At 63.2% G+C, this 53974-nt stretch carries 56 protein-coding genes and 2 pseudogenes (1 of these 58 cut by a window edge); 34 read left to right on the forward strand and 24 right to left on the reverse strand.

The window, feature by feature from the left end; all coding sequences use genetic code 11:
- The 4 genes from kdpB to H7A76_RS28435 form a co-directional block, all read left to right on the forward strand.
- A partial coding sequence (gene kdpB / locus H7A76_RS28420) for a potassium-transporting ATPase subunit KdpB (protein ID WP_185701599.1) occupies nt 1-1820 on the forward strand: 1820 nt, incomplete at its 5' end.
- 32 nt (nt 1821-1852) lie between these two features.
- Entirely contained in the window at nt 1853-2398 is a 546-nt protein-coding gene (gene kdpC, locus H7A76_RS28425) for a potassium-transporting ATPase subunit KdpC (protein ID WP_185701600.1), read from the forward strand.
- 99 nt (nt 2399-2497) lie between these two features.
- Nucleotides 2498-5149 carry a sensor histidine kinase KdpD gene (locus H7A76_RS28430; protein WP_185701601.1) on the forward strand — a complete coding sequence of 884 codons (2652 nt, stop codon included), beginning with the start codon at nt 2498-2500 and terminating at the stop codon, nt 5147-5149.
- A gap of 98 nt (nt 5150-5247) precedes the next feature.
- A complete protein-coding gene (locus tag H7A76_RS28435; protein WP_185701602.1) occupies nt 5248-5943 on the forward strand; it encodes a response regulator in 696 nt (231 codons plus the stop codon).
- A gap of 1 nt (nt 5944) precedes the next feature.
- Here H7A76_RS28435 and H7A76_RS28440 read toward each other — a convergent pair whose 3' ends face one another.
- Entirely contained in the window at nt 5945-6982 is a 1038-nt protein-coding gene (locus tag H7A76_RS28440; protein ID WP_185701603.1) for a patatin-like phospholipase family protein, read from the reverse strand.
- A 223-nt stretch (nt 6983-7205) separates the two neighbouring features.
- Between H7A76_RS28440 and H7A76_RS28445 the strand changes: the two genes are divergently transcribed.
- The 3 genes from H7A76_RS28445 to H7A76_RS28455 all read left to right on the forward strand — a co-directional run bounded on the left by H7A76_RS28445 (nt 7206) and on the right by H7A76_RS28455 (nt 9303).
- On the forward strand, nt 7206-7484 hold the full coding sequence (locus tag H7A76_RS28445; RefSeq protein ID WP_058434425.1) for a hypothetical protein: 279 nt from the start codon (nt 7206-7208) through the stop codon (nt 7482-7484).
- Between the two features lie 144 nt (nt 7485-7628).
- Nucleotides 7629-8396 carry a CHAD domain-containing protein gene (locus tag H7A76_RS28450; RefSeq protein WP_185701604.1) on the forward strand — a complete coding sequence of 256 codons (768 nt, stop codon included), beginning with the start codon at nt 7629-7631 and terminating at the stop codon, nt 8394-8396.
- Nucleotides 8397-8505: 109 nt separating this feature from the next.
- On the forward strand, nt 8506-9303 hold the full coding sequence (locus H7A76_RS28455; protein ID WP_185701605.1) for an acyl-CoA thioesterase II: 798 nt from the start codon (nt 8506-8508) through the stop codon (nt 9301-9303).
- Nucleotides 9304-9316: 13 nt separating this feature from the next.
- On the opposite strand, the gene H7A76_RS28460 is transcribed toward H7A76_RS28455, so the two are convergent.
- From H7A76_RS28460 to H7A76_RS28470, 3 genes are all read right to left on the reverse strand, one after another.
- A complete protein-coding gene (locus tag H7A76_RS28460; protein ID WP_185701606.1) occupies nt 9317-9679 on the reverse strand; it encodes a terminase in 363 nt (120 codons plus the stop codon).
- A 140-nt stretch (nt 9680-9819) separates the two neighbouring features.
- Nucleotides 9820-11301 carry a methyl-accepting chemotaxis protein gene (locus tag H7A76_RS28465; protein WP_185701607.1) on the reverse strand — a complete coding sequence of 494 codons (1482 nt, stop codon included), beginning with the start codon at nt 11299-11301 and terminating at the stop codon, nt 9820-9822.
- A gap of 85 nt (nt 11302-11386) precedes the next feature.
- A complete protein-coding gene (locus H7A76_RS28470) occupies nt 11387-12193 on the reverse strand; it encodes a TatD family hydrolase (RefSeq protein WP_185701608.1) in 807 nt (268 codons plus the stop codon).
- 236 nt (nt 12194-12429) lie between these two features.
- Here H7A76_RS28470 and H7A76_RS28475 point away from each other — a divergent pair, with 236 nt between their 5' ends.
- From H7A76_RS28475 to H7A76_RS28485, 3 genes are all read left to right on the forward strand, one after another.
- The gene (locus H7A76_RS28475; RefSeq protein ID WP_185701609.1) at nt 12430-13851 is read left to right on the forward strand and encodes a transglycosylase SLT domain-containing protein; all 1422 of its coding nucleotides are present in this window, start codon (nt 12430-12432) and stop codon (nt 13849-13851) included.
- Between the two features lie 102 nt (nt 13852-13953).
- Nucleotides 13954-14388 (forward strand): DoxX family protein, encoded by a 435-nt coding sequence (locus H7A76_RS28480; RefSeq protein WP_185701610.1) that lies wholly within the window; start codon nt 13954-13956, stop codon nt 14386-14388.
- A 299-nt stretch (nt 14389-14687) separates the two neighbouring features.
- The gene (locus H7A76_RS28485; protein ID WP_185701611.1) at nt 14688-14996 is read left to right on the forward strand and encodes a class I SAM-dependent methyltransferase; all 309 of its coding nucleotides are present in this window, start codon (nt 14688-14690) and stop codon (nt 14994-14996) included.
- Between the two features lie 87 nt (nt 14997-15083).
- On the opposite strand, the gene H7A76_RS28490 is transcribed toward H7A76_RS28485, so the two are convergent.
- Complete coding sequence (locus H7A76_RS28490) at nt 15084-15713, reverse strand: response regulator transcription factor (RefSeq protein WP_185701612.1); 630 nt, start codon at nt 15711-15713, stop codon at nt 15084-15086.
- Between the two features lie 299 nt (nt 15714-16012).
- On the opposite strand from H7A76_RS28490, the gene greB reads away from it, so the two are divergent.
- A complete protein-coding gene (greB, locus tag H7A76_RS28495) occupies nt 16013-16486 on the forward strand; it encodes a transcription elongation factor GreB (RefSeq protein ID WP_185701613.1) in 474 nt (157 codons plus the stop codon).
- A gap of 24 nt (nt 16487-16510) precedes the next feature.
- On the opposite strand, the gene H7A76_RS28500 is transcribed toward greB, so the two are convergent.
- Together H7A76_RS28500 and H7A76_RS28505 are read right to left on the reverse strand one after the other, a co-directional pair.
- Nucleotides 16511-19021 (reverse strand): ABC transporter permease, encoded by a 2511-nt coding sequence (locus tag H7A76_RS28500; RefSeq protein WP_185701614.1) that lies wholly within the window; start codon nt 19019-19021, stop codon nt 16511-16513.
- Complete coding sequence (locus H7A76_RS28505) at nt 19021-19704, reverse strand: ABC transporter ATP-binding protein (protein WP_185701615.1); 684 nt, start codon at nt 19702-19704, stop codon at nt 19021-19023. Before H7A76_RS28505 ends, H7A76_RS28500 begins: the two co-directional genes overlap by 1 nt.
- Nucleotides 19705-19714: 10 nt before the next feature.
- Between H7A76_RS28505 and H7A76_RS28510 the strand changes: the two genes are divergently transcribed.
- From H7A76_RS28510 to H7A76_RS28520, 3 genes are all read left to right on the forward strand, one after another.
- Nucleotides 19715-20320 (forward strand): arylesterase, encoded by a 606-nt coding sequence (locus H7A76_RS28510; RefSeq protein WP_185701616.1) that lies wholly within the window; start codon nt 19715-19717, stop codon nt 20318-20320.
- Nucleotides 20321-20376: 56 nt separating this feature from the next.
- Entirely contained in the window at nt 20377-20670 is a 294-nt protein-coding gene (locus tag H7A76_RS28515; RefSeq protein WP_007931378.1) for a hypothetical protein, read from the forward strand.
- Nucleotides 20671-20803: 133 nt separating this feature from the next.
- On the forward strand, nt 20804-21778 hold the full coding sequence (locus H7A76_RS28520) for a L,D-transpeptidase family protein (RefSeq protein ID WP_185701617.1): 975 nt from the start codon (nt 20804-20806) through the stop codon (nt 21776-21778).
- 126 nt (nt 21779-21904) lie between these two features.
- Here H7A76_RS28520 and oprI read toward each other — a convergent pair whose 3' ends face one another.
- Nucleotides 21905-22156 (reverse strand): outer membrane lipoprotei OprI, encoded by a 252-nt coding sequence (oprI, locus tag H7A76_RS28525; RefSeq protein ID WP_003448337.1) that lies wholly within the window; start codon nt 22154-22156, stop codon nt 21905-21907.
- Between the two features lie 628 nt (nt 22157-22784).
- Here oprI and H7A76_RS28530 point away from each other — a divergent pair.
- Nucleotides 22785-23066: a GNAT family N-acetyltransferase gene (locus tag H7A76_RS28530; RefSeq protein WP_022640086.1), complete on the forward strand. Its 282-nt coding sequence runs from the start codon at nt 22785-22787 to the stop codon at nt 23064-23066.
- Between the two features lie 58 nt (nt 23067-23124).
- Here the strand turns inward: H7A76_RS28530 and H7A76_RS28535 are convergent, their stop codons facing one another.
- Together H7A76_RS28535 and H7A76_RS28540 are read right to left on the reverse strand one after the other, a co-directional pair.
- Nucleotides 23125-24201: a 3-deoxy-7-phosphoheptulonate synthase gene (locus H7A76_RS28535; RefSeq protein ID WP_185701618.1), complete on the reverse strand. Its 1077-nt coding sequence runs from the start codon at nt 24199-24201 to the stop codon at nt 23125-23127.
- Nucleotides 24202-24343: 142 nt separating this feature from the next.
- The gene (locus tag H7A76_RS28540) at nt 24344-24778 is read right to left on the reverse strand and encodes a PilZ domain-containing protein (RefSeq protein ID WP_152898796.1); all 435 of its coding nucleotides are present in this window, start codon (nt 24776-24778) and stop codon (nt 24344-24346) included.
- Here H7A76_RS28540 and H7A76_RS28545 point away from each other — a divergent pair.
- The 5 genes from H7A76_RS28545 (at nt 24777) to cysB (ending at nt 28723) form a co-directional block, all read left to right on the forward strand.
- On the forward strand, nt 24777-25163 hold the full coding sequence (locus tag H7A76_RS28545; RefSeq protein ID WP_185701619.1) for a thioredoxin family protein: 387 nt from the start codon (nt 24777-24779) through the stop codon (nt 25161-25163). The two genes, H7A76_RS28540 and H7A76_RS28545, sit on opposite strands and share 2 nt — an antisense overlap.
- Nucleotides 25163-26116 carry a putative 2-dehydropantoate 2-reductase gene (locus H7A76_RS28550; protein WP_185701620.1) on the forward strand — a complete coding sequence of 318 codons (954 nt, stop codon included), beginning with the start codon at nt 25163-25165 and terminating at the stop codon, nt 26114-26116. Before H7A76_RS28545 ends, H7A76_RS28550 begins: the two co-directional genes overlap by 1 nt.
- A 29-nt stretch (nt 26117-26145) precedes the next feature.
- Entirely contained in the window at nt 26146-27051 is a 906-nt protein-coding gene (locus H7A76_RS28555) for a 5'-nucleotidase (protein ID WP_185701621.1), read from the forward strand.
- 85 nt (nt 27052-27136) lie between these two features.
- Nucleotides 27137-27637: a universal stress protein gene (locus tag H7A76_RS28560; RefSeq protein WP_185701622.1), complete on the forward strand. Its 501-nt coding sequence runs from the start codon at nt 27137-27139 to the stop codon at nt 27635-27637.
- A gap of 111 nt (nt 27638-27748) precedes the next feature.
- Nucleotides 27749-28723 carry an HTH-type transcriptional regulator CysB gene (cysB, locus tag H7A76_RS28565; RefSeq protein ID WP_185701623.1) on the forward strand — a complete coding sequence of 325 codons (975 nt, stop codon included), beginning with the start codon at nt 27749-27751 and terminating at the stop codon, nt 28721-28723.
- Nucleotides 28724-28735: 12 nt separating this feature from the next.
- Here cysB and H7A76_RS28570 read toward each other — a convergent pair whose 3' ends face one another.
- Complete coding sequence (locus H7A76_RS28570) at nt 28736-29218, reverse strand: GreA/GreB family elongation factor (RefSeq protein ID WP_185701624.1); 483 nt, start codon at nt 29216-29218, stop codon at nt 28736-28738.
- Nucleotides 29219-29220: 2 nt separating this feature from the next.
- Nucleotides 29221-29616: a hypothetical protein gene (locus H7A76_RS28575; protein ID WP_185701625.1), complete on the reverse strand. Its 396-nt coding sequence runs from the start codon at nt 29614-29616 to the stop codon at nt 29221-29223.
- Nucleotides 29617-29740: 124 nt separating this feature from the next.
- On the opposite strand from H7A76_RS28575, the gene earP reads away from it, so the two are divergent.
- Nucleotides 29741-30874, forward strand: coding sequence for an elongation factor P maturation arginine rhamnosyltransferase EarP (gene earP, locus H7A76_RS28580; RefSeq protein ID WP_185701626.1), 1134 nt, complete (start codon nt 29741-29743; stop codon nt 30872-30874).
- A 48-nt stretch (nt 30875-30922) separates the two neighbouring features.
- The gene (locus tag H7A76_RS28585; RefSeq protein ID WP_053133142.1) at nt 30923-31495 is read left to right on the forward strand and encodes an elongation factor P; all 573 of its coding nucleotides are present in this window, start codon (nt 30923-30925) and stop codon (nt 31493-31495) included.
- 71 nt (nt 31496-31566) lie between these two features.
- Here the strand turns inward: H7A76_RS28585 and H7A76_RS28590 are convergent, their stop codons facing one another.
- The 3 genes from H7A76_RS28590 to H7A76_RS28600 form a co-directional block, all read right to left on the reverse strand.
- Nucleotides 31567-31986, reverse strand: a complete 420-nt coding sequence (locus H7A76_RS28590) for an organic hydroperoxide resistance protein (RefSeq protein WP_152898801.1) — start codon at nt 31984-31986, stop codon at nt 31567-31569.
- Between the two features lie 209 nt (nt 31987-32195).
- Nucleotides 32196-32657 carry a MarR family winged helix-turn-helix transcriptional regulator gene (locus tag H7A76_RS28595; RefSeq protein WP_185701627.1) on the reverse strand — a complete coding sequence of 154 codons (462 nt, stop codon included), beginning with the start codon at nt 32655-32657 and terminating at the stop codon, nt 32196-32198.
- Between the two features lie 74 nt (nt 32658-32731).
- On the reverse strand, nt 32732-33682 hold the full coding sequence (locus tag H7A76_RS28600) for a LysR family transcriptional regulator (RefSeq protein WP_185701628.1): 951 nt from the start codon (nt 33680-33682) through the stop codon (nt 32732-32734).
- A gap of 105 nt (nt 33683-33787) precedes the next feature.
- Here H7A76_RS28600 and H7A76_RS28605 point away from each other — a divergent pair, with 105 nt between their 5' ends.
- On the forward strand, nt 33788-34537 hold the full coding sequence (locus H7A76_RS28605) for a sulfite exporter TauE/SafE family protein (RefSeq protein WP_185701629.1): 750 nt from the start codon (nt 33788-33790) through the stop codon (nt 34535-34537).
- On the opposite strand, the gene H7A76_RS28610 is transcribed toward H7A76_RS28605, so the two are convergent.
- From H7A76_RS28610 to H7A76_RS28620, 3 genes are all read right to left on the reverse strand, one after another.
- A complete protein-coding gene (locus H7A76_RS28610) occupies nt 34527-35381 on the reverse strand; it encodes a LysR substrate-binding domain-containing protein (RefSeq protein WP_022640069.1) in 855 nt (284 codons plus the stop codon). The two genes, H7A76_RS28605 and H7A76_RS28610, sit on opposite strands and share 11 nt — an antisense overlap.
- 91 nt (nt 35382-35472) lie before the next feature.
- Nucleotides 35473-36042 carry a peroxiredoxin gene (locus tag H7A76_RS28615; protein WP_185701630.1) on the reverse strand — a complete coding sequence of 190 codons (570 nt, stop codon included), beginning with the start codon at nt 36040-36042 and terminating at the stop codon, nt 35473-35475.
- Between the two features lie 2 nt (nt 36043-36044).
- The gene (locus tag H7A76_RS28620) at nt 36045-36293 is read right to left on the reverse strand and encodes a hypothetical protein (protein ID WP_185701631.1); all 249 of its coding nucleotides are present in this window, start codon (nt 36291-36293) and stop codon (nt 36045-36047) included.
- A gap of 109 nt (nt 36294-36402) precedes the next feature.
- Between H7A76_RS28620 and H7A76_RS28625 the strand changes: the two genes are divergently transcribed.
- From H7A76_RS28625 to H7A76_RS28640, 4 genes are all read left to right on the forward strand, one after another.
- The gene (locus H7A76_RS28625; protein ID WP_022640067.1) at nt 36403-36570 is read left to right on the forward strand and encodes a hypothetical protein; all 168 of its coding nucleotides are present in this window, start codon (nt 36403-36405) and stop codon (nt 36568-36570) included.
- 134 nt (nt 36571-36704) lie between these two features.
- Nucleotides 36705-38474, forward strand: a complete 1770-nt coding sequence (locus H7A76_RS28630) for a hypothetical protein (RefSeq protein ID WP_185701632.1) — start codon at nt 36705-36707, stop codon at nt 38472-38474.
- Complete coding sequence (locus H7A76_RS28635; RefSeq protein ID WP_185701633.1) at nt 38471-39367, forward strand: hypothetical protein; 897 nt, start codon at nt 38471-38473, stop codon at nt 39365-39367. The genes H7A76_RS28630 and H7A76_RS28635 overlap by 4 nt, the downstream gene beginning before the upstream one ends.
- A 121-nt stretch (nt 39368-39488) precedes the next feature.
- Nucleotides 39489-39704 carry a DUF1127 domain-containing protein gene (locus tag H7A76_RS28640; protein ID WP_053133421.1) on the forward strand — a complete coding sequence of 72 codons (216 nt, stop codon included), beginning with the start codon at nt 39489-39491 and terminating at the stop codon, nt 39702-39704.
- 35 nt (nt 39705-39739) lie between these two features.
- Here H7A76_RS28640 and H7A76_RS28645 read toward each other — a convergent pair.
- A pseudogene (locus H7A76_RS28645) lies at nt 39740-40914 on the reverse strand (diguanylate cyclase).
- Nucleotides 40915-41175: 261 nt separating this feature from the next.
- On the opposite strand from H7A76_RS28645, the gene H7A76_RS28650 reads away from it, so the two are divergent.
- Complete coding sequence (locus tag H7A76_RS28650; RefSeq protein WP_185701634.1) at nt 41176-42390, forward strand: winged helix-turn-helix domain-containing protein; 1215 nt, start codon at nt 41176-41178, stop codon at nt 42388-42390.
- Between the two features lie 39 nt (nt 42391-42429).
- Here H7A76_RS28650 and H7A76_RS28655 read toward each other — a convergent pair whose 3' ends face one another.
- Nucleotides 42430-43776, reverse strand: a complete 1347-nt coding sequence (locus H7A76_RS28655) for a class II 3-deoxy-7-phosphoheptulonate synthase (RefSeq protein ID WP_185701635.1) — start codon at nt 43774-43776, stop codon at nt 42430-42432.
- A 160-nt stretch (nt 43777-43936) separates the two neighbouring features.
- Between H7A76_RS28655 and H7A76_RS28660 the strand changes: the two genes are divergently transcribed.
- The gene (locus H7A76_RS28660) at nt 43937-44692 is read left to right on the forward strand and encodes a spermidine synthase (protein WP_185701636.1); all 756 of its coding nucleotides are present in this window, start codon (nt 43937-43939) and stop codon (nt 44690-44692) included.
- 486 nt (nt 44693-45178) lie between these two features.
- Nucleotides 45179-46886: pseudogene (locus H7A76_RS28665) on the forward strand (DEAD/DEAH box helicase).
- 81 nt (nt 46887-46967) lie between these two features.
- Here H7A76_RS28665 and H7A76_RS28670 read toward each other — a convergent pair.
- Nucleotides 46968-47735 carry a DODA-type extradiol aromatic ring-opening family dioxygenase gene (locus tag H7A76_RS28670; protein WP_185701637.1) on the reverse strand — a complete coding sequence of 256 codons (768 nt, stop codon included), beginning with the start codon at nt 47733-47735 and terminating at the stop codon, nt 46968-46970.
- Between the two features lie 102 nt (nt 47736-47837).
- Between H7A76_RS28670 and H7A76_RS28675 the strand changes: the two genes are divergently transcribed.
- Complete coding sequence (locus tag H7A76_RS28675; RefSeq protein WP_185701638.1) at nt 47838-48503, forward strand: thiopurine S-methyltransferase; 666 nt, start codon at nt 47838-47840, stop codon at nt 48501-48503.
- Nucleotides 48504-48567: 64 nt separating this feature from the next.
- Here H7A76_RS28675 and htpX read toward each other — a convergent pair whose 3' ends face one another.
- Both htpX and H7A76_RS28685 read right to left on the reverse strand, forming a co-directional pair.
- Entirely contained in the window at nt 48568-49455 is an 888-nt protein-coding gene (gene htpX, locus H7A76_RS28680; protein WP_185701639.1) for a protease HtpX, read from the reverse strand.
- 304 nt (nt 49456-49759) lie between these two features.
- Entirely contained in the window at nt 49760-50971 is a 1212-nt protein-coding gene (locus H7A76_RS28685) for a pyridoxal phosphate-dependent aminotransferase (protein WP_053133119.1), read from the reverse strand.
- 224 nt (nt 50972-51195) lie between these two features.
- Here H7A76_RS28685 and msrB point away from each other — a divergent pair, with 224 nt between their 5' ends.
- The 3 genes from msrB (at nt 51196) to H7A76_RS28700 (ending at nt 52792) form a co-directional block, all read left to right on the forward strand.
- Nucleotides 51196-51588, forward strand: coding sequence for a peptide-methionine (R)-S-oxide reductase MsrB (gene msrB / locus H7A76_RS28690; RefSeq protein WP_022640040.1), 393 nt, complete (start codon nt 51196-51198; stop codon nt 51586-51588).
- A 260-nt stretch (nt 51589-51848) separates the two neighbouring features.
- A complete protein-coding gene (locus H7A76_RS28695; protein WP_185701640.1) occupies nt 51849-52334 on the forward strand; it encodes a glutathione peroxidase in 486 nt (161 codons plus the stop codon).
- A complete protein-coding gene (locus H7A76_RS28700; RefSeq protein ID WP_185701641.1) occupies nt 52331-52792 on the forward strand; it encodes a MarR family winged helix-turn-helix transcriptional regulator in 462 nt (153 codons plus the stop codon). The genes H7A76_RS28695 and H7A76_RS28700 overlap by 4 nt, the downstream gene beginning before the upstream one ends.
- On the opposite strand, the gene H7A76_RS28705 is transcribed toward H7A76_RS28700, so the two are convergent.
- A protein-coding gene (locus H7A76_RS28705; protein WP_185701642.1) for a response regulator crosses the window boundary here: on the reverse strand, nt 52776-53974 show its 3' portion. The gene runs 1123 nt beyond the window's last position; the window shows 1199 of its 2322 coding nt (coding positions 1124-2322); its start codon lies beyond the right edge, outside the window; its stop codon occupies nt 52776-52778. The two genes, H7A76_RS28700 and H7A76_RS28705, sit on opposite strands and share 17 nt — an antisense overlap.

Raw genomic sequence — 53974 nt, forward strand, 5'->3', positions numbered from 1 at the left:
TGTGGTTCACCGTGTTGTTCGCCAACTTCGCCGAGGCCCTGGCCGAGGGGCGTGGCAAGGCCCGTGCCGACAGCCTCAAGGCCGGCAGCGAGGGCCTGAGCGCCCGGCGCCGGGGGGCTGATGGCAGCTTCCAGCTGGTGCCAGCGGCCAACCTGCGCAAAGGCGATGTGGTACGGGTCGATGCCGGGGAAATGATCCCGGGCGACGGTGAAGTGATCGAAGGCATCGCCGCGGTCAACGAAGCGGCGATCACCGGGGAGTCGGCGCCGGTGATCCGCGAGTCCGGTGGCGATCGCTCGGCGGTGACCGGTAACACCCGCCTGGTGTCCGACTGGCTGCTGGTGCGTATCACCAGCAATCCCGGGGAGTCGACCCTGGACCGCATGATCGCCCTGGTGGAGGGTGCCAAGCGCCAGAAGACCCCCAATGAGGTGGCCCTGGACATCCTGCTGATCGGCCTGACCCTGATCTTCCTGCTGGTGGTGGTGACCCTGCAGCCGTTCGCCCATTTCGCCAATGGCAGCTTGCCGCTGGTGTTTTTGGTGGCGCTGCTGGTGACGCTGATCCCGACCACCATTGGCGGCCTGTTGTCGGCCATCGGCATCGCCGGCATGGACCGCCTGGTGCGCCTGAATGTCATCGCCAAGTCCGGGCGGGCGGTGGAAGCCGCCGGGGACGTGCATGTGTTGATGCTGGACAAGACTGGCACCATCACCTTCGGCAATCGCCGGTGCAGCGCCATCCACCCGGCCCCGGGCATCAACGCCGGGGACATGGCCGAGGCCGCCTTGCTGGCATCCCTGGCCGACGACACGGCTGAAGGCAAGTCCATCGTCGAATACCTGCGCGAACTTTATCCACAGCCCGAGCCGGGCAGCGAGTCGCTGGTGGCCGTGCCTTTCAGCGCCGAGACCCGCTTGTCCGGGGTCGACTATCGTGGCCAGGCCTACCGCAAGGGAGCAGTGGACTCGGTGCTGGATTTCGTTGGCCTCAAGCGCGACGACCTGGCGCCGGCGCTGGCCCGGGAGATCGGCAAGATCGCCCAGAGCGGCGGCACTCCGCTGCTGGTCTGCGCCGCTGGCCGGTTGCTGGGCGCGATTCACCTCAAGGACGTGGTCAAGCCCGGTATCCGCGAGCGTTTCGCCGAGTTGCGCAAGTTGGGGATCCGTACCGTGATGGTCACCGGCGACAACCCTCTGACCGCCGCTGCCATCGCCGCCGAAGCCGGGGTCGACGATGTGCTGGCCGAAGCCACGCCGGAGAAGAAGCTGGCGCGCATCCGCCACGAGCAGAACGACGGACGCCTGGTGGCCATGTGCGGCGACGGCGCCAACGATGCTCCGGCCCTGGCCCAGGCCGATGTCGGCATGGCCATGAACGACGGCACCCAGGCCGCTCGCGAGGCGGCCAACATGGTCGACCTGGACAGCGATCCGACCAAGCTGCTGGACGTGGTGCAGATCGGCAAGGAACTGTTGGTGACCCGTGGCGCCCTGACCACTTTTTCCATCGCCAACGACGTGGCCAAGTACTTCGCCATCCTGCCGGCCTTGTTCGCGGCGATTTATCCACAACTGGGCGTACTCAACATCATGCACCTGACCAGCCCGCAGAGCGCGATTCTCTCGGCGATCGTGTTCAACGCGCTGATCATCGTGGTGCTGATTCCCCTGGCCTTGCGCGGTGTGCGGGTGCAGGCCGCCAGTGCCGCCCACCTGCTGCGGCGCAACCTGCTGATCTACGGCCTGGGCGGCATCTTGGTGCCTTTTGCCGGGATCAAGCTGATCGACCTGCTGCTGACCGCCGCCCACCTGGTGTAGGCGGCCGGGATTGACCCATCGAGGATTGAGAAATGTCTAGCGTATTGCGTCCGGCCTTGAGCCTGATCGTCTTGATGACCCTGATCACCGGCGTGGCCTATCCGCTGGTGGTCACTGGAGTGGCCCAGGTCGCGTTCGCGGACCAGGCCAATGGCAGCCTGGTCCGCGATGACAGCGGCAAGGTGCGGGGCTCGGCCCTGATCGCCCAGGACTTTGTCGGTGATGCTTGGTTTCACCCGCGCCCCTCCGCAGGTGCCTTTGCCACGGTGGCCAGCGGGGCCAGCAACCTGGCACCGAGCAACCCGGCCCTGGCGACCCGGGTGATCGAGGATGCCAACAAGCTCTTGGTGCCTGGGCAGGGCCCGGTGCCCCTGGCGTTGCTGACCACTTCCGGCAGCGGCCTGGATCCGCACTTGCCACCGCAGGCGATTGACTATCAACTGGCGCGAGTTGCAGCGGCACGCAACCTGCCAGCCGACCGGCTACGAGCCTTGGTGGCAGAGCACACCGAACGGCCGCTGATCGGCCCGCCGGTGGTCAACGTGCTGGCCCTGAACCTGGCCCTGGAGCGGCTGTAACCTGGCGAGCCTGGAAAAGCCCCGACAGGGGCTTTTGCGATGCTCGAGCCCCAAGGAGTGACGATTGAAACCCATTGTCTTGTCGCAGAGAGATGCCCCATGAGTGATTCCGGTCGCGCCGACGCGCTGCTTGCCGAGCTGCCCCGGGACGGGCGTGGCCGGCTCAAGGTCTTTCTCGGCGCCGCGCCCGGGGTCGGCAAGACCTACGCCATGCTCCAGGCCGCCCACACCCAGATGCGCCAGGGCGTCAAGGTCCTGGCCGGGGTGGTGGAGACCCACGGCCGGGCCGAGACCGAGGCGCTGCTGGGCGGCTTGCCGCAACAGCCCCTGCTGCGCTCGGAGTATCGTGGGGTGCTGCTCGAGGAGATGGACCTGGACGGCCTGCTCAAGGCGCGGCCCAAGCTGGCGCTGGTGGATGAACTGGCCCACAGCAACGCCCCGGGCAGCCGCCATGCCAAGCGCTGGCAGGACATCCAGGAGCTGCTGGCGGCGGGCATCGACGTGTTCACCACGGTCAACGTCCAGCACCTGGAGAGCCTCAATGACCAGGTGCGCGGCATCACCGGGGTCCAGGTCCGCGAGACCTTGCCCGACTGGGTGCTGCAGGAGGCCTACGAATTGCAACTGGTGGACCTGCCGCCCCGGGAGCTGCTGGAGCGCCTGCGCGATGGCAAGGTCTATGTGCCGGAGCAGGCGCGGGCGGCCATCGATGCCTTCTTCAGCCAGACCAACCTCACGGCCCTGCGCGAGTTGGCGATGCAGACCGCGGCGGCCCAGGTGGACAACGACCTGGCCCAGGGCTATCGCCGCCTCGGGCAAGCGGCACCGGCGGTGCGCGGACGGCTGTTGGTGGGCATTGACGGTGATCTTCAGGCCGAGCGCCTGGTGCGCCACGCCAGCCGGGTTGCGCAGCGTCGGCACCTGCCCTGGAGCCTGGTGCATGTGGATAACGGCCGGCTTGGCGACGAGCAGTCGCGCTTGCGTTTGCAGGCGGCCCAGCAACTGGCCGAGCGCCTGGGCGGGGAGGTGGTCCTGCTGCGGGCGGGCGAGGTGGCCAAGACCCTGATCCAGCACGCGACCGAGCGGCGGGCCAGCCTGTTGCTGGTGGGGCAGTCGAGCCGTCGCTGGCGCCGGCGCTGGTTCGGCGGTGGGCTGGCGGCACGTTTGTTGCGCAATGCCGATGGCCTGGAAATCAATGTCCTGGACAGCGAGCCATTGCCCAGCCAGCCGAGGTTGCGGGTCAAGCATCCGCTGATGTGGTTCGACTATGCCCTGGCGCTGTTGGCGACGCTGTTGGCCAGTGCCCTGGCCTGGGGCGTGGCCGGCGTCCTGGCGCTGCCGAACATCTCCCTGGTGTTTCTCGCCGCGGTGCTGCTGGTGGCGGTGCGCAGCAGCCTGGGGCCGGCCCTGGCCTGCGCCGCGCTGTCGTTCCTGAGCTACGACTTCCTGTTCATCCCGCCGAATTTCTCCCTTTCCATCCAGCGCGAAGAAGACGTGCTGACCCTGCTGTTCTTCCTGCTGATGGCCGCCCTCACCGGTAATCTCGCGGCCCGCCAGCGCCGGCAATTGCAGGCACTGCGCGATACCCAGGAGGAAACCGGCGAGCTGCTGGACCTGTCGCGCAAGCTCACGGCCGCCACCGACCGGCAGGCGGTGATCAGCGCGGCGATCCAGCACCTGAACGGGCGCGAGGAGTTGCGCATCTGTTTGTTCAACCGCGATGAGCAGGGTGCCTGGAAGGTCGAGAGCGGCGGCACGCAGCAACTTTCCGAAGCCGAGCGAGCCGCGGCCGATTGGGCCTGGCAGCACGATCAACCTGCGGGCCTGGGCACCGGGACCCTGCCTTTTGGCCGTTGGTGGTGGTGGCCGCTGTCAGTGGATGACGGCCCCTTGGGCTTGTTGGGGGTATGCCCCAGGGAGGGCGCGGTCTTCAGTGATCAACGCCGACGTTTGCTCACCGCGCTCAGCCAGCCGCTGGCCCAGGCCCTGGCCCGGGCGCGCCTGGCCGAGGACTTGGAGGCAGCGCGCTTGCACGGCGAAACCGAGCAACTGCGCAGCGCCTTGCTGGCTTCGGTGTCCCACGACTTGCGCACTCCGCTGACGTCGATGCGCGGCAGCATCGACAGCCTGCTGGCCTTGGGCGAGGCGATTCCCCTGGAGGATCGCCGGGAATTGCTGGAGGGCACCCGGGATGAGGCCGAGCGCCTGGATCGGTACATCCAGAACCTGCTGGACATGACCCGCCTGGGCCATGGTGCCTTGAAGCTGGCCCGCGACTGGGTCACCCCGGCGGATATCGTCGGCAGCGCGCTCAATCGCCTGCGCGTGGTGCTGGCGCCGCTGCGGGTCAGCACGCAGTTGCCCCGGGATCTGCCGCTGCTGTATGTGCACGCGGCGCTGATCGAACAGGCCCTGGTCAATGTGCTGGAGAATGCGGCGCGTTTTTCCCCGGTCCATGGCCGCCTGCACCTGGCGGTTCGCGCCGACGAGCAGGAACTGAGTTTCGCCGTGAGCGACGAGGGCCCGGGTATTCCCGAGGAGGAGCGGGCGAAGATCTTCGACATGTTCTACACCGCCGCCAGGGGCGATCGGGGCGGCCAGGGCACGGGCCTGGGGTTGGCGATCTGCAAGGGCATGGTGGGGGCCCATGGCGGGCACATCAGTGTCGCCGATGGCATCGACGGCCGGGGCACCTGCATCACCCTGTTCTTGCCGTTACAGGCCCAGCCGGAACTCGAGGGCGAGCTGTGAAACGCTTGTCAGCAGGGGCGAGGACTCCTGCAAAAGCCCTCTGGAGGAGATTGGCGTTGCGCTACTCTCTTGTCTCTTATTTGTCTTGAACTGAACCCATGAGCCAGACCGCGACCATCCTGGTCATCGACGACGAGCCGCAGATTCGCAAATTCCTGCGCATCAGCCTGGCGTCCCAAGGATACAAAGTGATTGAAGCCGGCACCGGCACCGAGGGCCTGGCCCAGGCGGCGCTGAGCAAGCCGGACCTGCTGGTGCTCGACCTGGGGTTGCCGGACATGGATGGCCATCAGGTACTGCGCGAATTTCGCGAGTGGTCGGCGGTGCCGGTGCTGGTGCTCTCGGTGCGGGCCAGCGAATTGCAGAAGGTCGAAGCCCTGGACGGTGGGGCCAACGACTATGTCACCAAGCCGTTCGGCATCCAGGAGTTCCTGGCTCGCATACGCGCCTTGTTGCGCCAGGCACCGTCGGGAGAAGTCCAGGAGGCGGCGTTGCAGGTGGGCTCCCTGACGGTCGACCTGGCGTACCGCCGGGTGTTGCTCGACGGCGTGGAAGTGGCCCTGACACGCAAGGAGTATGCAGTGCTGGCCCAGCTGGCCCGCCACCCGGGCCGGGTGATCACCCAGCAACAACTGCTCAAGGACATCTGGGGGCCGACCCATACCGAGGACAGCCATTACCTGCGGATCGTGGTCGGGCACCTGCGCCAGAAACTGGCAGACGACCCGACCCGGCCGCGCTTCATCGTCACCGAGGCGGGGGTCGGTTATCGCCTGTTGGCGGGCGAGGCTTGAGCTAGAGCTGCTCCTGTTCGTGGCGGTCGAGGGTGTCGCTGGCGATTTCCCGACCCAGGGCGATCAGTTCCGGCGCCTTGTAGAACTCGAAGAAGCGACACACCCGCTTGGGTACGTTGATCAGGATATCCGGCGGGTAGCCGGCGATCTTGTATTGGGCCAGGGACGTCTGCATGACCTCGAAGCTCTGGTTGACCAGGTCCAGCAGCGAAGCGGGGCCGACGTTATCGACGATGAACGAGCCGCTGGCCGACCTGGGAGCGCCGTCGGTTTCCGGGGCCGCGGCCGGTTGCTGGGACTCAGGTTCGGCGCCTTCGACCCAGGGATTGATCTGTGCCGCATCGCTCTTGAACGCCTCCTGTTCCAGCAGCAACAGTTGCTCGGCCTGCTTGCGCCGGAATGGCAGGCGCGAGCCCAACGAGTTGATCAGGCTGTCGAAGCGGCTCTTGAAGGCCGGCGGGCGCTGGATCACCGGCAACTGATAGTGCCGCTGGTTGGTGGAATTGAGGTTGACCGCAATGATCAGGTCGCAATGGCTGGACACCACCGGAACGATCGGCAGCGGGTTGAGCAGGCCGCCGTCCACCAGCATGCGATTGCCTTGCATCACCGGGGTGAACAGGCTGGGGATGGCCGCCGAGGCGCGCATGGCCTGGTGCAGGCAACCTTCCTGGAACCAGATCTCCTGTTGGTTGGTCAGGTCGGTCGCCACCGCGGTGTAGGGGATGCGCAGGTCTTCGATGTTGACGTCGCCGACGATCTTGCGAATCTGGCCGAAGACCTTCTCGCCGCGAATCGCCCCCAGGCGGAAGCTCACGTCCACCAGGCGCAGCACATCCAGATAATCCAGGCTCTCGATCCATTCCCGGTACTGGTCGAGTTTACCCGCCGCATAGATGCCACCGACCACCGCACCCATGGAGCAACCGGCGATGCAGGCAATCTCGTAACCGCGTTTTTCGATCTCCTCGATGACTCCGATATGGGCGTACCCGCGGGCACCTCCCGAACCGAGGACCAATGCGACACGTTTGTTCATGATTCGTCCTTTCGCCAAGCAGGCTGCCACAATGCACCCTTAGCGCCCCGAGGTTCAATCGCGGCTGGCCCGGCAATGCGGCTCGACGCGGCCTCACGGATCGGTGTCGAGCCTCGCGCCACGGCGCCTGCGGCTATATTTTCCTGGAGGTGGCCTTGGCACTTTTCTTCACCGCCACCGTCTTACCCCGTACGACTGTATTCCCCTTCTTGAGGTGTCATTGATGAAAGCCTGGATCTGCTTGCCCCTGATTGCATTGGTTCTGAGCGGTTGCGCAGGCAAGACCGCCTACCGTGACAGCTGCGGTACCCAGCTGGATGCCGCCTGGCGTGAACTGGACCTGGCCAAGGCCGAGGGTTTCGCCGGCACCGTGAGCTACTCCAAGGCGCTGTCGCTGCTGACGGGCGCCAAGACCCAGCAGCAGTTCGAGGCCTTCGAAGGTTGCACCAACAAGGCCGAGAAGGCGCGTTTCTATATTCGCGAATCACGTGCCGGGCGTTGAAAGGCGACAAGCGCTACGCTAAGCCGGCAAAATCGAAGATCGCGGGCCGCTGGCCGGACGTAATGCCGGTCACCGGCCCGCGATTTCATTCCGGGGCCGGACGAGCCGGCACCGGGTTGGTTGAGTTGTGTTGGGGAATCCTTGATGTCTGCCCTGGTTGATCGATTGGTGGCTCGGATCCTGAGCCTGGACGTGAACTTGCTGGCCTGCCAGGCGCGCCTGGCGGCCGCTACGGACGCCGAGGCGCTGCATGACCTGCGTGTCGGGGTACGGCGCTTGCGCAGCCTGTTGCGGCCGTTGCGCGGCCTGCCGGGAGTCGAGCAGCTGGAACAGGCCGGTGCGCAAGTGGGGCGCGTGACCACGCCGATCCGGGATCGCGAAGTCCTGGCGGCCTACCTGCATCAGCATGGCCAGCATGCCGCCGGCGACCGCCGCACCGTGCTGCTGGCCCAGGAGTATCCCGCCGTGGCCGCGGGGCCTGAACTGGCGCGCCTGGCCATGGTGCTGGATGCATTCCCGCGATTTCTCAGGGCCGCCCAGCGCCAGGAGTTGCTGGAAGGCTTGCGCCCGCGCATCGAGAGGCGCCTGGGCAAGCAATGGCAGGCCCTGGGCCAGGCACTGGAGGATCCGGCCCACGACCGCCATCGCCTGCGCTTGCTGATCAAGCGGGTGCGTTATGCCGCCGAGTCCTATCCTGAACTGGACCGTTTGCCTGGCCCGGCCATCAAGCGGCTCAAGGCCGCCCAGGCGGCGCTGGGTGATTGGCATGACTGTTGGCAATGGCTGGCCCAGGCCGAGCAGCAGCCGGACCTGCTGCCTTGCGTGGCCACCTGGCGGCGTACCATGCTCAAGGCCGAGGCGCGAGCCGACCGCATGCTGGACAAGCTGTACGGTGATTGCTTTGGCCATTGAGTGCCGGCCAGCGGCCTTTCTGTCCGCTGCTTTGGCCGGAATAGTTGCTGTAGAGCCCTGGCTCGCTGGTTAAGATCCCTGGGTTCATACATTTCCCGTAGAGGTTTTCATGCGTTTCTATGATTTGCTCGAAGCGGTTCGCAAACAGCCCGAGGCCCTGAGCATTCCGGCGCAATGGGCCCAGGGGCGGGCCAGCTTCGGCGGTCTGGTGGTGGCCCTGCAGTACGAGGCGATGCGCGCCAAGGTTCCGGCGGACCGTCCGGTACGATCCCTGGCGGTGACCTTCGTCGGTCCGGTGGCTCCCGAAGTGCCGGTGAGTTTCGAAGTGGATGTGCTGCGCGAGGGCAAGGCGGTCAGCCAGGTCCTGGGACGGGTGATGCAGGAAGGCCAGGTCGTGACGCTGGTGCAGGGCAGCTTCGGCGCCTCGCGGCAGTCGGTGGTGAGTGTCGAGGCCTTGCCGGCACCTGAAATGAAGCACTGGGACGATTGCCAGGAGCTGCCCTATATCCCGGGCGTGACCCCGGAATTCATGCGCCACCTGGCGATGCGCTGGAGCATCGGCGGCATGCCGTTCACCGGCAATCGCTCACGGGACATGGGGGGCTGGGTGCGCCTGCGGGGCGACGTCAAGGAAGAACCGGTGACCGAAGCGCACATCCTGGCCCTGGTGGATGCCTGGCCGCCGGCGTTGTTGCCGCACCTGACCAAGCCCGCCGCCGGCAGCACCCTGACCTGGACCATCGAGTTCGTCCAGCCGCTGCTGGAGCTGGATACCCTGGACTGGTGCAAGTACCGGGTGGAGATCGAGCATGCCCGCGACGGCTATGGGCATGCCGCTGCCGCACTGTGGAGTGCCGATGGGCGGCTGGTCGCCCTGAGCCGGCAGACGGTGACCATCTTCGGCTGAGCCCCAGAGGCCGTCAGTGCCGGTGGCGTTGCAACCAGGCACGCCACCAGGCACCGCTCAGGACGAAGCGGGGAAAGGTCACGAACTGCTCCACCAGCAAGCGCTGGACTGCGTCCTGGCGATCGGTGAAAGGCTCGCTGGCCTTGGCCTCGAGGCTATGGCCGTGGCGTTGCAGGCCCAGGGCCGCAAGGATGCCGATCGCGCCGATGGCCAGGCTCAACAGGCTCAGGGAAAACACTCCCGAGGCAATCAGCAGGAAACCGACGATGAACAATGGCACGGCGATCAGGTGCAGCACCAGGTTGGTCGGATGCTGGTGGCTGTTGGGGTAGACCCGCCATTGCCAGGCGGGGAGGTTGGGGTGGCGTTGGCCCATGATGCTCATCCTTAGTGTCTGGAAACTCATGGACCAAGGATAGGGCGCGAGCAGCACGGCGACGAATCAAGGCTGGCTATCGTCTCGATAGCGCAAGTGTGGAGGCGGGGCGAGCAGCTCGCCCCCTTTGGCAGGTCTTGTCAGAGCTTGAGCTGGCCGATGGCCTTGCTCAGTTCGCCGGCCAGGGTGGCCAGCTCGCTGCTGGTCGTGGCGGAGGCCACGGTTTGCTGCACGGTGTTTTCGGTAACGTCGCGAATGCTCACCACCGCTCGGTTCATTTCTTCGGCCACTTGGCTCTGCTGTTCCGCCGCGACGGCGATCTGGGTATTGCTTTCGCGCATCTGCGCCACGGCACCGGTGATTTCCGCCAGGGCTTCGCCGGCCTCCTGGGCCTGCTGCACGCAGTCATCGGCCTTGAACGAGCTTTCCTGCATGAAGTCCACGGCATCGCGAGTGCCTGCCTGCAGGGCGGAGACCATGCTAGTGATTTCATCGGTGGAGGTCTGCACGCGTTTGGCCAGGTTACGTACTTCGTCGGCCACCACGGCGAAGCCGCGGCCCATCTCGCCAGCCCGAGCGGCCTCGATGGCGGCGTTGAGCGCCAGCAGGTTGGTCTGTTCGGCGATGCTGTGGATAACGTTGACCACGCCATTGATTTTCTGGCTGTCCTCGGCCAGCTTCTGGATCATCTCGGCGGTCTGTTGTACGCCGTTGGACAGCCCGGCGATGGACTTCTGCACCCGGCCCACCACCTCATGTCCGGAACCGGCCAGGGCATCGGCGGTTTGCGACAGGTCCCGGGTCGCCCCGGCATGCTGGGCGATGTGGTAGACGGTGGCGGACATTTCATTGATTGCCGTCGCCGCCTGGTCGGTCTCGCTTTGCTGACCGAGCATGCCGTGACGCACGTCGTTCATGCTCGATGCCAGGCGCGCGGCACCCTGGTCAAGCTGGCGCGCGGTATTGGCCACAGTGTTCACCACTCGCTGGTAGCCGGCCTGCATGGCGTTGAAGGCGGTGGCCATCTGGCCCACTTCATCCTTGCAGGACAGCGGTACCCGGGCGGACAAATCGCCGGTCTTTTCAACGTGCAGCATCACGTCCTTGAGGGTGTTGAGCTGGCTGAGCAGAAAGCGGATCAGCAACTGCGAAGCGCAGAGCATGGCGAACATCAGGATGAACACGGCGACCGCATAGTTGGTAAAGCGGTCGCCGAAGACCTGGGCGAAGCTGGGAGCATGGGCCAGCACGGCGACTTGCTGGCCATCGGCGCGGCCTATGACCTCAGCGCCCAATAGTGGGTTATCGCCCAATAGCGGCAGGTGGTTGAGTTCGACCCAGCCGCTGGCGCCATTCAACTCCGGGAGCTGCTGCTCGTTCACGGCTGGAGTCTGGCCCCGGGTGAAATACACCAGGTTTTCGTCACTGGGCAGTGGTTTTCCGGTAGGCCAGGCATCGAGCAAACGCGCCTGGGCCTGGGCAGCGGCCTGGGCACTCTGGCTGCGGGCCTGTTGTTCCAGTTGCACGGCGTACAGCACTAATAACAAGGTGGTGACGAAGGCGACCGCGTTGACCGCCCAGAATTTGTATTTCAGCGAGATATTGCTAAGCCAGGCACCCATAGAAGGTCTTCTCTGATTGAGCGGAATAGTATTGGCAAGGTGCCATTAGTGTGCCGTTATGCGTTAAGAAAAATCTTGATATGCATCAAGCAATTTCTGTCAGGCCAAAAAACGCCCGGGCGCAGGCCGTGCTATGGCGAGCCAGGTCCTCCGGTGTTTCCTGGCGGTGCAAGGCCACTTCGCGCAGCACCTCGGTCAGGTAGGCTGGTTCATTCTGGCCGTTCTTCGGTTTCGGCCGCAGGCTGCGTGGCAACAGGTACGGCGCATCGCTCTCCAGCATCAGGCGGCCCCGGGGAATCTCCCGCACCAGCGGATGCAGATGGGTACCGCGGCGCTCATCGCAGATCCAGCCGGTGATGCCGATATGCAGGTCCAGGTCGAGATAGCTGAACAGCGCCCGCTGCTCACCGGTAAAACAATGCACCACGGCTGCCGGCAAACGGTCCCGAAAGTCTTTCAGGATAGCCAATAGGCGCTCGTTGGCATCGCGTTCGTGGAGGAACACCGGCAGTTGCAACTCGGCCGCCAGGGCCAGGTGTTCTTCCAGGACTTTTTCCTGCTGCGGGCGAGGCGAGAAATCCCGGTTGAAGTCCAGGCCGCATTCGCCCACCGCCCTTATCCGCGGTTCGCCCAGCAGGGCCCGCAGGTGCCGGGCGCTGTCGGGGTTCCAGTCGCTGGCGCTATGGGGGTGCAGGCCGGCAGTGGCAAATAGCCTCTGGCCCTCGGGGTCCAGTTGTTGGCACAGGTCCAGGGCCTGTTCGCTGCCCTCGATGCTGGTTCCGGTCACGATCAACTGGCAGACACCGGCTTCATAAGCTCGATCGAGAACCGCTTGGCGTTTTTCGGAAAAACAGGGATTGGTCAGGTTGACGCCGATATCGATGAGTTGCATGGTGCTATCTCCGCCTGCGGCCGGAAAGCATATCAGAGCTCTGGATTTAATAAGAAAAACCAAGAACTACAACGAGTTGAAGCTGTCTCTTGCTGTCGCAAACAGCAATGGCCCAGCGCTCGCACCGGCCATTTCAGCTGTCTTTCGCACCTTGCCAGCGCCCACGGCGCTTAGTTTCTGGCGATCAACCCTGGAAAAGCGACCAAGGGTTGAACAGTAATCCATGCGGAGAACGGATGACCCGACCCTCGATCTTGCTCGCTCTGTGCCTGACCCTGTTCCTGCCGTTGCCGGCGGTGGCGCGCCTGGCCGGGCCTCCGGAAGTCCAGGCCAAGGGCAAGGTCCGCGACCTGGCGGAAATTCGTAGCAGTCGGCTGTTGCGGGTGCTGGTCAACCAGAGCCGCAACAGCTCCGGTGAAGTCCAGGGCCAGTCCATCGGGGTCGAGTACCATCGCCTGCGGGCTTTCGAGCAGTACCTCAATGGCCATGCCCGCGATGGCCAGGAAATCAGCCTGAAGATCATCCCCAAGGCCAAGGACCAGCTATTGGGCGCCTTGCAGCGCGGAGAAGGGGATCTGGTGGCCCCTGGGGAGTTGCTGGAGGCCCCGCCCGGGCATGCGGTCAGCTCCAGTGATCCGATCGCCAGTAACGTTCCGTTGCTGCTAGTGGGAGTCAAGGGAGAGCGGCGTTATACGCGGGTCGAGCAACTGTCCGGCAAGACCCTGACCCTCACCACCGGTAGCGCCGCCGGCGAGGCGGTGAGCCAGATCAACCAGAAGCTGGCCCTGCGCAAGCTGGCACCGATCAAGGTCGAGTGGGTCGATCCCAGCCTGGCGGTGGAGGATGTGCTGGAAATGGTCCAGGGCGGCATCTTCCACCTGACCATAGTCGAGCAGCCGATTGCCGAGCGCTGGAGCAAGATCCTCGGCAAGTTGCGCCTGGACCGGCAGCTGAAGATCAGCGAGCCCGGGGAAGAACACTGGTTCGTCCGGCGTGACGCCTCGATGTTGCGGGCGAGCATCGATCGGTTCCTCAAGACCTACAAGACGCCGGCGGACCAGGATGCAGCTTTCCTGCGTATCTACCGCCGCCAGTACCAGGTGCATTACCCCCTGGCCCGGGCTGATCGCCAGCGCCTGGAGAAGCTGCGGCCAGTGCTGCAGAAGCATGCCGGGGAACAGGGCATGGATTGGTTGAACCTGGCAGCCCTGGCGTTCAAGGAGTCGGCGCTTCAGCCCAGTGCCAGGAGTGGCGGCGGTCCTACCGGACTGATGCAGATCACACCGTCGGCGGCGCAGCGGGTGGGCGTGAGCAATATTCAATCCGTGGATAGCAATGTGCAGGCCGGAGCCAGGTACCTGGCCATGATCCGCCGTAAATTCTTCGCCAGCCCCAAGCTCAATGAGCGCGAGCGGATGGCGTTTATCCTGGCGGCCTACAACATGGGGCCCGAGCGGGTCCAGGGCATGCGCACCGAGGCCAGACGCCGGGGGTTGAACCCGAACCAGTGGTTCTTCCAGGTGGAGCGCATCGCCATGGAGCAGGTGGGGATGGGGGCGGTCAGCTATGTTAATAGTGTCAACAAATACTATCTGGCCTTCGACCGCGAGCGGGACTCCCTGGAGCCTCGGGAGCGAAAAGTTGCATCGCGCAAATAATCTAAAAATTTGATTGTTATGTCGGAATAATTCCGCTTTTAACATGATAAAAACTGATTAATATGGCGACCAACTTCCCCCCCCTTACACAGGACACACAGCATGAGCACTTTGATCAAGAACGTACTGGGAACCCGCGCAGGTTATGGCCTGACTGTCGTGCGCATCCTTGTCGGCATCATCTTTGCGGCCCACGGTTCGCAGAAACTCTTCGGTTGGTTCGGCGGTGGTGGCCTGGCGGGTACCGCCCAGTGGATGGAAAGCATCGGCCTGGCCCCGGGTTACCTGATGGCCTTGCTGTCGGGTGGTACCGAGTTCTTCGCCGGCCTGGCGCTGGTCATCGGTTTGCTGGCTCGTCCTGCGGCCCTGGGCCTGACCTTCACCCTGCTGGTGGCGATCTTCTCGGTGCATATCAGCAATGGCTTGTTCATGGCCAACAACGGCTATGAATTCGCCCTGGCGCTGCTCGGCGGTACCCTGGCCGTGCTGATCGAAGGGGCCGGCAAGCTGTCGCTGGATGCGACCATCGCCAAGTGATCCGGGCAGTCGATCCGGGTAGGCGCAGCAGCTGCGATTGTCCCGGATCAAGCGCTTGCAAGTTTGTTCCAAGGGCCTGCCGATGCAGGCCTTTTTTCGTCTTGCTGGAATCTTGACACTGACTGGCCGGCTTCTCTAGGATGCTGCCCATGCGCCGATTTAAACAGCTACTTGCGGGGCGCCAGGTAAGCCGAAAGCTTGCTGCCAGAAGCCAGTCCGGCTTCGAAGTACCGCTAAAGCGCTGGTTCGGTGTTGCCTCTCACCTGCCCGGCAGAAACTTGAGGCAGAGACACGATACGATGAATGCACCACGCCCCCTTGTACGTCTAGCGCCAATCACGGCGAGTCTTTCCCCGCGCAACCCGAAAATCCTCCTCAGCGGCCAGCACCAACCTACCTTGTTGCGTTATCTCGGTGGCTGGCCCCGGCGTTCCACGGGACCGGCGGCGTTCCTGATCCAGTTTGTCGAGGATGGTGAGTCCCTGGCACGCTTTGCCAGTGACAGTTTCGACTTGGCGGTCATCCCCGCTCCCCAGGCGCAGGACGCCGCTGAGGTCATCAAGCAACTGACCCGCGTCGCCCGGCAAGGGTTGATCGTTCGTCGTTGAGCGCCTGCTCCCCAGCTTGAACCCGTATCGGCCAGCGATGCCAGAGGCTCACCGGCGATGGATCCTGTTCGCCTGGCGAGCAGCCATTCATACCACCGAATTGCGCTTCGCCAACTCGGCCAGGGCTACCAGGTTGGAAATATGGAAGTGCTTGAACAGCCGGATCTTGTAAGTACTGACGGTCTTGTGGCTGATCAACAGGTTATCGGCGATCTGTTGGTTATTCAGCCCATTGGCCAGTAGCTTCAGTACCGTGATCTCGCGGTCGCTGAGACGGGAAATCAGCACGCTCTCCTGGTCGGTGGCCCGGCTGTTTTGCTGCATGAGGTTGAGGGTGTCATCGGGGAAGAAGATATAGCCGGATAAGATGGCTTTGACCGCATGGCCCAGTTCGTGGAGGTTTTCGGTCTTGCTCAGGAAGCCCATGGCTCCGGCCTGCAGGCAGCGCAAGGCGTAGTTCCTCGACTCGCTGGCGGTGACCACCAGGATCTTGAGTGGTCGCTGGATGCACCTGATGTGATCGATGACCGAAAATCCGTCCAGGTTGGGAATGCCCAGGTCGAGGATCAGTAGGTCCGGGTTGTGTTGGCGTACCAGTTGCACGGCGTCTGCGCCATTGTCGGTTTCGCCGACTATGGTGTACTGCCGGGCTTCCAGCTCTGACCTGAGGGCCAGGCGGATCAGTGGATGGTCATCGACGATGATGATGCTGGCCATCGGTAGCTCCCTTTGATTTTCGGCGGGTCGAGAGGCGCCTAACGGACTCCTTGGTGCGTAGGCCTGGAGCTGGCGAGCGAGGCGGGGATACTGAATTCGCCGCTGAGAAAGGCGCCTTATGGTTGTACGCTTTACCTTCTTGGCCGGATGATTGGCCGATTTTTCTTAGATATAAATCGGATAAATCTGATAGTTGTAGAGAGCGGCAGTGGCGGTGCGGCGATGCTCCGTGGTGGCCGTGCCTTGCGCTTCATTCAAACAACGGTACAGCCTCACCGGGCTGGGAGATGACAAGTCAATTGAGTACCAAGCTCATCACGCAAGAAGGTTACGAGGCTCTCAAACAGGAGCTGGACTACCTGTGGCGGGAACATCGCCCGGAAATCACCCAGAAGGTCACCTGGGCGGCTTCGTTGGGTGATCGGAGTGAGAACGCCGACTACCAGTACAACAAGAAGCTATTGCGGGAAATCGATCGCCGGGTGCGCTACATACGCAAGCGCCTGGAGGACATGCGAGTAGTGGCCTATGCGCCGGAGCAGGAGGGCCGGGTGTTCTTCGGCGCCTGGGTCGAAGTCGAGAACGAAGCAGCGGAAATCAAGCGTTTTCGTATCGTGGGTTATGACGAGATCTACCAGCGCAAGGACTACATTTCCATTGATTCGCCCATGGCCCGGGCCCTGCTGAAAAAGGAAGTGGGGGATGAGGCCATCGTCGTGACCCCGGCGGGCGAGACCTGCTGGTGGATCAACCAGATCGACTACCAGAAGTAGGCTCGCCACCGCGGTGGCGAGCGCTTACCCCTCGCGCAGAACGCTCAACGGGCTGGCGTTGAGCGCTCGCCGGGTACCGAACACCCCGGCCGTCCCCACTAGCACCGCACCAGCCAGTGGTAGCAATAACAGCCAGGGGTGCGGGTGCCAGGGCAGGTCGAAGGCGAAGCGGTAGAGCACCAGGCTGACCAGTTCGCAACCCAGCGCGGCCAACAGGCCGCTCATGGCCCCGAGCAGGCCGAACTCGATCCGTCGTGCCTTGACCAGCAGCCGTCGTTCGGCACCCAAGGCTCGCAGCAGTGCACCTTGGCGCAGGCGTTCGTCGAGGGTGGCTTGCAAACCGGACAGCAGCACCGCCATTCCTGCCGCAAGTACGAACAGCAGCACGTACTCCACCGCCAAGGTGACCTGGGCCAGGATGCTGCGCAATTGCTCCAGCAAGGCCTCGATCTGGAGAATGGTCACGGCCGGGAAGGCCCTGGACAGCTCCACCACTTGCGGGTCGTGCCCGGGGCTCAGGTAGAAGCTGGTGAGGTAGGTTGCCGGCAGGTCCTTGAGGGTTCCAGGCTGGAAGATCATGAAGAAGTTCGGCTGGAAGTTGTCCCAGTTGACGCTGCGCAAGCTGGTGACCCGGGCTTGCCGGTTCACACCGGCAACGGTGAAGGTCAACTGGTCCCCCAGTTTCAGTTTCAGGCTCTCGGCCACCTTGGCCTCCACCGATACGCCAGGCAGCGCCTCATTCGCCTGGGGCGAGGACGACCACCAGTTTCCAGCGGTAATTTGGTTGCCCGCCGGCAACTCGGCAGACCAGGTCAGGCTCAGGTCGCGTTGCACCGCACGATCGCCGCTGGATTCCTTGGTGACGATCTGCTGCACCGCTTCGCCATTGATGCTCACCAGGCGTCCGGGGACCACCGGGTACAGGGGCGCCGATGGGGCGGACAACTGCACCAGGCGGTCGGTGAAGGCCTGCTTGTCGGCTGGCAGGATGTTCAGGGCGAAGTAGTTGGGGGCGTTTTTCGGCAATTGGTTTTGCCAGGTGTCCAGCAGTTCTGCCCGCAACAGGGCGATCAGCGCCATGGACAGCAGGATCAGGCCGAACGCCATGGATTGCCCGGCGGCGGCCAGGGGATGGCGCAGCAACTGGCCCAGGCCCAGGCGCCAAGGCAGGGAGGAGCGAGCCAGCAACCGGCGTAAGCTCTGCAGCGCCAGCAGTAGCAGGCCGCCCAGGGCCAGCGCGGCGACCAGGCCGCCACCCAGCAGGGCGAAGGTCAGGATCAGATCCAGGCTCAAGCGCCACATGATCAGGCCCAGGGCCAGCAGCGCGACGCTATAGATCAACCAAGTGCTGGGTGGGATTGGCAGCAGGTCGCGACGCAGGACCCGCAAGGGCGGCACGCGACCCAGCGCGGCCAGGGGCGGCAAGGCGAAGCCGGCCAGGGCCACCAGTCCGGTACCGATGCCGGCAATGGCCGGCAGCAGGCCTCCCGGCGGAACATCGGCAGGTAGTAGTCCGTGCAGCAGGTAGAACAACACCAGCTGTGCCAGCCAGCCCAGCAATGCGCCACTGAGGCTGGCCAGCAGGCCGAGCAACACCAATTGGGTCGTGAACAACAACAGGGTTTCCCGGCGCGACAGCCCCAGGCAACGTAACAGGGCGCTGGCATCGAAACGGCGCGCAGCGAATCGGTTGGCCGATAGCGCCACCGCGACTCCCGAGAGCAGTACCGCCACCAGGCTGGCCATGTTCAGGTAACGCTCGGCCTTGCCCAGTGCGCCGCCGATCTGCTGGTTGCCATCGCGTGCATCCTGCAGGCGCTGGTTGGCTTGAAGCCCCGGCTTGACCTGCTGGCGGTAAGCCTCCAGGGCCGGTGCGAGGCCGCGCCAGAGTTCCTTGTAGCTGACCCGGCTGCCGGGCTGGACCACGCCGGTGGCCTGCAGGTCATCCAGGTTGATCAGCACCCGAGGCGTCAGGCTATAGAAGTTGCCAGCGCGATCCGGCTCGTAGGTCAGGACCCGGGTCAGGCGCAGGGTCTTGCTGCCGACGTCGATGCTGTCGCCGATCTTCAAGTCCAGTGCGGCCAGCAACCGCGGCTCGACCCAGGCTTCGCCGGGCCCGGGAGTCCCACCAGGTATCTCGCTGGCATAGGGGGCTTCGGCGCTCTTGAGCTGGCCGCGCAACGGGTAGGCGCTGTCCACGGCCTTGATGCTCGACAGTTGGATACCGTCGTCCGTGGCGATGACACTGGAAAACTCGACGATGCTGGCGTGTTCCAGGCCCAGGGCGCGCCCGCTGTCGATCTGTTGCGGGCGGGCCGGCGAGCTGCCTTCGAGCAACAGGTCGGCGCCGAGGAATTCGGTGGCCCGCAACTGCATCGCCCCGTTCAGGCGCGCGCCGAAATAGCCGATGGCCGTGCTCGCCGCAACGGCCACCAGCAAGGCGAAGAACAGGACCCGCAGCTCACCGGCCCGGGCATCACGTAGCAATTGGCGCAGGGACAGGCTGAAGACTCGCAACAGGGACAGACGTGCCATCAAGGCTCCAGGGGGGCGACCAGCGAGCCCGCTTCGAGACGGATCAGGCGCTGGCAACGGTGGGCCAGGCGCTCATCATGGGTCACCAGCACCAGGGTGGTACCGCTTTCCCTGTTGAGTTCGAACAGCAGGTCGCTGATACGCTCTCCGGTATGGCTATCGAGGTTGCCGGTGGGTTCGTCGGCGAACAGCACGTCAGGCTCGGCGGCGAATGCCCGGGCAATGGCCACGCGTTGTTGTTCTCCGCCTGACAGTTGGCGCGGCGAGTGACTCAGGCGTTGGTCGAGGCCGACCCGGCGCAGTAGCTCGGTGGCGCGTTCGCGGGCATCGCGGCGGCCATCCAGCTCCATGGGCAGCATGACGTTCTCCAGGGCGTTGAGGCTGTCGAGCAGTTGGAAGGACTGGAACACGAAGCCCACATGCTCGGCCCTGACACGGGCCCGCTGATCTTCATCCAGCTGGCCGAGGCTCTGGCCGGCGAGGATGACCTCGCCGCTACTGGGCAGGTCGAGTCCCGCGAGCAGGCCGAGCAGGGTGGACTTGCCGGAGCCCGAGGCGCCGACGATGGCGAGGCTGTCGCCCTGGTCGAGCTCCAGGCTGAGCTCGTGGAGGATAGTCAGCTCGCCTTCCGCGCTGGGAACCACTTTGCTAAGGTTCCGCGCAGTGAGAATGCTTGCGCCCATGGAGAATCCGATGCGTGTATGGTTTTTGAGTGCCGGCCTGGCCTTGATGTGCATGGTCCAGAACGCAGCGGCGGGAACGGTCCTGATCGTGGGCGATAGTATCAGTGCGGCTTTCGGCCTGGATACCCGCCAAGGTTGGGTAGCCCTGCTGGAAAAACGCCTCGACGACCAGGGGTTGGGCGCCAGGGTGGTCAATGCCTCGGTCAGCGGCGATACCAGTGCCGGAGGCCAGGCGCGCCTGCCAGCGCTGCTCGCGGAGCACAAGCCCCAGGTGGTGGTGCTCGAACTTGGCGGCAATGACGGCCTGCGGGGCCAGCCCCCCCAGCAATTGCAACAAAATCTTGCCTCGATGATCGACAGTGCCCAGGCCGTGGGGGCCAAGGTGCTGCTCCTGGGCATGCAGCTACCACCCAACTACGGCGTGCGCTATACCCAGGCCTTCGCCAAGGTCTATGGCCAACTGGCCAGCGACAAGAAGGTGGCCCTGGTGCCGTTTTTCCTGGAGGGGGTCGGCGGTCACCCGGAAATGATGCAAGCGGACGGTCTGCACCCGGCGGCAGCGGCCCAGCCCAAGTTGCTGGAAAATGTCTGGCCGACGCTAAAACCGCTGCTTTGACGCTTTTCTAGCGGCGGTGTTTCGGCTAATGTTGCGCCCCCGATTTGGAGCCCCCGATGCCGCGTCCCGCCTGGTCCCTGTTTGCCTACCAACTGATCGAGCCTGATGAACAGCTTGACCTGTTCGCTTGTCAGGAGGTCAGGGTGCACCTGGTGACGCGCCAGCTGGAGTTGGGCGGTTCCGCCGACCGTACCTTGTGCGGCACGTTGCTGCCGGCGCAACCGCGTTGGTCGAGCGTGGACAGGACGATTTTCCAGGACCAACGGCTCTGTCCCCTGTGCCGGGCGATCCTGGAATCGCAGAAGCGTGGGACTCCGCCGATCTGGCCCGAGCTACGCTTCGAGTTGTAGGCGGCCGCTAGCGAGCCGTTTCGGCAGGGATTGCATATGTGCGCTTGTCTCCCTCGGCCTGGCTCCCGGAGCCTTGGGGCGGGGTGTACAATCGTGTTTCTTTCATTGGTTGTACATGCGAAGGATTATCCGGATGTTGCCGCGCCTCCCTGTCCTCACCCGTTGCCTATCACTTGCCGCACTGTGTGTGGCCGGTCCCGTTGCCGCATTGGAGTTCCCCCTGCCTCCGCCCGGTGAAGATGTCGTTGGCCAGGTACAGGTGATCAAGGCCAAGTACGAAGACACCTTCGCCGACCTGGGCACGGCCAACGACCTGGGTTACCTGGAGATGGTGGCAGCCAACCCGGGAGTCGACCCCTGGTTGCCTGGGGCGGGTACCGAGGTGATTCTGCCCACCCGCTTCATCCTGCCTCCGGGGCCGCGCGAAGGAATCGTGATCAACCTGGCGGAGTACCGGTTGTATTACTTTCCAAAGGGGCGCAGCGTGGTCTACACCTTCCCGCTGGGGATCGGTCGGGAAGGCTGGGGGTCGCCGATCGCGCATACCAGTATCACCGCCAAGACGCCGAACCCGACCTGGACGCCGCCTGCCTCGATCAGAGCGGAACACGCTGCCGATGGCGATCCGCTGCCTGGCGTGGTGCCGGCAGGGCCGGATAACCCCCTGGGGCCATTCAAGTTCACCCTGGGTACGCCTGGCTACCTGATTCATGGTTCGAACAAGAAGTTCGGTATTGGCATGCGCACCAGCCATGGTTGTTTCCGCATGCTCAACAACAACGTATTGCAAATGGCCGGTATGGTCCCGGTGGGAACTTCCGTGCGTATCATCAATGAACCGTACAAGTTCGGTATCAGTGCCGGTAAAGTCTATCTTGAGGCTCATACGCCATTGGATGATAAAGGCAATCCTTCGGTGGTCGACAAGCACACCGCTGTAATCAACGCCTTGCTCAAGCGCGAAGACCTGGCTAACAACCTGCGTATGAACTGGGATGTGGTACGCGATGTAGTAGCAGCCGAAGATGGCCTGCCGGTGGAGATTGCCGTGCCATCGGCTGCCCCCGCGACATCGTTGTCCAGCACACCTTTTGAAATGCCGCAGTAAGCGGCTCAAGAGAACCCGCCGCGGCCTGTTGGCTGCGGCGGGTTTTTTATTGCCGAGGCAAAAGCCAGGCAATAAAAAAGCCGACCCAAAAAATTGGATCGGCTCGATAACAATCCCGAGGGACTATTACTTGCGGCTAGCTTTTTCCAGCATACGCAGAGCGCGCTCGTTAGCTTCGTCAGCAGTCTGTTGTGCTTTTTGAGCAGCAGCCAGAGCTTCATCAGCTTTACGATAGGCTTCGTCTGCACGAGCCTGAGCACGAGCTGCTGCGTCTTCAGTAGCAGTCAGACGAGCTTCGGTTTCTTTGGATACGCTGCTGCAACCGGTAGCCAGAACTGCGGCCAGAGCCAGAGCAGAGAATTTCAGAACGTTGTTCATCGTGTTCCCCTTCAAGGACTTTCTATTAGTAGCTATCCACCTCAGAGCGAGGAAATAGCCGGCGTACATACTACCCATTACTTGTAGTAAGTAAACTGACGTAGCGCAAGAAGCAAAAAAAATTCTAGGCGGTGAATCTTTTTCGAGCAACTCTACAAACCGGTTGGATAAAAAATATTCAACGCAGAGGCTTTGGCGGGCAGGAGTGCTGCTTGTTTGCCAGCATTGATCCGGGAATTTTTCCAGGTGCAGTTTCGGGCGCTAGACTAAAGTCGGTCTATATTGTGCCGATGACACTTTTGTGCAGATTTCGAGCGAGCTCTTTATGTCTACCGGCGGTGACTTTAAGAGCGCTGCTTCGTCTTAAGTTTCAGCATCCGGCGATGTATGACTGCCAGGTATCTTGAACCAGGGCAGGGGACGGCAAGCGCTCGCCAGGTCCTTTTGTGCTGATCTGTGACGGGTATGGCTTGAGCATTCATGCCAAGGGCGCCTAATATTTTGTAACGTGCTTCTGGTGCAAGCTTCTACTCGGCGACCGACAGGCACGAGGTGGCGTAAGTTGTTCCTTCGCCGGAAAAACATCGGTAAGGTAGGGGTCGGCATTTCAGACCCGCAAGGAGTAGTGATGAGCGAGGCGTTGTCCATCCACCATGACCAGGTTGGTCATCAGTTCGAGACCAATGTGGACGGTCATCGTGCCTACCTGACCTATATGGACCTGGGTAAGCAGACCCTGGATATCTACCGCACTTTCGTGCCTAACGCCCTGCGGGGGCGTGGCATCGCCGCGGCGCTGACCGAGCAGGCCCTGGAGTATGCCGATCGCATGGGCTACACAGTGATCCCGTCCTGCTCGTATGTGGAGCGCTACATGGAGCGCCACCAGCGCCACGCAGCAAAACTCTGACCAGTGTGATAATGAAAAACGCCGGGCTTTGGCCCGGCGTTTTCGTATCTGGCGAATATCAGCTGCGCTGGCGTTGCGGCAGGACATCCTTGAGCTTGGCATGCATGCTGCGCAAGGTCTTCTCGGTGCTTTCCCAATCGATGCAGGCATCGGTGATCGACACGCCGTATTGCAGCTCCGACAGATCCTTGGGAATCGCCTGGCAACCCCAGTTCAGGTGGCTCTCTACCATCAAGCCGATGATCGACTGGTTGCCCTCGAGAATCTGGTTGGCGACGTTTTCCATCACCAGCGGCTGCAGCGCCGGGTCCTTGTTGGAGTTGGCGTGGCTGCAGTCGATCATGATGTTCGGCTTGACCTTGGCCTTGTTCAGGGCCTGCTCGCAGACCGCGACGCTGACCGAATCGTAGTTCGGCTTGCCGTTGCCGCCCCGCAGGACCACGTGGCCGTAGGCGTTACCCTTGGTGGTGACGATGGACACGCCGCCCTCTGGGTTGATCCCCAGGAAGCGGTGTGGGCTGGAAACCGATTGCAGGGCGTTGATCGCGACGGTCAGGCCGCCATCGGTGCCATTCTTGAACCCCACTGCCGAGGACAGGCCGGAAGCCATCTCGCGGTGGGTCTGGGATTCGGTGGTGCGCGCGCCGATGGCCGACCAGCTGATCAGGTCCTGCAGATATTGCGGGGAGATCGGGTCCAGGGCTTCGGTGGCCGTAGGCAGGCCCATTTCAGCCAGGTCCAGCAACAGCTGGCGGCCGATGTGCAGGCCGTCCTGGATCTTGAACGAGTCGTCCAGGTAGGGGTCGTTGATCAGGCCTTTCCAGCCAACGGTGGTACGAGGTTTCTCGAAGTACACCCGCATGACCAGGTAGAGGGTGTCGGAAACTTCGGCGGCCAGGGCCTTGAGCCGTTCGGCGTACTCATGGGCCGCCTTGATATCGTGGATCGAGCAAGGCCCGATGACGATGAACAGACGGTGATCAGTGCCATCGAGGATGTTGCGGATCACTTCGCGACCGCGGGTCACGGTGCGCAAGGCGGTGTCGCTCAGCGGAATGTCTCGCTTGAGTTGATCGGGAGTGATCAGGGTCTCGTTGGAGGCGACGTTAAGGTCGTTGATCGGTAAATCAGCCATCGTGTTACTCGTCAGGTCACGGATGCCGGCCGCCAGCGATCCCCGAGAGCGGCGGAGCACAGCGGATTTGGGCGCGTCGGGGAGCCGAACCTTAGCGCGTTACCCGGGGGCTCGACAATGGGCAGGGCGCGGTTTTATGGGGCTATGGCTGTATGAAGGCCTGGTGTACCCGATCCTCGGAATAATCCTGCGCGTGGCGCTCGACCCAGTCCAGGGCCAGTGCCTCGATACATTGCTGTTCGCTCTGGGGCTCGTGCAGGCGACAGTAGCGAGCGATCTGGCAAACCTGTTCACTCATGCGTGCGCCGAACAGCGTCTGTTCGTCGACGAAGGCGATGCCCACCAGGTAGCCACGCTTGCGCTTCAGGCACCAGGCCACATAGCCGTTATAGCGGGCATTCTCACCCAGGGTCGGCATGTGCACTTCAAGCGCGGTGCCGCGACGCCAGGCGCGATGGTAATTGCAGGCCATGCCGCCGAGGCTGATAGTGTGCAGCCGCTGGCGCGAAATGCAGGCATGCTTGCGCAGGGTCAATTCAACCGGAACATCATCAGGATGAGGCAGAAACCGTCCCATGACCGCAGACTCCGAGTGTCGTCCAACTGACAGTGTTTCCCGAAGTATAGTGGCCCAATTGGAGCTGACCGATTTCGACGTCGACCAGACCTTGCTGGGGCTGTCGGGGGTTTCCCTGGTGATCTTCACCAGCCCCGGCTGTTCCGCCTGCCGTTGGGCACGGCAGCAGTTACCCAGGCTGGATTTGCCGGTCGATCGTCTGTGCTGGATCGATGCCGGTGACAATGGCGGCGCGGTGGAGCGTTACCAGGTGTTCCACCTTCCAGCATTGTTCGTGGTGCGCGATGCTCGGTTTCATGGGGGCATAGAATCGCGGCTGACGGCTGGAGAGCTTGCCCTGGGCCTGGATCAGGCGCTTGAACGATTACCAGAGGAGTTGCCGTGATGGATGCAGTTCGCAAGCCGCGTGTGGGCATTATCGGGTCCGGGGCGATCGGCGGTTTTTATGGGTTGCTGCTGGCCCGTGCCGGTTTCGACGTGCACTTTCTATTGCGCAGTGAATTTTCGGCCGTCGTCGAACACGGGCTGCGCTTGACCAGCGCGGTACATGGCACCTTGACCCTCGATCCAGTGCAGGCCTACGCCCGCGCCGAGCAGATGCCGCCTTGCGATTGGCTGCTGGTGGGCGCCAAGACCACCAGCAACTTGCAACTGGCACCGGCGATCATCCAGGCGGCCGCCCCGGGAGCCAGGGTCCTGTTGTTGCAGAATGGCCTGGGTGTCGAAGACCAGTTGCGTGGTGCTTTGCCCGACTCGCTGCATCTATTGGGCGGCTTGTGCTTCATCTGTGTCCATCGTGCCGGCCCCGGGCAGATCGAGCATCAGGCCCTTGGCGCCGTGAACCTGGGCTATCACAGCGGTCCCGCCGGCGACCCGGCACTGCGCCAGGCGATCGTCGAGGAGGGGGCCGGGTTGTTCCGTGAAGCCGGGATCGATTCCCAGGCCATGGGCAACCTGCAGCAGGCGCGTTGGCAGAAGCTGGTGTGGAACGTGCCGTACAACGGCTTGTCGGTGCTGCTGCGGGCGAGTACCACGCCGCTGATGGCCGACCCGGACTGCCGGCAGTTGATCCAGGACTTGATGCGAGAGGTATTGCAGGGAGCTGCGGCCTGCGGCTACGCCATTCCGGAGGCCTATGCCCAGCAGTTGTTCAAGTCCACCGAGGTTATGCCCGACTATTGGCCCAGCATGTACCATGATTTCCTGCACCGACGTCCGTTGGAGCTCGAGGCCATCTATGCTGCTCCGCTGGCTGCCGCGCAGGCAGCGGGTTGCGAACTGCCGAAGATCCGGGCGTTGTACCAGGCCCTGGGGTTCATCGATCGGCATCCGGCCTGAGGCTGGTCATCACCTGACCAGGAGCGAATATGGCAAAGGGACTGGACGGCAAACTGGTGGTAGCGATCTCTTCGCGGGCGCTGTTCGACCTGAGTGACAGCCATAAGGTCTACCTGGCCCAGGGGGTGGAGGCCTACCGGCAGTACCAGATCGAGCACGAGGAGGAGATCCTCGAGCCCGGGGATGCCTTTCCCCTGGTCAAGAAACTCTTGAGCCTGAATGCCAGCCTGGGGCGGGCGCGGGTCGAGGTGGTGCTGGTGTCACGCAACAGCGCCGACACGGGCCTGCGAGTGTTCAACTCGATCCAGCACTACGACCTGGGTATTTCCCGAGCAGCCTTCGTGGGCGGGCGCAGCCCCTATCCTTACCTGGCGGCCTTTGGCAGCGACCTGTTTCTTTCCACCCATGCCGAGGATGTGCGCAGTGCGCTGGAGGCCGGTTTCGCCGCGGCGACCATTCTTTCCGGTGGCACGCGGCGGGCCGAGAACGGCGAGCTGCGCATTGCCTTCGATGGTGACGCGGTACTGTTTTCCGATGAATCGGAGCGCATCTATCAATCCGGCGGTCTGGAGGCGTTCCAGGCCAGCGAGCGCCAGTCGGCCCGCGAGCCTCTGCCGGGTGGGCCGTTCAAGGGCTTCCTGGCGGCGCTCAACCTGCTCCAGGGCGAGTTCCCCGGCGATGCCTGCCCGATCCGGACGGCGCTGGTCACCGCGCGTTCGGCCCCGGCCCACGAACGGGTGATCCGGACTTTGCGCGAGTGGAATATCCGCCTCGACGAGTCGCTCTTTCTCGGTGGCCTGGAAAAGGCCGCCTTCCTCGAGGCCTTCGCCGCCGATGTGTTTTTCGACGACCAGGCCGGTCACTGCGAGCTGGCGCGAGAGGTGGTGGCCACCGGTCACGTGCCCCATGGCATCAGTAACCAAGCCAAGGCCTGAGCCCCCCGGAATCCGGGGCTCGCACACCTCCAGGCACTGCTAAGCTGAATCAATCTCCGCCCAGATTGGCAGTTGAGGAGGTCGTATGATTCGTTCGATGCTGTATGCCACTGACCTCGGCGTGTACGCCCCCTATGTGATGCAGCACGCCCTGGAACTGGCTCGAACGTTCAATGCCGACCTACACGTGGTGCACGCCGTCGAACCCATGGGGCTGTTCGCCGAGTCGGTATTGCAGAGCTATCTGGACGAGCAGTCGCTGAACGAGTTCCATCGCCAGGGGCTGAACACGGTGATGGCCAATATCGAGCAGCGGGTGCTGGACAGTTTTCGCGAAGAGCTGGGGGAGGGCATGCAGGACCTGACCCTGATCCAGTCGGTGCGTGTCCTGCAAGGAGACCCCTCGCAGGTGATACTCGAGCAGACGGCGAAACTCTCGGTGGATCTGTTGATTGTAGGAAGTCACAGCCATGGGGTGGGGGCGCAAACGCCATTGGGCCGCACCGCCGCGCGGGTCTTGCAACTGGCCAAAGTACCGGTTTACCTGGTCCCCCTGATGCAGCGGCGACGCCAGGGCGATGCCTGAGGATGAAATGGAAAATTCTGAAGAAAAGTTCTAGATTTATTCTCCTGACCATTAATATAGTTATATACCGTCGCTGATACCCGTGGCGCCTACCTGCTTTGAGGGATTGATATGAAGCTTCAACAATTGCGCTACATCTGGGAAGTGGCGCACCACGACCTCAACGTTTCCGCTACCGCCCAAAGCCTCTACACCTCGCAACCGGGTATCAGCAAGCAGATTCGCCTGCTCGAGGACGAACTGGGCGTCGAGGTCTTCGCCCGCAGTGGCAAGCACCTGACCCGCGTGACCCCGGCGGGTGAGCGAATCATCAACACCGCTGGCGAGATCCTGCGCAAGGTCGAGAGCATCAAGCAGATCGCCCAGGAGTTCTCCAACGAGAAGAAGGGCACCCTGTCCATCGCCACCACCCATACCCAGGCGCGTTACGCCCTGCCTCCGGTGATCAGCAGCTTCATCAAGCAGTACCCGGATGTGGCCCTGCACATGCATCAGGGCTCGCCTATGCAGATCGCCGAGATGGCCGCCGACGGTACCGTGGACTTCGCCATCGCCACCGAGGCGCTGGAGCTGTTCGGTGACCTGGTGATGATGCCGTGCTACCGCTGGAACCGCTGCGTGGTCGTGCCCCTGGGCCATCCGTTGACCAAGCTGCCGAAGCTGACCCTCGAGACCCTGGCCGAATACCCGATCGTGACCTACGTGTTCGGCTTCACTGGCCGCTCCAAGCTCGACGAAGCCTTCAGCCATCGCGGCCTGACGCCCAAGGTGGTATTCACCGCCGCCGACGCCGACGTGATCAAGACTTATGTGCGCCTGGGCCTGGGCGTGGGCATCGTGGCCAAGATGGCCGTGGATACCAAGCTCGACAGCGACCTGGTGGTACTGGATGCCAGCGAGCTGTTCGAGTCGAGCATCACCAAGATCGGTTTCCGTCGCGGTACCTTCCTGCGCGGCTTCATGTGCGACTTCATCGAGAAGTTCGCCCCGCACCTGACTCGCGAAGTCATGGCCAAGGCCATCCAGTGCCATAACAAGCAAGAACTGGAAGAGCTGTTCGACGGCGTCGAGCTACCGGTCCACTGATTTCCCGCCGGCCTAGCGCACCTCGGTGACAGTGAACCGTTGCCGGGTGCCGGCAACCACGATTTCCACTTCATCACCCTCGAACTTGCCCAGAAGGCCCTGGCCCATGGGCGAGCGTGGAGTGATCACCGTCACCGTCTGGCCGACCACCTGGACCTTCAGCCCCGCTCCGTCGGGCCCGAGGAACAGCCACTGTTCGCGCCCGCGCTCATCTTCCAGGCCCAGCAGGCTCCCGACCTGGATGCTCGATTGCCCATCGCCGGGGCGCAAGGCCAGGTTCTGCCAGAGCCCCAGGGCCTGGCGGATTTCCTCGACCCGCCTGGATTGACCGGCGGCCAGGTACGCGGCCTCAAGCCCCAGGGTGTCGTACTTGTTCTCGGCGACGTTCTCTTCGTGGGTCGCTGTCTCGTGGGCGGTTTGCGCCGCTCGCAGGGCGATCTGCAGATCGTCCTGGAGCTGTTGCAGGATCAGTGGGTAGACGGACTGTTTATTCATGGTCAATTACAGAATTGCAGGACGTTGGCCCGGCTCTTGTCGCTCGGCGCGGTCTGGTCCTGCTGCAGCCAGAACTGGCACTTGGCGTTGGACAGGTTGCGCGGGTTGCTGCGAGCGTTCTCCAGGGATTGCAGTTCCTCGTTCTTGCGCAGGTTTTCCTGGTATTGCTCGAACAGGCGGTTGGGCTGTTCGGGGGCGGCCACGGCGGGCTTGCCCAGTTGTTGCACGGCCTGGGCCACCGGCGCCAGTTGCTGGCTGAACAGAAAGTGCGAGGCCAGCCAGCAGGTCAGGGCGATCGCCAGGAACCCCAGCCACAGGCCCAGGGCGATACTGGCACTGAGCGCCAGGGCATTGAAGCCGATGCGCAATGGGCGGCGGGCGGGCGGACGGTGCGACATGGTTGCCTCCTGGCGGGCAAGGTTGAACGGGGGCTGATTGTCGCACGAAGATTAATCGAGGTCGGCTCTTCTGCGCAGGGGCATTTATGCGGACAATCGGCGCCTTTGCCAATTGGGGACAGGAATGAAAGCCTCCTGGGACATTTTTTGCAGCGTGGTCGACAACTACGGTGATATCGGCGTGACCTGGCGTCTGGCCCGGCAGTTGGTGGCCGAACATGGTTGCGCCGTGCGCTTGTGGGTCGACGACCTGCGCGCCTTCGAGCGGATCTGTCCGGAGATCGACATGGACAAGGACCGCCAGCAGCAGGACGGGGTCGAGGTCCGGCATTGGCCGGCCCAGTGGTCAGCCGAAGTCGCGGCCGATGTGGTGATCGCTGCGTTCGCCTGCCAGTTGCCTCATGCCTATATGGAAGCCATGGCCGATCGCGAACGGGCGCCCTTGTGGTTGAACCTGGATTACCTGAGCGCCGAGGACTGGGTCGGAGGCTGCCATGGCCTGCCCTCGGTGAAGTTTCGTGGTGTACAGAAGTACTTCTTCTTCCCGGGATTCCAGGCGCAGACCGGCGGGCTGCTGCGCGAGAACGGCCTGCTGGAGCGACGCCGGGCGTTCCAGGCCGACCCCCAGGCCCAGGTGGCATTCCTTCGACAGCTTGGGGTAGTGCCAGCCAGCGATGCCCGGTTGATGTCGCTGTTCGCCTATGAAAATGCCGGCCTGGCCGATTGGCTGGACGCCCTGGCCGCTGATCGCCGCCCCACCCATTTACTGGTGCCCGAAGGGCGCATCCTCGGTGATGTGCAACGCTGGCTGGGCGTCGACTCCTTGGTCGTGGGCAGCGTGCTGGCCCGGCAATCGCTGACGCTCCAGGTCCTGCCTTTCGTGCGCCAGGAAGATTATGACCGCCTGCTCTGGTGCTGCGATTTCAACGCGGTACGGGGCGAAGACTCTTTCGTGCGGGCGCAATGGGCGGGGCGGCCGATGCTCTGGCACATCTATCGCCAGGACGAAGACATCCACCTGGACAAACTCGAGGCGTTCCTCGCGCTCTACACCCGCGGGCTGTCAGCCGAGGCCGGGGCGGCCGTGCTGGCCTTGTGGCGAGCCTGGAACACCGAGGGGCAGATGGCCGCCCCCTGGGAAAAGCTGCTGCAACACTGGCCGGAAATCGCCGTGCACGCCGAACGATGGTGCCTGGAACAGGGCTTGCAGGCCGATCTTGCTGCGGCGCTGGTGCAGTTTTACCTAAATTGGATATGATACGCGGCCTAGATTTTTGTAAATCCCATCCAAATTCGGATATTCGCAATGAAAACTGGTAAAGAACTCAAACCCGGTACCGTGATCCGTATCGACAACGATCCTTGGCTGGTTCAGAAAGCTGAATTCACCAAGTCCGGTCGTAACAGCGCGATCATGAAGACCAAGCTGAAGAACCTGCTGACCGGTTACAAGACCGAAACCGTTTACGGTGCGGACGACAAACTGGACGACGTGATCCTGGATCGCAAAGAAGCGACCCTGTCGTTCATCAGCGGTGACTCCTACACCTTCATGGACACCACTGACTACACCATGTACGAGCTGAACTCCGAGGACATCGAGGCCGTTCTGCCGTTCATCGAAGAAGGCATGACCGACGTCTGCGAAGCCGTGTTCTTCGAAGGCCGCCTGGTTTCCGTCGACCTGCCGACCACCATCGTGCGCCAGATCGACTACACCGAAGGTTCCGCTCGCGGCGACACTTCGGGCAAGGTGATGAAGCCTGCCAAACTGAAGAACGGCACCGAGCTGAGCGTTGCCGACTTCATCGAGATCGGCGACTGGATCGAGATCGATACCCGCGAAGGCGGTTCTTACAAAGGCCGCGCCAAGGTTTAAACCTGGCCCGTTCTTGTAGATGAAAAAGCCCGGCCTTGAGTCGGGCTTTTTTGTGCCTGCAATTCGTCGTTTCAGACGCTTACGTGCAGGCGAACATCGACATTGCCGCGGGTGGCGTTGGAGTAGGGGCAGACCTGGTGAGCGGCATCTACCAGGCTTTGTGCCTCATCCCGGGCCAGGCCGGGCAGATTGACGTGCAGGTCGATGTCCAGGCCGAAGCCGCCCGGGATCTGGCCGATGCCGACATGGGCGGTGATCGAGGCGTTGTCCGGAATCTTGCGCTTGCTCTGGCTGGCGACGAACTTCAAGGCGCCGATGAAGCACGCCGAGTAGCCGGCGGCGAACAGCTGCTCCGGATTGGTTGCCTGTCCACCCGCACCACCCAGCTCCTTGGGAGTGGCCAACTTGACGTCGAGGATGTTGTCGCTGGAAACGGCACGGCCGTCACGGCCACCGGTGGCGGTTGCAACTGCGGTATAGAGAGTCTGCATGGTGTAAAGCCTCGTTCAGGTTTTTGGGTGCTAATTGTTGGTGCGCTAAATAATCTGGAGAAAATATATTGCGATAATATTTAGTGCGCAAGATAAATTTTCGCGTAAAGCCGTCCATGGATCGCTATTAATAGCTAACTAGTTGATTATTAAATAAATTTTTACCGAAAGACCCGCCCCAAGATGGGGGCGGGAGTCACTGCGCAGGGCTAGAGGCTTTCTTGCAGATTACGGCGCAAGGCCAGCAGGTCTTCCTGCAACTGGCGCAGTTGCGCCACCGTCTGGCCGCTGGCCCCGAGAATGCATTGCGGTATTGCCTGGGCCTGGGCTTGCAGGGCACGGCCTTGTTCGGTCAATTCGACGATCACCACTCGTTCGTCTTCACGGCTGCGCGTGCGGCTGAGCAGGCCCTCGGCCTCCAGGCGCTTGAGCAGAGGGGTCAGGGAGCCGGGGTCGGTGAGCAGGCGCTGGCTGATTTCGCCGACGGTCAGCCCATCGCGTTCCCAGAGCACCAGCATCGCCAGGTATTGTGGATAAGTCAGCCCCAGGCGCTGCAACAGCGGCTTGTAGACCTTGGTCATCAGCAATGAGGTGGAATGCAGGGCGAAGCACAGCTGGTTGTCCAACAGCAGGGGATCGCAGGCGGGCGAGGTGGCGCGTTCGGTGGTCATGTCGAAGCCTTGGTCATTGATGGTCCTGAATCTAGCGGGCGAATCTTTAATGCGCCAGATGAAATCGCCAGGGCTCAGCCCATGGCGCTCTGCAAGGCCAGGTCCCATGGAGGAATGGGGCTGAACCGGCTCTTGAGGTATTCCAGCAGCAGGCGGCTGCGGGCGTTGGGATGCTGCTCCATGCGCAAGGCATAGATGCCGGCGGTTTCCGGCTTGGGCAAGCCGCTGTTGCAGAACAGCGGCACCAGTTCCCCGCGCAACAGATGTTCGCTGGCCAGCCAGGTTGGCAGGTGGGCGATGCCCAGGCCGGCCAGGGCCCCGGACAGCAAGGCCTCGGCGTTGTTGGCACTGAAGCGGATCCGCCGTGGACGATGGCTCTGCAGTTGGCCGTCGAGTTCGAAGCGCCAGGCGAACAACGGAGCCAGGCCATCCCAGTCCAGGCCATCATGCTGGTCGAGTTCGGCCGGGTGGACCGGGGTGCCGCGGCTCTTCAAGTAGGTTGGGCTGGCACAGGCGATCCGCACGATGCTGGCCAGGGTCGTGGCTACCATGCGTGTGTCCACCTGCTGTCCGGCCCGCAGCACCAGGTCGACCTTGCCCAGATGCGAGCCTTGCATGTCGACGAAGCTGTCGATCAGGTGCAGTTGTACATCCAGGCCCGGATACAGCATCAGGAAATCCGCGATGGCCGGGGCCAGGTGGCGGCGGCCGAAGGCGGCGGGGGCATCGATGCGGATCAGCCCCTCCGGCGCATGGCTCAAGGACGCCGCCTCGGCCCTGGCCAGTTGCAGCTCGGCGACGATGCGCCGGGCCCGCTCGGCGAATGCCAGGCCGGCCGCGGTGGCCACTACGGCATGGGTGGTGCGCATGAACAGCGTGGTGCCCACGGCTTTTTCCAGGCCGTCGATACGCCGGGCCACTGCCGAAGGGGTCAGGGGATGGCGGCGGGCGGCGGCGGAGAAGCTGCCGGCTTCCAGCACATCGAGAAACAGCCCCAGTTGTTCAGTAAGAGTATTGGGATTCATGGTCAGCTCGGCTATGCGAAAACAGCAAAGCCATTGTGCGTTGTTGTGCGTTTCCGTACCAGCGGTGACTGCGTAGCATGCAAGCCTCGAGTGAGGAGAGCGGTCTTGATCGATTCATTGATGTATCTGTTGTTGGGCGCGGCCCTGGGGACGGTCGGGGGCCTGTTCGGCATCGGTGGCGGGTTGATCGCCATCCCGGTGCTGGGGGTGTGGTTCGGTCTGGACCAGCAACTGGCCCAGGGCACGGCGCTGGTGATGGTGGTGCCGAACGTGATGCTGGCGCTGTGGCGTTATCACCAGCACAACCGTATCGAGGCCCGGCATGCCTTGCCCCTGGCGCTGATGGGCTTCAGCTTCGCCTGGCTCGGTTCGATCTGGGCGGTGGGTATCGACCCCCAGAAAATGCGTACCATCTTCGTGGTTTTCCTCCTGGCCCTGTCCGGCTACAACCTGTTGCGGCTGTTCGGCACTGCGCCCGCGACAGCGTCCTCGATGCGCTATTCCTGGCCTTGGTTGGGAGCGCTGGGAGCGGCTTCCGGGGCGCTCGGCGGGCTGTTCGGGGTGGGCAGCGCGGTAGTGGCTACCCCGGTGCTGACCAGTGTCTTCGGCACCACCCAGGTGGTGGCCCAGGGCTTGTCCCTGGCCCTGGCCCTGCCCAGCACCGGGGTGACCCTGGTGACCTATGGTCTGCATCACCAGGTGAACTGGCTGGTAGGCCTGCCATTGGCGGCCGGTGGCTTGCTGAGCATCAGTTGGGGCGTGAAGGTCGCCCATGCCTTGCCCGAGCGCCTGCTGCGCGCATTGTTCTGCGCCTTCCTGGTGATGTGCGCAGTGATGCTGGGACTCAGGACTTGAAGCCCTCGACGATATGTTCGGCCAGGCATTCGGTGATCGGCGAGGGCTGGTTGAGGTTGCGTACCAGCATGATGCTGGCCTCCGGTAGCAACGGCAGGCCTTCGGCTTCTCCCAGGATGCGCAAATCAGGCGTGATCAGGCTCTCCAGCTGGGCGGTGACCGCCAGCCCCGCGCTGACCACCGCCATGATCGCCGACAGGCTGGAGCTGTTGTAGGCGATGCGGTAGTCGAGGCCGCTGGCATCCAGGGCGTTGCAGGCCCACAGCCGGCAGAAGCAGTCGCTGTTGAACATCGCCAGGGGCAGCGGTGTTTGCCCCGGGGGCTCGAAGCACTCGGCCGCGGCCCAGACGAAACGCTCCTTGCGCAGCAACTGGCCGATTTCGTTGCCCGGTTCGCGGGTGACGATGGACAGGTCCAGGTCCTGGCGCTGCAACAGTTGCCTGGACGATTCGCAATGCACCTCGATCTGGATCAACGGGTAACTCTGGGCGAACCGCGACAGGATGCCCGGCAGGAAGCGCATCACATAGTCATCCGGAGTGCCGATGCGCACCAGGCCCACCATGTGCGGCTCGCGCAGGGTATTGAATACCTCGCTGTGCAGCTTGAGGATGCGCCGGGCATACCCCAGCAGCACCTGGCCTTCGGCGGTCAGCTTGACCTGGCGGCCGTCGCGCTGGAACAGCTGGCGTTGCAGCACGTCCTCCTCCAGCCGTTTCATCTGCATGCTCACCGCCGACTGGGTACGGTTGACCCGCTCGCCGGCCCGGGTGAAACCACCTTCATCGGCGATGGCGACGAAGGTGCGCAGTACTTCGGTATCGATGCTGGGGAACTGGGACATTCATCAAACCCTGAGATGGATACGCAGGAAGCATTCTTGCGGCTGATCTTATTCCCCACGGGCCAGCGCCGTCATCCCCCGGGCTGCCCGTTCATGCCCGGCTTCGGGACGACAGCCAGGCCAGCACCTGTTGCGGATTCTGATCGGGGGGGAACACCGGATAGAACACCTGCTCGATCCGCCCGTCCTCGATTACCAGGGTCAGGCGCTTGAGAAAACGCCTGCCGTTGAGCTCGAATTGTGGCAGGGCCAGAGCCCGGGCCAGGTGCTCCTCGGCATCGGACAACAGCGCGAAGGGCAGGTGCAGGCGTTCGACGGCTTCGCGCTGGTAGGCGCTGTCCTGGCTCGACAGGCCGAACAATTGCGCCACGCCCGCTGCCGCAAGCTCCTGGGCATGATCGCGAAAGGCACAGGATTGCGGGGTGCAGCCACGGGCCCCGGGGGTCTGGTCCCAGCCCTCGAGCAGCGGCAGGTCCGGCCGGCCGGTGCGCGGATAGATGTACAGCACCGTCCGACCTGGCAGCACGGACAGGTCCACCGCCTGTCCGGTGGTCGAGGGTAGCGGCAATTGCGGCAGGTACCGGCCGGCCAGGTGCCGGGCCGCGCCGTCATCCTGGGGGGCGGGAATGCTCGACCAATCCACGTTCAGCATGTCTCTCATCGTTAATGCTCCTGGCTGCTCCGGTTGTGCTTGCCGGTCTTGTCGCGCCCGGCGACTGCAAGACTGTTATAGGTGCTCTCCGTTGTTCCTGCTTTTATAGGGGAACTTTTCGAAGTTGATAGTTTGGCGATAGTTATTATCAGGCTTGGAAATAAGTAAGGTTCGATAAAGTAGTTGGCTATGGTTGGATTTTTATTAATTGCCTCCGGCGATAAGAATTGCTTGTTCGGAATAATGCCGATTAATGGCATGTTTTATCTTTTCCCGAGTTTGCCTAAAGCTATATCCACTACTAGTGTTGCGGATGCCATGTACAGATGGTCTGTACTGGGATTGCGACCAACTTTGGAGGGTCCTTTCATGAGCGCGAAAGCGGAACATGCCGAACCAACTAATGCAGAACTTACCCAGCTCAAGGCCAAGCTCAAGGCCGGCAAGCTGGCGCCAGAAGACCTCAAGGCCCTGGTCGGCCTGGTAGAGCGTACGGAGAAGGCCGCCAAGCAACTTAGGGCAGCCATAGTCGAGTAACCGACGCTAACGTCTTGGAGGGCGGATCAGAAATGGAAATCACTACTCGGAACAATCATGTTGATCTATCTGAACCATTGCGTAGCCCTCCATTTTTAGCGCGAAGTACCCATGGCGATCATGCGGTGTTGTTATTGGGGCGCGTAGAAGCGCCGATCTCGACGCTGAGCGACAATGCCTCTTTTACCGAACGCCTGGCCCAGAGTCTCAACTTGTCGTTACTGGACAGTCACTTCAGCGCGGAAGAATTCATCTTGTTGCTCGGCGAGCAATACACCGCCGCCGAAGAGTTCGTATATGGCCATCCGATCTGGAGAAAGATCCGCGAGGGTGATCAATCCGCGTTGCATGCCTACATCCTGGAAACCCGGCATTACCTGGCTGCCGCTGCCTCTCGTATGTGCCCTGCCGTCAGCCCGGGTATCGGCTTGTCACCGATCACCCTGATGCTTTCCAGGCATGCCTTGGAGGAATGGGATCACGCGCGGTTTTTCAACGAGGCCCTGGAGCTCATCGGTTGCTCGAACGACGTGGTGCGTCTGGCCAGGCCCTTGCCGGCGACCCTGGAGTGGATCCACCTGTCCCGGCACATCGCGGCCATGGGCGAGTTGGTGTCCGCTGCCTGTTCCGGCTTCATGGAACATTCCTCGGTGGAGAAAGAGGCCGTGCTTGGCTGGCACGACCTGCTGGTGGGCCACAACCTGTTGAGCCGCATGGCCACCAACAAAGTGCTGGGTCACTTCGCCACCGACCTCGACTACGGGCACTCCGAGAACTGGAAGAAGGCGGTCCGCACCCAGGGCTGTCATCCCGCCTCGGTGGTGGCCAGCGTACTGAACACGGTGTGCAGCCTGAGCGAGATGATCTACCGCTGGTTGTCCGCCCTCGAACAGGGCTGCGCCAGTTCCATCGTCACGGCGGCGCAGGTGCTCGCCGAGGATGGCCTGGACCAACCGCTGCGCGATTGCGATTCGCCGCTGGAGGTGGGCATCTTCCAGGGCTTGCCGGTCTGGCCGGCCAGTGTCATGAGCCTGGTCAACGGCGAGCGCTCTGGTGATGACAACCCTTCAGACATCATCGTCGCCTCCTGTTATGCCCTGGGGCACCGGGTACCACCACTGGCCGCCAACGGCGCGCCGTTCTGCCTGCTGCTGGGGCAGATCCACGAGCAACTGGTCGACAGCCAGGGTGTCGGCGCCGACAGCGTCGCGGCCATCGAGCGGATGACCACGGATTGGCTGGTGTCGGTGGACGGCCATCCTTTATGGCAACAGATGACCGAGGGTTGCAGCGACGAACTGGTGATTGGCTACATGCTGGAGAATTTCCATTACCTGGCCTCGGCCACCCGCCATGTCAGCCCGGCGATTGCCGCCTGCCAGGATGCGCGAATCCGCGAAAACCTGTTGCAGCACCTGCAGGACGAACTGACCCATTGCGACATTCTCAAGCCTCGCCTGCGGGAGCTGGGCGTCCGCCAGCCTGCGGCGATGCGGCCGCTGCCCACCACCGCGGCCTTCGTCGGTTACCTCAGCGACCTGGCGCGCCACGACTGGAAGGGTTACCTGATCGGTTCGACCTACCTGCAAAAAAGCCTGAGTGAATGCCGCGGCGATGATCGCCACATGAAGTTCTATTCCCGGGTTTCGGCCAACAATCCCCGTTGCGCCGCGCTGCTGGGGGCCATGGCGGCCCACGATGAACTGGATGATGAACTGGGCCATGACGCGCGACCCTCACGCAATATCCAGTACCTGCTGGCACGGGGCGAGGTGAGTCGCGATTCCGTGGCGCGGGCGGCGATCCTGCCGTCGCTGGCCTGGAGTTTCCTGGATGGCATTCGCGCCCATTACTGCACCGGCAAGGATTCGGTCCTGCAGCGCCAGGCCTGGAGTGCAAGATGAACCGGCCCTACTTCCAGACGGTGCAGCCCCTGGCGCGCCTTCATGAGCTGCTGTTCGAGGAGCAGGACTTCGACGCCCTGGCCAGGCGCCTGCCGGAGCCGCGCATGCCGCTGGCGATGTGGCGCGATGTGCTGCACAGCGAGTTGCTGGCGCTGTTTCGCTGGGCGCTGATCCGCGCCAAGGAGGACCTGGGCCAGGCGCAGGCCCAGGCCTACGGCGAGGAGGTCCTGTGCCTGTTGCCTTACTACGGTTTTTGCCTGCATGCCATTCGCCGCGCCGTGCCATTCGCCTTGATGGGCATTGCCACCACGGTGTCGGTGCGCGATGACCTTTATCCGCAGGCCCGCGCAGTGATCGCCGAATTGGCGAGCCTGCTGCAGGTGCAGGAGCTGCTGCGCGTCAGCGACCAGCCCTCGGCGAGCCTGGCCAGGCAGTTCCAGGAGCGGGACGGGCTGATCGTCCTCACTGGCAAGCAGTCCACCTTTGCCAGCTTGCGCAGCTGCTATCCACAGGCCCGGATCATGGGGGCGACGGGCTGTTGTGCGGTGGTCCTGGCGGCGGCTGAAGAGCCGGCGCGGCAGATCGAAAAACAGCGCATGCAAGGTCGGCTCTCGGTCAGTTGCAGCAATCACGGGCATACCGTCCTGGTCGAAGCGCTGGCCCCGGGGGCGGCGGTGCTGGCCGTCGATGGCTGCCGGCCGACGACCCGCACCTGCGTGGAGGCCATCCTCGGGCAATTGCATCCGTCCATAGTGCTGGCGCCTTCGGCTGCGGACCTGCCCGACGACCTGGGAGGCTACAGCCTGTTGGCATGGGAGGAGGCCGCTACGGCCAGTCTCGATGGTTTCGGGCGGGACCCTCTGGGCGGCTGGCCCGGAGACTACCGGATTTGAGACGGCGTTGGATGGGCAAGGATGATCCATCAAATTCTGAGATGTAGAGCATAAGAAACATTCGTTGGATTGATTATTTGCCCAGGCAGACACTGTCGTCATCCCACAGGAGGACAAGATGATGAAAGGTCAAAAGGGTTATCTGTTGGTCCAGTCGTTCCACGGCTTCTCGCTCGCGGCCTTGTGGCACAAGGTTGCGCGCTGGTACGTCCTGGGTCATGAGCGGCGGATGCTGGCCGGCTTGAACGATGAGGCGCTCAAGGACATCGGCTTGTCCCGGGCGGATGTGGAGCACGAACGGGCGCGCCCGTTCTGGGACGATCCACTATTGAAATGAGTGCCCGCAGGTTCGCTGGCCAGCGGCGTGTCGTTTCAGTGCACGGGTAGTTCGAGGGCGGGCCGTGCCAGGGTTTGGACCCGGTTGCGGCCTTTGCCCTTGGCGTCGTACAGCGCCTCGTCGGCCTGGGATAGCAGGCGCGACAGGTCATAGTCCCGGCCCTGGCTGGTCACCACGCCGATGCTGACGCTGAGCAGCCCGGGTTCGAGCAGTGTCAGGCCGGCGAAGGTCTCGCGGATGCGCTCGGCCACCCGTACCGCCTCTTGTTCATCCACCGCTGCCAACAGGCAGGCGAATTCCTCGCCGCCGATACGGCCGAAGGCGTCGTTGGCGCGCAAGGTGTGCACCAATACCTGGCTGAAGGCGATCAGCGCCTGATCGCCGGTCTGGTGGCCGAAGGTGTCGTTCAGGCGCTTGAAGTGGTCCAGGTCGCATAACAGCAGCGACACGGCGCGCCGTGCCGCTGGCAACCGGCCAGCAAGCGTTCGCCGTTGGCCATGAATGCCCGGCGATTGCCGATCCCTGTCAGGGCATCACAGAATGCCGCGGCCTTGAAGCGTCTTTCCGCTCGTTCCTTGACCATGGCCAGGGTCATATAGGCGATGCCGATCACGTAGACCATCGATTCGAACAGCATGAACGAAAAGAACGGTACACCCTCGCCTTGGCCATCCAGGGCCTGGGCCAGCCCGACGCCCTGATCGATGACGCTGCGCACGGCGTAAAAGCAGGTATGCAACAGGGTCAGTCCCAGGGCCGGGAGGTAGGCCACTTCCAGGCTCCGTCGACTGCGCCAGAATTCGAGGGCTGTCAGTGCTCCATAACCACCCGCCAGCAGCGAGTACACCGTGACCCGCACCGGCATCGACTCATGGAAGGCCGGGACCAGGCACAGGGCCAGCCACAGGCCGGCGCCGGCGAGCATGCCGGGGACATGGGGCTCGCGTGCGGCGAAGACCCGCATCGCCGTCCAGTTCAGGGCCGCGCTAAACAGCAGGACCACGTTGCCGAGCACGACGGGAACCCAATGCGCCCCGTGATGGCGCCAACTCACCAGCACCACGCCGACCGATGCCAGCAGCATCATGCTGCCCAGGTAGGCCAATGGCCGTTCGCGGCTTTCCCGCAGCCAGGCGTGCAAGGTCAGCAGGCCCATCAGGAAGAAGATGAACACGGATACCACGAGCAAGGTGGGGAGATGCAGCGTCATATCCAGGTTCTCGTCAGCAAGGGCGAAGCGGAAAACAACCGCCGATGCGGCTAATTGCCATTAGTGGGCGCGATTGTAGCCAGAACGGCGGCAGGAGAGCGCAGTAACGGGTGCGCTGCGATGGCGGCGAGCTTGCGGCTGCGGGCGAGTGCGTTGCTATCGATGGCCGTCCGGGTAGGCCGGTGTCGCGAAAATGTCTGGCGCGCGGCTATTCAAGTGGAGCGTGGCTGCGTTAGCGTGCGGGCTGACAAGGAGCATCCCATGACCGCAGCCCATTCCTTTTCCCTCAAGCAGGCTCGTCGACTGGCCTTGGCCGCCCAGGGGTTTGGCGGTCGCCAGCCGCCAGCGACGATCAAGGCCGCACGACTCAACCAGCAGATAGAGCGCCTGGGCTTGTTGCAGATCGATTCGGTCAACGCCCTCGTGCGTGCCCATTACCTGCCGCTGTTCTCCCGCCTTGGAAGTTATCCACAGCAGTTGCTGGACCAGGCCGCCTGGAGCCAGGGACGGCGACGTACCTTGTTCGAATACTGGGGGCACGAGGCGTCGCTGTTGCCGATGTCCATGTACCCGCTGATGCGCTGGCGAATGCGGCGGGCCAGCCAGGGCCGGGGCATTTATTCGCAGCTGGCGCGTTTTGGCCACGAACACCAGGCGACCATCGGCCGGGTCCTGGCCGCCGTCCAGGAACGAGGCGCCCTGGGCGCCGGCAGCCTGTCCACCCGTGAGGAGCGGGCGGGCCCATGGTGGGACTGGAGCGCAGAGAAGCATGCCCTGGAGTGGCTGTTCGCCGCCGGGGAAGTGACGGTGGCCGGGCGTCGTGGTTTCGAGCGCTTGTACGATTTGCCGGAGCGGGTGATCCCCCAGGCGATTCTGCACCAGCCCCTGCCGGACGAGGCCCAGGCCCAGCGCCGACTGCTGTTGCAGGCGGCGCGGGCCCTGGGCGTGGCCACGGAAAAGGACCTGCGCGATTACTTTCGCCTCGATCCGGCGGACAGCCGTGCCCGGTTGGGCGAATTGCTCGAAGACGGCCAGTTGCTGGCCTGCCAGGTTCAGGATTGGCGCCAGCCAGCCTATTGCCTGCCCGAGGCCAAGGTGCCGCGCAAGGTCGCTGCCAGTGCCTTGCTGTCGCCCTTCGATTCGCTGATCTGGGAGCGCAGCCGCACCGAGCGCCTGTTCGATTTCCGCTATCGGCTGGAGATCTACACACCGCAACACAAGCGGGTCTATGGCTACTACGTGCTGCCGTTCCTGCATGAAGAGCGTATCGCCGCGCGGGTCGATCTGCGGGCGGAGCGGGCCCAGGGGCGCCTGGCGGTGCATGCGGTGCACGAGGAAACCCCCGGCCTGGACGAGCAGGGCATCCAGGCCCTGGCCGGGCAACTGCGGCAGATGGCGGATTGGTTGGGGCTGGCGGATATCCAGCTCAATTGTCAGCGCGAGGGGGCACGGCGTTTGCACCAGGTCCTGGCCTGAGCGCCGCGCACGATAGCTGGCGCGGCGCTGTGGTCGAGCCTAGCGCTTGACCTGCTTCAGGGTCTCGGCGATCAGAAATGCCAGTTCCAGCGACTGGTCGGCGTTCATTCGCGGATCGCAATGGGTGTGGTAGCGGTCCGACAGGCCATCTTCGGTGATGGGGCGGGCGCCGCCGATGCATTCGGTGACGTTCTGCCCGGTCATTTCGATATGGATGCCCCCGGCATAGCTGCCTTCGGCCTGGTGCACCTGGAAGAACTCCTTGACCTCGGTGAGGATCTGCGCGAAATCGCGAGTCTTGTAGCCGCTGCTGGCCTTGATGGTGTTGCCGTGCATCGGGTCCGAACTCCAGAGCACCCGCTTGCCTTCGCTTTCCACCGCGCGGATCAGCCGTGGCAGGTGGTCGCCGACCTTGTTGGCGCCCATGCGCACGATCAGGTTGAGCCGGCCCGGGTCGTTGTCCGGGTTGAGGATGTCGACCAGGCGGATCAGCTCGTCGTTGTTCATGCTGGGCCCGACCTTGACCCCGATCGGGTTGTTCACCCCGCGCAGGAACTCCACGTGGGCGCCATCGAGTTGCCGGGTACGGTCGCCGATCCACAGCATGTGCGCCGAGCAGTCGTAGTAGTCGTTGGTCAAGCTGTCGCGCCGGACGAAGGCTTGCTCGTAGTTGAGCAGCAGCGCTTCGTGGGCGGTGAAGAAGCTGGTCTCGCGCAGTTGCGGCGAGCTGTCCAGGCCGCAGGCGCGCATGAAGGCCAGGGTTTCATCGATGCGGTCGGCCAGTTGGCTGTACTTTTCGGCCAGGGCCGAGTTGGCGATGAAGTCCAGGTTCCACTTGTGCACTTGGTGCAGGTCGGCGAAACCGCCCTGGGCGAAGGCGCGCAGCAGGTTGAGGGTGGCGGTGGCCTGGTGGTAGGACTGCAGCAGGCGCTCCGGGTCCGGTACCCGGCTCTTTTCATCGAAACCTATGCCATTGACGATATCGCCGCGGTAGGCGGGCAGGGTCACGCCGTTGACCGTCTCGTCGTTGGCCGAGCGTGGCTTGGCGAACTGGCCAGCCATGCGCCCGACCTTGACCACCGGGCAGCCGGCGGCGAAGGTCATGACGATGGCCATCTGCAGCAGCACCTTGAAGGTGTCGCGGATCTTCGCCGCGGAGAACTCGGCGAAGCTCTCGGCACAATCCCCGCCTTGCAGCAGGAAGGCCCGGCCCTGGGTGACTTCGGCGAACTGGCGGCGCAACTCCCGGGCCTCCCCGGCGAATACCAGGGGCGGGTAGCTGGCCAGGGTCTGCTCGACCTTGAGCAGGTGTGCCGCGTCGGGGTAGTGGGGTTGTTGCTGGATCGGCAGGGCGCGCCAGCTGTCGGGGCTCCAGGGTTGGCTCATCGCAGACTCGAATGCTTTACGTTGGGATGGGCATGTTAGCAGCAAATTAGTGCGTGACCTGCTCCTGCGCCTTGGTCGACAATCGCGCCTTTGCGCTCGCCACCGAGCGGCAGGTTTAGCGCCCTGGCAAGGTTCCCGGCCCGGGCGACGAGGAGATGAAATGACTGAGGAACGCGTCGAACGCGTACTGGCCGAGGTTCACGACGAGTTCGGCATGATCCGGGTCCTGGAAGTGGCCGATTACCGCTTCCTCGAATTCGGCGAGGCCATCGAGCAAAGTTGCGTGTTCACCGCCGATCCTAGCTGGCTGGAGTACGACTACACCCGGGCCATGCTGATCGGCGCGCTGTGTCATGACGCACCGGAGAGTGCACTGTTTCTTGGGCTTGGTGCCGGCACCCTGACCCAGGCGTGCTTGAAGTTCTTGCCGCTGGAGGACGTCGAGGCCATCGAATTGCGTCCGCACGTGCCGCGACTGGCCATCGAATACCTGGGGCTGGACGATGATCCGCGCCTATATATAAGGATCGGCGATGCCCTGGAACTGCTGGAAAGCGCCGAACCCGCCGACCTGATCTTCGTCGACCTGTATACCGATGTCGGCCCGGGCGTCGGGCACCTGGCCTGGGGGTTCCTGGAGAACTGCCAGAAACGCCTCAATCCGGGTGGCTGGCTGGTGATCAACCAGTGGGCCACCGATGACGGCAAGCCCCTGGGCGCCGCATTGCTGCGTGGTCTTTATCACCGCCACTATTGGGAGCTGCCGGTGAAGGAGGGCAACGTGATCCTGATCGTGCCGGCCGACCTGGAGCAGGAGCTGGACATGCCGGGCCTGGTCGCCCGGGCCGAGGCCCTGGCACCGCGCCTGGGGTATTCGTTGCAGTCGCTGATCAAGGACATCCGGCCCGCCAGCTGAGCGGATGCGTCCGGCAGTGCTGGCGGCCAGGCTCGCCGGGGGTCGACAAGCCACGGCGTGCTTGCATCGCGCAAGTGGCACCGTGGCCCGGGAGATCCGGACGCCATTCTCTGCAGCAGGCGAGGCAGTTTGCCGCAGTGGCTTGGCGTCACGAGGTGAACCGTTTAAGCCAGGGGCCCGAATACGCTTGGGTTCGAGCCCGATGGCCGGCCTTCCGAAACGGCGCAAAGCCTGTGGTAGTCGGGGGTTTGGCGGATTTTTCCGACAAAAAAAACTCCCTTTTTTGAGTAATTCCGGTATAGTGCGCGCCGGCCTTTAGCAGGGCCTCGTTTAGGTAACGCATTTCCCCGAAGTCAGCTTCGGCTGCTTGTCCGCTTCGCGGACTATCCTTGACGTTCATTTCTTTCAATCGTTTTCGCAAATCCCCGCCGACAAAGCTGCCAGGGTGACTCATCGAGTCTTACACGGCATGCGCAGCTTTGGAGCATGGGTCTTTGCGGATGCACTTAGAGGCAGACCCATGACCCAGGAAATCGGCGGCTTCGCCGCTCTTGAACTTCATCCCAGTATTGTTGCTGCAGTAGTCGCCACCGGCTACGAAGAGCCTTCGGCCATTCAGCAGCAATCGATCCCGATCATCCTCGCCGGTCACGATATGATTGGCCAGGCGCAAACCGGTACCGGTAAGACCGCTGCCTTTGCCCTGCCTATCCTGCACCGCATCGATCCGTCCAAGCGCGAGCCGCAAGCTCTGATCCTGGCCCCAACCCGCGAGTTGGCGCTACAAGTAGCAACCGCCTTTGAAACCTACGCCAAGCAAATGCCGGGCGTGACCGTTGTGGCCGTCTACGGCGGTGCGCCGATGGGCCCGCAACTCAAGGCAATCCGTAATGGCGCACAGATCGTTGTCGCCACCCCGGGCCGTCTGTGCGACCACCTGCGTCGCGATGAGAAGGTCCTGGCCACCGTGAACCACCTGGTTCTCGACGAAGCCGACGAAATGCTCAAGCTGGGCTTCATGGATGACCTGGAAGTGATCTTCAAGGCCATGCCCGAATCCCGCCAGACCGTACTGTTCTCGGCCACCCTGCCGCAGTCGATCCGTGCGATCGCCGAGCGTCACCTCAAGGATCCGAAGCACGTCAAGATCCAGAGCAAGACCCAGACCGTCACCGCGATCGAGCAGGCCCACCTGCTGGTTCACGCCGATCAGAAGACCGGTGCGGTCCTGAGCCTGCTGGAAGTCGAGGACTTCGACGCCCTGATCATGTTCGTGCGCACCAAGCAAGCGACCCTGGACCTGGCCAGCGCCCTGGAAGCCAAGGGCTACAAGGCCGCCGCGCTGAACGGCGATATCGCCCAGAACCAGCGTGAGCGCGTCATCGACTCCCTCAAGGATGGCCGCCTGGACATCGTCGTGGCCACTGACGTCGCCGCCCGTGGCCTGGACGTACCGCGCATCACCCACGTATTCAACGTGGACATGCCTTACGATCCGGAATCCTACGTACACCGTATCGGCCGTACCGGTCGTGCCGGTCGCGAAGGCCGTGCGCTGCTGCTGGTGACTCCACGCGAGCGTCGCATGCTGCAAGTGATCGAGCGTGTGACCGGGCAGAAAGTGGCTGAAGTCCGCCTGCCGGACGCCCAGGCCGTGCTCGATGCGCGCATCAAGAAGCTGACCAACGGCCTGGCACCACTGGTAGCCGACGCCGAGGCGAGCCATGGCGACCTGCTGGACCGCTTGACCGCCGACATCGGTTGCAGCCCGCGTGCACTGGCCGCGGCCCTGCTGCGCAAGGCCACCAATGGCCAGGCGCTGGATCTGGCGACCATCGAGAAAGAGCGTCCGCTGGTGCCGAACAATGCCCCACGTGGCGAGCGTTCCGAGCGTTACGGTGACCGTCCTGATCGCGGTGATCGCGAGCGTCGCGCTCCGGCTCCGCTGGCTGAAGGTCGTGCTCGTTGCCGTACCGCCCTGGGCGCCCGTGATGGCATCGCCGCCAAGAACCTGTTGGGTGCGATCCTCAACGAAGGTGGCCTGGCCCGTGAAGCCATCGGCCGTATCCAGGTACGCGACAGCTTCAGCCTGGTAGAGCTGCCGGAAGATGGTCTGGACCGCCTGCTGGCCAAGCTCAAGGACACTCGCGTTGCCGGCAAGCAGCTCAAGCTGCGTCGCTACCGCGAGGATTGATCCGCTCCCTGGGCTGATCGATCACGCATGAAAAATCCCCGGCTGGTCCGGGGATTTTTTTGCCCGGGATTTACCCGCGCTTCAGCCGAAGCGGTAGATATCCATGCCCAGCGCGCCCATGGTGAAACCCTGGTGGGCGAGGCTGAATGCGCCACCGGCGCCCCGGGCGAAATACAGCGGCAGCAGATGTTCGTCGCTGGGGTGGCTGCGTACGGCATGGGGCGCCTGTCGCCGGTAGTCATGCAGCGCGGCCTGGTCGTCGCTGGCCAGCTTGTCGATCATCCAATCGCGAAAGGCCTGGGCCCAGGGGCTGACGCTTTCCGGGCCGGCATGCCAGTCCAGTTCCCGCAGGTTGTGGGTGATGCTGCCGGAACCGATCAGCAGCACGCCTTGCTCGCGCAGGCTGGCCAGGGCCTGGCCGATGCGGGTCTGCAAGGCCGGGCCCTGCTGGCTGGGCAGCGACAGCTGGACCACCGGAATGTCCGCCTGCGGGTACATCAGCGACAGCGGGACCCAGGTGCCATGGTCGAAGGGCCGTTGCTCGTCGAGTCGCGCCGGCAGGCCATTGGCCGCCAGCAATTGCACGACCAGGGCGGCCAGCTCGGGATCGCCAGGCGCCGGGTATTGCACGGCGAACAGGGCGGCGGGGAAGCCGCCGAAGTCATGCCAGGTCTGCGGATGCGGATGGGCGCTGACCCGCAGGTCGGTGCTTTCCCAATGGGCCGACACCACCAGGATCGCCCGCGGCCGGGGTAGCTGCGCCGCCAGGCGGGCCAGGGCGGGGCCGCTGTCGCCGGGCTCCAGGGCCAACATGGGAGAGCCATGGGAAATGAACAGGCTGGGAAGCATGAAGAAGGTCCTGAGGGTTAAGATGCGCCATCTTCAATCAGATCATTGATCTAAATCTAATATAAGTTTTAGGGCTTTTTGATCGAATTCCAAGGACATTCCATGCAAGCAGACTTTTGGCACAAACGCTGGGAGCGCGACCAGATCGGCTTCCACCTGGCGCAGGTCAATCCTTATCTGCAGCAGTACTGGCCGAGTCTTGGACTCGCTGACCAGGCCCGGGTGCTGGTACCGCTGTGCGGCAAGAGCCTGGACCTGGCCTGGCTCGCCAGTCGCGGGCATCAGGTGCTGGGGATCGAGCTGTCGGAGAAGGCAGTGGAGGATTTCTTCCGCGAACACCAGTTGCAGCCGCAGATCAGCCAGCAAGGCACGTTCAAGGTCTATGCCCATGGGTCGATCCAGCTCTGGTGCGGCGACATTTTCGCCCTGGCCGCCGAGGATATCGCCGGCTGCACGGCCCTGTACGATCGCGCGGCGATGATTGCCCTGCCGCGGCAGATGCGCCAGCGCTATGTCGCGCACATCAGTGGCTTGCTGCCCCAGGGTAGCCGTGGCCTGCTGATTACCATGGACTACGACCAGGAGCAGCTCGACGGACCGCCATTCGCCGTGCTGGATGATGAGGTGCGCGAGAGCCTGGAAGGTAGCTGGCAGCTGCAGGTGGAGACCGAGCGCGACATCCTCGGTGAAAGCTGGAAGTTCCTCCAGGGCGGGGTCACCCGGCTGGTGGAACGGGTCTACCGCCTGGATAAGACCGGTACTTGCTGAGCTTTCCGGGGCCATGAAAAAAGGGCGACTCGCGTCGCCCTTCTTGTTGTTGCCGGAGTGTGGATCAACCGCGACGGCGCAGGGCGTCGATGCGGTCTTCCAGCGGCGGGTGGCTCAGGAACATCCTGGCCAGGCCTTGCTTGATACCGCCGTTGATGCCGAAGGCATTCAGGGTATCGGGCATGTGCACCGGCAGGCCCTGCTCGGAACGCAGGCGCTGCAAGGCGCCGATCATCGCATTGGTGCCGGCCAGGCGGGCGCCAGCTTCGTCGGCGCGGTATTCGCGTTGGCGCGAGAACCACATGACGATGGCGCTGGCGAGGATGCCCAGGACCAGCTCGGCGAAGATGGTCGCCACGTAGTAGGCGATGCCCTGGCCTTCCTCGTTCTTGAAGATCACCTTGTCGACGAAGTTGCCGATGATCCGCGCGAAGAACATCACGAAGGTGTTCACCACGCCCTGGATCAATGCCAGGGTCACCATGTCGCCGTTGGCGACATGGCCGATCTCGTGGGCCAGCACGGCCCGCACTTCATCGGGCGAGAACCGTTCCAGCAGCCCCTGGCTGACAGCCACCAGGGCATCGTTCTTGTTCCAGCCGGTGGCGAAGGCATTGGCCTCGTAGGCCGGGAAAATCCCCACTTCGGGCATCTTGATGCCGGCTTCGCGGGACAGTTGTTCAACGGTCTGCAACAACCATTGCTCATGGCGGGTGCGCGGCTGGGTAATGATCTGCGTGCTGGTGCTCATCTTCGCCATCCACTTGGAGATGAACAGCGAGAACAGCGAGCCGGCGAAACCAAAGACCGCACAGAAAATCAGCAGCTGATTGAGGTTCAGATCAACCCCATTGGCCGCCATGAACCCGTTGAAGCCGAAAAGGCTCAGGGTAATGCTGGCAATCAGCACGACCGCAAGGTTAGTGGCCAAAAACAGCAGGATTCGCATCATGGTTGTAGAAATCTCCTCAAGCTAAAGATGTAGCGTTCCGCGGGGTATATAAGGTGCGGCAAACACCGATTCAATACGGCTTCTATTTCAAACTGTGTCGCATGGGGCGGGACATGACTGCGATATTGCAAGGTCATGACCGATCGCCACGGACGCTCGTCGTCAGGCTGCGACGCAGACGCTGTGACAGTGGTAACGACGGAAAGTGCAAGCTTAGTAGAAGGGGGCCGGGGAAGGTCAGTGAAGATGTGTTGCTGAATTAATCGCAATGCGATCCGCGAAAGATCGCACTGCGTTTGAGAAATTACTGACGATAGGACTTGAGGAAGTTGCCGATCCGGCCAATGGCCTGTTCCAGGTCGTCGACCCGGGGCAGGGTCACTACCCGGAAGTGGTCCGGCCATGGCCAGTTGAAGGCAGTACCTTGCACGACCAGGAGCTTCTCGGAGAGCAGCAGATCGAGGACGAACTTCTCGTCGTTGTGGATCGGGCAGATCTTCGGGTCGATCCGCGGGAAGGCATACAACGCGCCCATGGGCTTGACGCAGCTTACGCCGGGGATGTCGTTGAGCAGTTCCCAGGTGCGGTTGCGCTGCTCCAGCAGGCGGCCAGGCGGCAGGACCAGGTCGTTGATGCTCTGGTAGCCGCCCAGGGCGGTCTGGATCGCATGCTGGCTGGGCACGTTGGCGCACAGGCGCATGTTGGCCAGCATGTCGATGCCCTCGATGTAGCTCTGGGCATGCTGCTTGGGACCGGAAATGGCCACCCAGCCGGAGCGGAAGCCGGCCACGCGGTAGGACTTGGACAGGCCGTTGAAGGTCAGGCACAGCAGGTCCGGGGCCAGGGAGGCGGTGCAGATATGCACCGCGTCATCGTAGAGGATCTTGTCGTAGATCTCGTCGGAGAACACCACCAGGTTGTGCTGGCGCGCCAGTTCCAGCATGCCCAGCAGCACTTCCCTGGGGTACACGGCGCCGGTGGGGTTGTTCGGGTTGATGATCACCAGGGCCTTGGTGTTCGGGGTGATCTTGGCCTTGATGTCGGCCAGGTCGGGCCACCAGTTGGCCTGTTCATCGCACAGGTAGTGCACCGGGTTGCCACCGGCCAGGCTGACCGCGGCGGTCCACAGTGGGTAGTCGGGGGCCGGGACCAGCACTTCGTCGCCATTGTTGAGCAGGGCCTGCATGGCCATCACGATCAGCTCGGACACGCCGTTGCCCAGGTAGATATCCTCGATGCCGATGCCTTCCACCTGCTTCTGCTGGTAGTACTGCATCACTGCCTTGCGCGCACTGAACAGGCCCTTGGAGTCGCTGTAGCCCTGGGCGGTCGGCAGGTTGCGGATCACATCCTGGAGAATCTCGTCCGGCGCCTCGAAGCCAAAGGGCGCCGGGTTGCCGATGTTCAGCTTGAGGATGCGGTGGCCTTCCTCTTCCAGGCGTTTGGCGTGCTTGAGCACTGGGCCGCGAATGTCATAACAGACGTTGGCGAGCTTGTTCGATTTGCTGACCTGCATGGCGATGTGTTCCCGAAAATGAACGATCCAGGCGGAGGATGAACTACCGTACTGGGAATCCTGCCGTCCTACACCGGGCTGTAGCCCGCACCGGCTGCGGCAAAATCCGTTTGAATGGGTGTAGCGCGGCTGCCAGACTGGCGTCTGACGAGGCGCAATCATACGTGCCGCCCGATCCGTGGAAAAGATACAGATCGGGCTTTTTCCGCAGCAGAGGAAGGACCATGGAAAAGCTGGAAAAGACCCTGGAAGAATGGCGGGCGATGCTCGATCCGGAGCAATACAACGTCTGCCGGCTCAAGGGCACCGAACGCCCGTTCTCGGGCAAGTACAATGGCACCAAGACCGATGGGGTGTACCACTGCGTCTGCTGTGGCGAGCCGCTGTTCGACTCCAGGGCCAAGTTCGATTCCGGTTGCGGTTGGCCGAGCTTCTACGAGCCCATCGCCGACAGCGCGATGATCGAGATCCGTGACCTGAGCCACGGCATGATCCGCACCGAAGTGGTCTGCGCCAAGTGCGATGCGCACCTGGGTCATGTGTTTCCCGATGGCCCGCCGCCCACCGGCCTGCGCTACTGCATCAACTCCGTGTGCCTGGACCTGGTGGCCCGCTAGGCGCAAGGACGGGCCAATCGGCCAAGGAAATGGCAGGAGCGAGGCTTGCCCGCGATGGACTTCAGAGCGCTGCGTTTATCCAGTCGATACGCGCTAGCGTTGACGACCATCGCGAGCGAGCTTCGCTCCCATGGAGGATCACCTCGCTTGACTGACGGGCATCAGGCTCCATGGAGCCGATTTTTTTCATTATTTAAATTGCATACAATCTAATTGAGCACTACTTTTATCCGTTCCCAACCTTCAATGGAGTTGCTGCCATGACCGATGCGTTGCTGACTATTCCCTGCACCACCATCAAGGGTGAGCAGAAGACCCTGGCGGATTTCGCCGGCAAGGCCGTGTTGGTGGTCAACACCGCCAGCAAATGCGGCTTCACCCCTCAGTACAAGGGGCTTGAGCAGTTGTGGCAGTCCTACAAGGATCGGGGCCTGGTGGTACTGGGCTTTCCGTGCAACCAGTTCGGCCAGCAGGAGCCGGGCAACGAGGGGGCGATCTCGGCGTTCTGCGAGCTCAACTACGGCGTCAGCTTCCCGCTGTTCCAGAAGATCGAGGTCAATGGCGCCGGTGCCCATCCGCTGTTCGTCCAGTTGAAGAAGCGCGCCCCCGGACTCCTGGGCTCCCAGGGCATCAAGTGGAATTTCACCAAGTTCCTGATCGGCCGGGACGGCAAGCTGGTCAAGCGTTTCGCCCCGACCACCAAACCCCAGGACCTGGCCGGCGAGATCGAAGCCCTGCTCAAATGAACCATCTGCCCGAGGCTTCGCTGCAACTCGACAGCCAGCTGTGTTTCAAGCTGTATGCCGCTTCGCGAGCGGTGGTACGTGGCTACAAGCCGATGCTCGACCAGCTCGGCCTGACCTACCCGCAGTACTTGGTGATGCTGGTGTTGTGGGAGTGGCATGCACAGCCTCCGCCCCTGCCGACGGTCAAGGCCCTGGGCGAGCGCCTAGCCCTGGATTCCGGTACGTTGACGCCGCTGCTCAAGCGCCTGGAACAGTTGCAACTGGTGCAACGCCGACGTTCCGGGCGCGATGAGCGCGAGGTGCACCTGAGCCTGAGCGATACCGGCCTGGTCTTGCGCGAGCAGGTCGCGCCGCTCAAGGCGGCGCTGTTGTGCGAAAGCGGCATCGATCTGGACAGCCTGGGCTCGTTGCGCGAACAGCTCGACCGCCTGTTGCAGCAGCTCAGAGCTTGCTCGTAGTCGGTACCCACAGGTCCAGCAGGGCGATCAGTTCTTCGCGCCTGAAGGGCTTGGCCAGGTAGTCGCTCATGCCGGCGGCCCGGCAGCGCTCGCGCTCCTCGGGCATGGCGTTGGCGGTCAGGGCGATGATCGGCAGGTCCGGCCAGCGCCCGCTACGGCGAATCTGCCGGCTGGCCTCGTAGCCATCCATGACCGGCATGTTGCAGTCCATCAGGATCAGGTCGAAATCGCTGTGCTCCAACTGATTGAGGGCCTCGGCCCCGTGCACGGCCACGGTCACCGCGCAGCCGAGCTTGCTCAGCATGCCCTTGGCCACCAGTTGGTTCACTGGATTGTCCTCCACCAGCAGAATGTTCGCCCGGCGTATCTGCACCGGCATCTCCAGCTGCGCATCGTTGAGAGTGACGGTTTCGGCCTGCAATGAACGACGCAGGGTCTGGTACAGCGCGTTGCGCGCCAGCGGCCGCGCTTGTTGCTGCAACGGAGCCAGGGCGCTGGCCTCCTCGCTGGGCAGGAAGCTGCCGTAGGCGGTCACCAGCAGGATCGGGGCGCTGATGGCCGGGCGCAGGCCGAACAGGCACTCCGGACAGTCGGTGATCAACAGGTCAGGATTGAGTCCGGCCAGGGAATCCTCGATGTCGCAACGCTGGTAGGTCAGGCCCCAGGCCGGCAACAGGCTCGACAGCAATTCGGACAGGCCGCTGCCGCTATCGGTGATGGCGATGATCTTGCCCGATAACCGCGGCGGCACGGCAGCCGGGGTGTGGCTGGGCAGAGGCAGGTCGGCGCAGAACTGGCTGCCGAAACCTACTTCGGAACTGATGCTCAGGCGGCCGTTCATGGCCTCGCACAGGTTGTAGGTCAGGGCCAGGCCCAGCCCCGTGCCGCCGTACTGGCGGGTGATCCCCGCGCCGGCCTGGGTATAGGGCTGGAAGATCTTCGCCTGGGCTTCCTGGGCGATGCCGATGCCGGTGTCGCAGATTTCGATGCGCACGCCGTCGGCCAGGGTGCTCAGGCGCACATCGACCCGGCCGAAGCGGGTGAACTTGAGGGCGTTGGACAACAGGTTGCTGACGATCTGCCGTACTCGCGTCGGGTCTCCCAGCACCAGCGCCGGAAAGTCCGGGGCGACCAGGCAGGTCAGCTCGACGCTGGCGGCGGCGTTCTGCGACAGCAGGTTGG

Origin of the sequence: Pseudomonas sp. MSSRFD41 (genome assembly GCF_014230245.1) — a bacterium.
GTDB lineage: Bacteria > Pseudomonadota > Gammaproteobacteria > Pseudomonadales > Pseudomonadaceae > Aquipseudomonas > Aquipseudomonas piscis.

Coding starts and splice junctions, on each gene's coding strand:
- kdpC (WP_185701600.1), top strand. CDS start 1,853: ATGTCTAGCGTATTGCGTCCGGCCTTGAGCCTGATCGTCTTGATGACC.
- H7A76_RS28430 (WP_185701601.1), top strand. CDS start 2,498: ATGAGTGATTCCGGTCGCGCCGACGCGCTGCTTGCCGAGCTGCCCCGG.
- H7A76_RS28435 (WP_185701602.1), top strand. CDS start 5,248: ATGAGCCAGACCGCGACCATCCTGGTCATCGACGACGAGCCGCAGATT.
- H7A76_RS28440 (WP_185701603.1), bottom strand. CDS start 6,982: ATGAACAAACGTGTCGCATTGGTCCTCGGTTCGGGAGGTGCCCGCGGG.
- H7A76_RS28445 (WP_058434425.1), top strand. CDS start 7,206: ATGAAAGCCTGGATCTGCTTGCCCCTGATTGCATTGGTTCTGAGCGGT.
- H7A76_RS28450 (WP_185701604.1), top strand. CDS start 7,629: ATGTCTGCCCTGGTTGATCGATTGGTGGCTCGGATCCTGAGCCTGGAC.
- H7A76_RS28455 (WP_185701605.1), top strand. CDS start 8,506: ATGCGTTTCTATGATTTGCTCGAAGCGGTTCGCAAACAGCCCGAGGCC.
- H7A76_RS28460 (WP_185701606.1), bottom strand. CDS start 9,679: ATGGGCCAACGCCACCCCAACCTCCCCGCCTGGCAATGGCGGGTCTAC.
- H7A76_RS28465 (WP_185701607.1), bottom strand. CDS start 11,301: ATGGGTGCCTGGCTTAGCAATATCTCGCTGAAATACAAATTCTGGGCG.
- H7A76_RS28470 (WP_185701608.1), bottom strand. CDS start 12,193: ATGCAACTCATCGATATCGGCGTCAACCTGACCAATCCCTGTTTTTCC.
- H7A76_RS28475 (WP_185701609.1), top strand. CDS start 12,430: ATGACCCGACCCTCGATCTTGCTCGCTCTGTGCCTGACCCTGTTCCTG.
- H7A76_RS28480 (WP_185701610.1), top strand. CDS start 13,954: ATGAGCACTTTGATCAAGAACGTACTGGGAACCCGCGCAGGTTATGGC.
- H7A76_RS28485 (WP_185701611.1), top strand. CDS start 14,688: ATGAATGCACCACGCCCCCTTGTACGTCTAGCGCCAATCACGGCGAGT.
- H7A76_RS28490 (WP_185701612.1), bottom strand. CDS start 15,713: ATGGCCAGCATCATCATCGTCGATGACCATCCACTGATCCGCCTGGCC.
- H7A76_RS28500 (WP_185701614.1), bottom strand. CDS start 19,021: ATGGCACGTCTGTCCCTGTTGCGAGTCTTCAGCCTGTCCCTGCGCCAA.
- H7A76_RS28505 (WP_185701615.1), bottom strand. CDS start 19,704: ATGGGCGCAAGCATTCTCACTGCGCGGAACCTTAGCAAAGTGGTTCCC.
- H7A76_RS28510 (WP_185701616.1), top strand. CDS start 19,715: ATGCGTGTATGGTTTTTGAGTGCCGGCCTGGCCTTGATGTGCATGGTC.
- H7A76_RS28515 (WP_007931378.1), top strand. CDS start 20,377: ATGCCGCGTCCCGCCTGGTCCCTGTTTGCCTACCAACTGATCGAGCCT.
- H7A76_RS28520 (WP_185701617.1), top strand. CDS start 20,804: ATGTTGCCGCGCCTCCCTGTCCTCACCCGTTGCCTATCACTTGCCGCA.
- oprI (WP_003448337.1), bottom strand. CDS start 22,156: ATGAACAACGTTCTGAAATTCTCTGCTCTGGCTCTGGCCGCAGTTCTG.
- H7A76_RS28530 (WP_022640086.1), top strand. CDS start 22,785: ATGAGCGAGGCGTTGTCCATCCACCATGACCAGGTTGGTCATCAGTTC.
- H7A76_RS28535 (WP_185701618.1), bottom strand. CDS start 24,201: ATGGCTGATTTACCGATCAACGACCTTAACGTCGCCTCCAACGAGACC.
- H7A76_RS28545 (WP_185701619.1), top strand. CDS start 24,777: ATGACCGCAGACTCCGAGTGTCGTCCAACTGACAGTGTTTCCCGAAGT.
- H7A76_RS28540 (WP_152898796.1), bottom strand. CDS start 24,778: ATGGGACGGTTTCTGCCTCATCCTGATGATGTTCCGGTTGAATTGACC.
- H7A76_RS28550 (WP_185701620.1), top strand. CDS start 25,163: ATGGATGCAGTTCGCAAGCCGCGTGTGGGCATTATCGGGTCCGGGGCG.
- H7A76_RS28555 (WP_185701621.1), top strand. CDS start 26,146: ATGGCAAAGGGACTGGACGGCAAACTGGTGGTAGCGATCTCTTCGCGG.
- H7A76_RS28560 (WP_185701622.1), top strand. CDS start 27,137: ATGATTCGTTCGATGCTGTATGCCACTGACCTCGGCGTGTACGCCCCC.
- cysB (WP_185701623.1), top strand. CDS start 27,749: ATGAAGCTTCAACAATTGCGCTACATCTGGGAAGTGGCGCACCACGAC.
- H7A76_RS28570 (WP_185701624.1), bottom strand. CDS start 29,218: ATGAATAAACAGTCCGTCTACCCACTGATCCTGCAACAGCTCCAGGAC.
- H7A76_RS28575 (WP_185701625.1), bottom strand. CDS start 29,616: ATGTCGCACCGTCCGCCCGCCCGCCGCCCATTGCGCATCGGCTTCAAT.
- earP (WP_185701626.1), top strand. CDS start 29,741: ATGAAAGCCTCCTGGGACATTTTTTGCAGCGTGGTCGACAACTACGGT.
- H7A76_RS28585 (WP_053133142.1), top strand. CDS start 30,923: ATGAAAACTGGTAAAGAACTCAAACCCGGTACCGTGATCCGTATCGAC.
- H7A76_RS28590 (WP_152898801.1), bottom strand. CDS start 31,986: ATGCAGACTCTCTATACCGCAGTTGCAACCGCCACCGGTGGCCGTGAC.
- H7A76_RS28595 (WP_185701627.1), bottom strand. CDS start 32,657: ATGACCACCGAACGCGCCACCTCGCCCGCCTGCGATCCCCTGCTGTTG.
- H7A76_RS28600 (WP_185701628.1), bottom strand. CDS start 33,682: ATGAATCCCAATACTCTTACTGAACAACTGGGGCTGTTTCTCGATGTG.
- H7A76_RS28610 (WP_022640069.1), bottom strand. CDS start 35,381: ATGTCCCAGTTCCCCAGCATCGATACCGAAGTACTGCGCACCTTCGTC.
- H7A76_RS28615 (WP_185701630.1), bottom strand. CDS start 36,042: ATGAGAGACATGCTGAACGTGGATTGGTCGAGCATTCCCGCCCCCCAG.
- H7A76_RS28620 (WP_185701631.1), bottom strand. CDS start 36,293: ATGCCATTAATCGGCATTATTCCGAACAAGCAATTCTTATCGCCGGAG.
- H7A76_RS28625 (WP_022640067.1), top strand. CDS start 36,403: ATGAGCGCGAAAGCGGAACATGCCGAACCAACTAATGCAGAACTTACC.
- H7A76_RS28635 (WP_185701633.1), top strand. CDS start 38,471: ATGAACCGGCCCTACTTCCAGACGGTGCAGCCCCTGGCGCGCCTTCAT.
- H7A76_RS28640 (WP_053133421.1), top strand. CDS start 39,489: ATGAAAGGTCAAAAGGGTTATCTGTTGGTCCAGTCGTTCCACGGCTTC.
- H7A76_RS28650 (WP_185701634.1), top strand. CDS start 41,176: ATGACCGCAGCCCATTCCTTTTCCCTCAAGCAGGCTCGTCGACTGGCC.
- H7A76_RS28655 (WP_185701635.1), bottom strand. CDS start 43,776: ATGAGCCAACCCTGGAGCCCCGACAGCTGGCGCGCCCTGCCGATCCAG.
- H7A76_RS28660 (WP_185701636.1), top strand. CDS start 43,937: ATGACTGAGGAACGCGTCGAACGCGTACTGGCCGAGGTTCACGACGAG.
- H7A76_RS28670 (WP_185701637.1), bottom strand. CDS start 47,735: ATGCTTCCCAGCCTGTTCATTTCCCATGGCTCTCCCATGTTGGCCCTG.
- H7A76_RS28675 (WP_185701638.1), top strand. CDS start 47,838: ATGCAAGCAGACTTTTGGCACAAACGCTGGGAGCGCGACCAGATCGGC.
- htpX (WP_185701639.1), bottom strand. CDS start 49,455: ATGATGCGAATCCTGCTGTTTTTGGCCACTAACCTTGCGGTCGTGCTG.
- H7A76_RS28685 (WP_053133119.1), bottom strand. CDS start 50,971: ATGCAGGTCAGCAAATCGAACAAGCTCGCCAACGTCTGTTATGACATT.
- msrB (WP_022640040.1), top strand. CDS start 51,196: ATGGAAAAGCTGGAAAAGACCCTGGAAGAATGGCGGGCGATGCTCGAT.
- H7A76_RS28695 (WP_185701640.1), top strand. CDS start 51,849: ATGACCGATGCGTTGCTGACTATTCCCTGCACCACCATCAAGGGTGAG.
- H7A76_RS28700 (WP_185701641.1), top strand. CDS start 52,331: ATGAACCATCTGCCCGAGGCTTCGCTGCAACTCGACAGCCAGCTGTGT.